Genomic DNA, 57,671 nt, shown 5'->3' on the forward strand with positions numbered 1-57,671 from the left:
ATGCGGGAATTCTTCCCAAAATCAGTCTCAATGAATTTCTTTTAGGGATTGTTTTAGCCTTTCTAGTCCTTCTGATTTTAGCCTTTGTCATGCTCAAAACAACTAGCAAAATCAAGCCACATAGGGTCTTTTTCTACCTGACTTGGCTGATTTATGCCCTTGCCTTTAAAATGCTTGGAGTGAGCATTCATGCCCTGCAGTTGACCAATATCCTGCCGAGCCATGTAATCAAAGGAATTCCTACGGTGGATTTTATCGGTCTTTATCCAAGTCTGGAAGTTCTAGTGCCGCAAGTTTTTCTTATCGTTTTGATTGCTTGGATGACATGGAAGAATCGAGATGCGCATGAAGACTAAGCAGGAACTAACGATTGTTGAGCATTTGACCGAGTTTCGGAGCCGTTTTATCTGGACGATTTCCTTCTTTTTCCTTAGCTTTTTGGTCAGTCTTTATTTTTCCAGCAGTATTTACCAATTTTTGACTCAGGGATTTTCCCAGAAATTGATAGTCCTAGGTCCTAATGATATCTTGTGGATTTACATCAATCTATCAAGTCTTGTGGCCTTTACCCTGACCCTGCCCTTTATGACCTATCAAGTCTGGGCTTTTGTAGTACCAGCGCTTGAGAAGGCTGAGGCTAGGAGTGTCTTTTGGTATATCCCAGCGGTCTTTCTATGTTTTGTGGCAGGTCTGCTATTTGGATTTTATCTAGTCAGTCCATCCCTCTTGCAGGTCCTCCTGTCTTTTGGAGATGGGCTCTTTGATACCCAGTTAACCGCCCAGAATTATCTAGCCTTTCTGCTACATACGACTCTTCCTATGGCAGTCGTCTTTGAAATTCCAGTTTTGGTGGCCTTTTTGACCTCCATTGGTATCCTAAGTCCCCGATTTTTGGTACAATATAGAAGACATGCCTACTTTAGTTTGCTGGTGATTGCAGTTGTCATTACACCAGCTGATTTTACCAGTGATTTAGCCATGACGGTGCCGCTACTTCTCATCTATGAAGTCAGTGTCGCTCTCAGCAAATGGCTCTACCGTAGAAAAGAAAAAAGGAGAACCTAATATGGGAATCTTACGTGATATTGGAGCGCCAGGAATGATCATCTTGGTCCTAGGTGCCCTCTTGATTTTTGGACCAAAACGCCTGCCAGAATTAGGCGAGTCTATTGGCAAAATGATTTCATCTTTTAAAAAAGCCATGGACCAAGGAGAAGATAAGGGAGATGACAAGGACAAATGACAGAGGTAAAGGGTCTTTTAGTCATGGATGTGGATAGCACCTTGATTTATGAAGAAGTGATTGATTTATTGGGTGAGGCGGCAGGTGTTGGTGAAAAAGTTGCTGACATCACTGAGCGAGCGATGCGAGGGGAGCTGGATTTTGAAAAGGCACTTCGTGCGCGTGTTGCCCTTTTAAAGGGATTGAAAGCGTCGATTTTTGAAGAAGTTCTCCGTAATATTCATGTGACCAAAGGGGCGCAAGAATTGATTACAAAACTCCACAGTGAGGGGTACAAGATTGGGGTGGTTTCAGGTGGTTTTCACGAGACGGTGGATAGCCTAGCTAGCCGATTAGGGATTGATTATGTCAAAGCCAATCGCTTGGAAATCAAGGATGGACTGCTGACCGGACAAGTACTGGGCGAAATTGTCACCAAAGAAACTAAGAAAAACATGCTTTTGAAATGGGCGAAAGAACATCACTTGGCGGCAGAAGATACCGTTGCCGTTGGCGATGGGGCAAATGATTTGCCTATGATTCAGACAGCAGGCATTGGAATTGCCTTTAATGCCAAGCCTGTGGTACGAGAGGCGGCTCCTTATCAGATTAACGAATACGATTTGTATCAAGTGTGGGATGTGATTCAGAGCTCGAAAAGAAAGTAGGCAACTATGCATATTTTGATTGCACCTGATTCCTTTAAGGAGAGCTTATCCGCTGAGGAGGTAGCGCTTTGTATCCAAAAAGGTCTTTTTCAGGCTTTGCCAAGCGCTACCTTTGATCTCATGCCTGTGGGAGACGGCGGTGAAGGAACGATTCGGATTTTAAGCAAGGTCTTAGAAGTAGAGGAAAAAGAACTACTTGTGACGGGACCTTTTGGGGACAAGGTTGCCATGCCTTATGGAAGAAAAGATTCTCTTGCCTTGTTTGAAATGGCAGACTTGGTGGGTTTAGGTTTGATTCCAGTTGCTAAGCGAAATCCTCTGGCACTTGAAACCAGAGGATTGGGAGAATTGCTGGCCTATTTGGCAAAGGATGGTGTTAAAAAGGTCTTAGTCGGTGTTGGCGGTTCAGCCACAAATGACGGAGGTCTTGGACTTGCAGCTGGACTTGGCTATACATTTTTTGACAAAGACGGTCATCGTTTGCAGGCAAAGGGGAGCTCTCTTGAGCGAGTGGCACGCCTATCATCAAAACAAGTCTCCACAGACATTTTTCAGCTAGATATTCAGATTTTAACGGATGTCAGAAATCCCTTGTGTGGAGAAAGTGGTGCGACCTATGTATTCGGTGCTCAAAAAGGTTTGTCGCCCCTCTTAATGCCTGCGGTTGATCAAGCGATGGAACGAGTTTATAGGACGTTTTATCCAGATGTTTTGGAGCTTGATGGAGCAGGTGCTGGGGGCGGTATGGCAGCAGGTCTTGTAGCATTTGCGGGTGGCAAGATTGTCTCTGGGATTGATGTTTGCTTGGATATTCTTAACTTTGATAAGCGTTGTGAGAAAGCAGACTTCTTGATCGTGGGTGAAGGCAAGATGGATCGTCAATCTATACAAGGTAAAGCTCCCTTTGGAGTAGCTAGACGAGCTCCGAAAGGTCTGCCTGTCCTTGCTATTTGTGGCAGCCTAGGAGCAGACTTGCCACCTTTTCCACTAGAAAATATAAAAGCTGCTTTTCCGATTATTGGACAAGTGGAGAGCTTGGAAGATACGCTTCTTCATGCCAAGGAAAATCTGATTCGTACCGCGCGAAATATTGGAACAATATTAAAACTCAGCGAATGATTATCGCTGAGTTTCAGACTGAAGACAAATCTGTTAGAATTCCCTTTCTAACAGATTTTTTGTCTATTTAGGAGTATAATAGAACTAGAGAAACAGGTGTGTGAGGTAGAGGTATGTTTCACAAAGAAAATCCTAGTTACAATCGCCAACAAGTAGGTTTTTACAGTTTAGATGAGCTGGTTCCTAAAGATCATCTTCTTCGTCAAATAGAAGAGACAATTGACTTTTCCTTCATCTATGATCTTGTAGAAGATAGCTATAGTCTAGATAAGGGTCGTCCGAGCCTAGACCCTGTCCTGCTTATAAAAATCCCTATCATTCAATGTCTCTTTGGAATTCGTTCGATGCGACAGACCATCAAAGAGATTGAAGTGAATATGGCTTATCGTTGGTTCCTAGGTTTGTCCCTAGAAGATAAGGTTCCACATTTCACGACCTATGGCAAGAATGTGGTGCGTCGCTTTGCGGATAAGCAGGTAATAGAGAAGATTTTCTCTCATATTCTTGGTCTCTGCTTGCATGCAGGCTTCATTCATCCAAGTGAGATTTTCGTAGACGGAACCCATATTAAAGCAGCTGCTAATCATCATAAATATCTCAATCAAGAAGTTGAAGTGCAAGCGAAGTTTATGAGCGAGCAATTGGAAAAGGAGATTGACCTAGAGCGAAAAAAACACGGAAAAAAGTCGCTAGGGCTCGCCAAAGAAAAAGAGCCCGTTAGTAAAAAAGTCTCTACTACGGACCCTGACAGTGGTTGGTTTCATAAGGGAGAACATAAGGAGGTATTTGCTTACAATGCACAAGTAGCTTGTGATAAACATGGCTGGGCGTTAGGTTACTCTGTTCATGCAGGAAACGTCCATGATAGTCAGGCTTTTCCTGTGCTATTTGAAACGATCAAAGAGTTGAATCCTAGTCATATTATCTTAGATGCTGGCTATAAGACACCTGCTATTGCTAAATTTCTCCTTGATCAATCCATCACTCCAGTATTGCCTTACACTAGACCTAAAGGGGACAAGACGAAACTTCGTCCCAAGGATTTTGTTTATGATGAATACTACGACTGCTACCTCTGTCCTAAGGATCAAGTCTTATCTTATAGCACTACAAATCGAGATGGCTACCGTGAATACAGGAGTCAAGCCCAAATATGTTGTAGCTGCCCTCTTCTAGGTCAATGCACAAGCTCCAAGAATCATCAACGCTTGATTACCCGTCATATCTGGAAAGATTATTTAGAAACCTGTGAAGTGATTCGACATCAAATTGGCATGAAGGAGCTCTACCAAGGGCGTAAAGAGACGATTGAGCGTCTTTTTGGGACAGCTAAGGAATACCACAATCTCAGATACACGAGACAGAAAGGCAAGGCCAAGATGGAAGCAATGCTTGGGCTGACTTTGGCTTGCTTAAATCTCAAAAAATATGTCAAAATCATGGCAGGGAAGGCCTTTTTATTTTACATCAAAAGAGTATGGGAACTGATATGAGACAAAAAAAGAAGACAAGCAGTTGGGAAAAATTATTTGTCTTCAGTCTGAAACTCAGCGAATGATTATCGCTGAGTTTTTGTGATTAGTGAAATAATTTTTGCCAAAAAGAGCGTTTCTTGTCTGTTTTATCTTCTTTTGAAATAAAGAGCGAAGCATAGCGAACCATCATATCTTTCTCGTCTATCTCCACAGGGTGATCGGTGTGAATGACCAATCCAAAAGGAGACTGTCCGTCTTCACTTACAATCGTTGCTTCACATTCCAAATCCTGACCAGTTTTGAGATAAAACAGCTGGTCTTTGGTTTCTAGGAGCGGAGAAATCTTGACAAAAATAGGATGGTAATCTGCCCTAATGGCTTCTAGCATTTGTGCAAAGTGCTCTTTTAACAGTGGGCTTTGACTTTCTTCCAAAGTGGCGTCAACAATCACTCGCTCTTCAAAAGTTTGCAGAAATTTCCGTTGTTCATCAGGCTTGACTTTTAGCCCTCCAGACGCCTTTTGCTGGATCAATTCTTGTAGGTCACTCATAGCCTTAGTATAGCACAGATGGAGTTGAAAAACCAGTATTTTTCCTTTATTTACAGGATTGTCATTTGCAAAAATAGCAAAAAACCTGTAAGATAGTAAGGATGAACAACACAGGAGGTTCCTTGTGGCAAAAAAGGAAATCAATATTAACAATTACAATGACGACGCGATTCAGGTCTTAGAAGGGCTAGATGCAGTTCGCAAACGCCCTGGTATGTATATCGGTTCAACCGATGGAGCCGGCCTTCACCACTTGGTCTGGGAAATCGTGGACAATGCAGTCGATGAAGCCTTATCTGGATTTGGAGACAAGATTGATGTTACCATTCACAAAGACGGCAGTCTCAGTGTTGCTGACCACGGTCGAGGAATGCCAGTCGGCATGCACGCCATGGGAATTCCAACGGTCGAAGTTATTTTTACCGTGCTTCATGCTGGAGGAAAATTCGGTCAAGGTGGCTATAAGACTTCAGGGGGTCTGCACGGAGTTGGTTCTTCTGTCGTGAATGCCCTGTCCAGCTGGCTTGAAGTAGAAATTACCCGTGATGGCGCTGTCTATCGTCAGCGGTTTGAAAATGGCGGAAAGCCTGTTACAGGTCTTGAAAAGGTTGGCACAGCTTCTAAGTCCAAATCAGGTACCAAGGTCCGTTTCATGCCAGACAGCAGTATTTTTTCAACGATGGATTTCAAGTACAATACCATTGCCGAGCGCTTAAATGAGTCAGCCTTCCTCTTAAAACAAGTGACATTGACCTTGCTTGATGAGCGGACAGGTGAAGAGAGTCAGTTCCACTATGAAAATGGGGTACAGGACTTTGTCAGCTATCTGAACGAAGACAAGGAAACCTTGACACCGGTGCTGTATTTTGACGGTGAAGAGGGGGGATTCCAAGTTGAAGTAGCCCTTCAGTACAATGACGGCTATTCAGACAATATCCTCTCCTTTGTTAACAATGTCCGCACCAAGGACGGTGGTACCCACGAAACGGGGATGAAAACAGCCATTACCAAGGCCATGAATGACTATGCTAGAAAAACGGGTCTCCTCAAGGAAAAGGATAAGAACTTGGAAGGGTCAGACTACCGTGAGGGACTGGCCGCTGTCTTGTCTATCTTAGTGCCTGAAGAGCATTTGCAGTTTGAGGGTCAGACAAAGGATAAGCTAGGAAGTCCCCTTGCTCGTCCAGCAGTTGACAGCATTGTTTCTGACAAGTTGACCTTCTTTCTATTGGAAAATGGCGAATTGGCCTCTAACCTCATTCGCAAGGCCATTCGCGCGAGAGACGCCAGAGAAGCTGCACGCAAAGCCCGCGATGAAAGTCGAAATGGTAAGAAAAATAAGAAAGATAAGGGCCTTCTATCAGGGAAATTAACCCCTGCCCAGTCGAAGAATGCGGCGAAAAATGAGCTCTATCTGGTCGAGGGAGATTCAGCTGGCGGATCTGCCAAACAAGGACGGGACCGTAAATTCCAAGCGATTTTGCCGTTACGAGGTAAGGTCATCAATACCGCTAAGGCCAAGATGGCAGATATTCTCAAAAATGAAGAAATCAATACTATGATTTACACAATTGGGGCTGGTGTTGGTTCTGACTTCAATCTAGAAGATGCTAACTACGACAAGATTATCATCATGACCGATGCGGATACGGACGGTGCCCATATCCAGACCCTCCTTCTGACCTTTTTCTACCGCTATATGCGCCCACTAGTGGAGGCAGGTAAGGTCTATATCGCTTTGCCACCACTCTACAAGATGAGTAAAGGTAAAGGTAAGCAGGAAAAGATTGCCTACGCTTGGTCAGACAACGAACTCGAGCAACTCCGCAAGGATTTTGGCAAGGGAGCGATGTTGCAACGCTACAAGGGACTTGGTGAGATGAATGCAGACCAGCTCTGGGAAACGACCATGAATCCTGATACCCGCACCCTTATCCGCGTAACCATTGAAGATCTAGCGCGAGCAGAACGCCGCGTTTCTGTCCTCATGGGGGACAAGGTCGAACCACGCCGCAAATGGATTGAAGATAATGTCAAGTTTACATTGGAAGAAAGTGGAGTGTTTTAATTCAGCACCTAACAGGGCAACTAAAGTTGCTCCTGTTAGGACGCTTGCCGCTATCGGGCGGTCAAGCTAGTTGTCTTACTAATTTGAACGACTGAAAAATATCGTTTAGTTGTTCAGAAATCATCTTCAATCTGCCATGTAAGCTTGTGAAAAACAGGCCAGAAAGTGAGTTATTATGGTTTTAGAAAATAGACTGGGTTTAACAGATTCTCTCGAACTAGCTAAAAAGGAAGAAAAAATCAGTAAAAGTCGTGCCAAGCGCTTATTTGACGAAAATCTTTTAGCAAATCAAACAGTAGGGACTTTTGAGACACTCACCTTTATCCACCGATTTTTGTTTGATGAAATCTATGATTTTGCTGGTGAAGTTCGTACTGTCAATATGGCAAAAGGCAGTTTTCGATTTGCTCCAGTTATGTATTTAGAGACATCGCTGGCTCATATTGAAATGATGCCCCAAACTACGTTTGAAGAGATTGTAGAGAAGTATGTGGAGATGAACGTTGCACATCCTTTCCGAGAGGGGAACGGTCGAAGCATGCGTATTTGGCTGGACCATATTCTGAAGCATCAGTTGAAAAAAATGATTGATTGGTCAAAAGTTGACAAAGAAGACTACCTACTTGCTATGGAAAGAAGTCCCATTCGAGATACAGAAATTAAGTATGTCTTACAACAAGCATTAACAGATGAGATTATCAGTCGTGAGTTGTATATGAAAGGGATTGACCATAGTTATTACTACGAAGGCTACACCCTCTATCAGACTGAAAAACTATAACTAAAGAAGGACTCTATCCTCTTCGTACTAAGAAACAGAGAAAGGAGCAGTTCAGTTTTCTTACATAAACTGAACATGGGCTTTGAGTGCTGCAAAAAAATCGTTTTACCTAGAACGTGAGGTTCTTTGTTAAAACTCCTATTTTGCTTCACTTGCATAATGCCCTTAGTATCTTATGAGTACAATTCAAAATATGTCCCTTGAGGACATTATGGGAGAGCGTTTCGGGCGCTATTCCAAATACATCATTCAGGAGCGGGCTTTGCCAGACATTCGGGATGGTCTAAAGCCTGTTCAAAGGCGGATTCTTTATTCCATGAATAAGGACGGCAATACCTTTGATAAATCTTATCGGAAATCTGCCAAGTCTGTCGGAAATATCATGGGGAATTTCCACCCGCACGGAGATTCGTCTATTTACGATGCCATGGTCCGCATGAGTCAGGACTGGAAAAATCGTGAGATTTTGGTCGAAATGCACGGAAACAACGGTTCTATGGACGGGGATCCACCTGCTGCCATGCGGTATACCGAGGCACGCTTGTCTGACATGGCAGGCTTCCTACTAGAAGATATCGAAAAGAAAACTGTTCCCTTTGCATGGAACTTTGACGATACAGAAAAAGAGCCGACTGTCTTACCTGCTGCCTTTCCAAATCTCTTGGTCAATGGGGCGACAGGGATTTCAGCAGGGTATGCGACGGACATTCCTCCCCATAATCTCTCAGAAGTCATCGATGCGGTCGTTTATATGATTGACCATCCGTCTGCTAAGGTAGACAAGCTCATGGAATTCTTGCCAGGACCAGATTTCCCGACAGGAGCCATTATCCAAGGGCGCGATGAAATCAAAAAGGCTTATGAAACTGGAAAAGGGCGCGTGGTTGTGCGCTCTAAGACTGAAGTCGAGCAGTTAAAAGGCGGCAAGGAGCAGATTGTCGTCACTGAGATTCCCTATGAAATCAACAAGTCAGTTCTGGTCAAAAAGATTGACGACGTACGGGTCAACAACAAGGTGGCAGGGATTGCCGAAGTCCGTGATGAGTCAGACCGAACTGGTTTGCGCATTGCCATTGAACTAAAAAAAGATGCCAATCGTGACTTGATTTTGAACTACTTGTTCAAATATACGGATTTGCAGGTCAATTACAACTTCAACATGGTGGCGATTGATAACTTTACTCCACGTCAAGTCGGTATCGTGCCGATTCTGACCAGCTACATTGCCCACCGCAAAGAGGTCATCCTAGCCCGCAGTCGCTTTGACAAGGCAAAAGCAGAGAAACGCCTCCACATTGTGGAAGGTTTGATTCGGGTCATTTCGATTTTAGATGAAGTCATTGCCCTTATCCGTGCCAGCGAAAACAAGGCAGATGCCAAGGAAAATCTCAAGGTCAGCTATGAATTTACCGAGGAGCAGGCAGAGGCTATTGTGACCTTACAACTTTACCGCTTGACCAATACTGACGTCGTGGTTCTTGAGGAAGAAGAAGCAGAGCTTCGCGAGCAAATTGCCTACTTGGCAGCCATTATTGGTGATGAGCGTACCATGTACAACCTCATGAAAAAAGAACTCCGTGAGGTCAAAAAGAAATTTGGCAACCCACGTCTCAGTGAATTGCAAGATACGGCTAAGACCATTGAAATTGATACAGCGAGCCTAGTGGTTGAAGAAGAGACCTATGTCAGCATCACCAAGGCAGGCTACATCAAACGCACTAGCCCTCGTTCTTTTGCAGCATCAACGATTGAGGAGATTGGTAAGCGTGATGATGACCGTCTTATCTTCGTGAGTGCAGCGAAGACGACTCAGCAACTCTTATTGTTCACCAGTCTTGGGAATGTCATTTATCGCCCTGTCCATGAATTGTCAGACATCAAATGGAAAGAAATCGGTGAGCACCTCAGCCAAACTATTTCCAATTTTGAAGTCCGAGAAGAAATCATCTATGCAGAATTAGTGGAGAATTTTGACGCGGGTGTCTATCTAGCCGCAACCAAGCTGGGACAAATCAAGCGTGTCGAACGCAGCGAATTTAGCCCTTGGCGGACTTATAAGTCCAAATCACTCAAGTTTGCCAAGTTGAAAAATGATGATGATCAAATCGTTTTGGTCACACCAGTTCAGCTAGAAGATGTCATGATGATTACGAAAAACGGCTATGCTCTGCGCTTTAACAGCGAAGAAGTGCCAGTTGTCGGTGCCAAGGCAGCAGGTGTCAAGGCCATCAATCTAAAAGGCGATGATACCGTGGCTGCAGCCTTTCTGGTGTCTAATAAGGCCTTCTATCTCTTGACTCAGCGAGGAGCACTCAAAAAAGTAGCAGTCGATGAGATTCCAGCAACCAGCCGTGCCAACCGAGGCTTGCAGGTCTTGCGAGAATTAAAAGCCAAACCGCACCGCGTCTTTGTTGCAGGTATCGTCCAAGGCGAAGCCATTGATTTTGACTTGTTCCACCAAGGTGACAGCCAAGATGAGAGCCAAGTCTTGAAAGTCATTTCGTCTACGGGGCAAGTATATGACATCAACCTTTCAGACCTCTCCCTCTCAGAACGCACTAGCAATGGCAGCTTCATCTCAGATACTATTTCAGACGAAGAAGTTAAAGATGCCTATGTCGAATAATCGTTAATCTATAAGGTGGACAATATCTGTCCATCTTTTTATGTTATAATGAAGCTAGGAAAATGCTTGCGCATATGGCAATTTAGGAGGGTGTCAAATGAAGAGAAAAAATTCGTATTTCAAAAACTTGTGCTTTGTTATATTCATTCTGACTCCAGTTTTGGTAGCATGTGCTCCAGATACAACAAAAGAAGAAACCGCTTCATTCACGAGTAGCGAAAGTAGCCAAACAAAACCAGTGAAAATTCCTTGGCGAATGCGAGGGACTTGGTATCCGACGGATGTTCAAGCAGATGGTAACAGACTTGAAATTGCGAAAAATGGACAGGTCACCGTGGGTAAGCGGACATTTATGATTACTTCGTTTGAACGTTTGAGTGACCATGTTTATCGCTATACATTGTCGAACAAAGGGATGATTCTTAATGGTGAATCGCTCAGTCAGCAGGAAAAGACTTATGAATTGGGGATTTATTTGTCCAGTGATTGGAGCTACATAACTCCTTTTATGGCTCCAAAGCTCACTTGGGATAAGATTGAAGAAGTGGTCGCACAGTTTAATGAAGGCCCCTCTAGCAATTCCTATTTGAGAAGTAATCCATCTGAGAGTAAGAAGAGCAGTGATGAGGAAGATTTTTCTTCGAGTGTAAGCACGACCATTCTTCCCAAGAGAGATGAATTTGAAGAGTCAAGTACAGTTGATGAAGTTGAAGACAGTATTCCCTCTAGTCGCGAAATCACCTCACCTAAAGTATCCACTCCAGCTTGGCAAGTAAATCCTGGTCCTTATACCTATGAGGATTATGAGTCGGATTATGCCACTCTTTACCCAGATTTATATAGGCGTCATGGATTTGATGAAGATGTTGCCCGTACGTTTATGGAAGATGAATATGGATTGAGAGACGAAGAGATTGATAAGATATTAGAGTAATGTTTGAGAAAGAATTTTCTGAAAATTGAAAATAATGCTTGAAAATCTGTAAAAAAGGTGTACAATAGTAAGAACAGAGTTAAAAAAGGAGAAGCATATGACCGTATCGCTTGACTGGGAAAACCTTGGATTTTCCTATATGAAATTACCCTATCGTTATGTAGCAACTTATAGAGATGGAAAGTGGAATGAAGGTAGTCTGACAGAGGATGCGACCCTCCATATGTCCGAATCCTCACCAGCCCTTCATTACGGACAACAAGCCTTTGAGGGCTTGAAAGCCTATCGAACCAAGGACGGCTCTATCCAACTCTTTCGTCCTGATCAAAACGCTGAGCGCTTGCAGCGTACTGCTGATCGTCTCTTGATGCCACAGGTGCCAACCGAGATGTTTGTCGAGGCCTGTAAAGCTGTGGCGCGTGCCAATCACGATTACGTTCCGCCTTATGGGACTGGAGGTACTCTCTACCTTCGTCCGCTTTTGATTGGAGTTGGTGATATTATTGGGGTCAAGCCAGCAGAGGAGTATATCTTTACCGTCTTTGCCATGCCCGTTGGGAATTACTTTAAGGGAGGACTTGCGCCAACTAATTTTCTCATTCAAGACAAGTATGACCGCGCAGCACCTCATGGAACTGGGGCAGCCAAGGTCGGTGGGAATTATGCAGCGTCTCTTTTACCAGGTCAATACGCTAAAAAACAAGGCTTTTCAGATGTGATTTATCTAGATCCAGCTACTCATACCAAGATTGAAGAAGTCGGTTCTGCCAATTTCTTTGGAATTACCAAAAATAACGAATTTGTCACCCCAATTAGTCCTTCTATTTTACCATCTATCACCAAATATTCGCTTTTATACTTGGCAGAACACCGCTTAGGAATGAAGGCTGTGGAGCGGGAAGTCTTTGTGGATGAATTATCAGAATTTGTCGAAGCAGGAGCCTGTGGTACAGCAGCTGTCATCTCGCCAATCGGTGGTGTTCAGCACGCTGATGATTTTCATGTATTTTACAGCGAGACAGAAGTTGGACCTGTTACACGTAAACTCTATGAGGAATTGACAGGTATTCAGTTTGGTGATATTGAAGCGCCAGAAGGCTGGATTGTAAAAGTAGATGAAAACTAGGTCTTGTACTTGCAAGCTCTAGTTTTTTCGTGTAAAATGGAGAAAGTGAGGTTTGATATGAGTAAAAAAGATAAAAAAGTAGAAATTCAGATTGCAGACGGGAAAGTCAAGCTCGGAGCAGATATGATTGACGGCTATGTTCTTTCAATTGGCAAGAAAACGATTGGAGAAATTGCTGAATTGGACAATCAATTTGCCATTGTCAAAAACGGAGCTGTCGATAGTTTTTACCGAAAACTTGAAAAAGCTGTCGAAAATTTGATTGAAAGTTATAATTTAAGCAAATAAAAGACTTGCTTTTTTTCGGAAAAGATGATATGATAGTCATTGTTGATTATCTGGAGAGATAGCGAAGAGGCTAAACGCGGCGGACTGTAAATCCGCTCCTTCGGGTTCGGGGGTTCGAATCCCTCTCTCTCCACTAGGATATCGAGAGTGTCAAAAATTTAGACAGAATTGATAAGATATCCAGATAATTTTGGGGTATAGCCAAGCGGTAAGGCAAGGGACTTTGACTCCCTCATGCGTTGGTTCGAATCCAGCTACCCCAGTTCTTAGGTAAAGTATCACATAAAGGGTAAAATATCTGATGATATTTTATTTTTATAGATACAAACGGTAAAGATAGACATGTCATTGCGGGTGCTTAGGAAAAATATTATAAGTATGTCAAGCGAGAACGCTTGATTGTTGGAGGATTTTTTAGATGAATGAATTTGAAGATTTGCTAAACAGTGTTAGCCAAGTTGAGCCAGGTGACGTCGTTACTGCTGAAGTATTGACTGTTGATGCTAGCCAAGCTAACGTTGCAATCTCAGGAACTGGTGTTGAAGGTGTTTTGACACTTCGTGAATTGACAAACGATCGTGATGCAGACATCAATGAACTTGTTAAACCAGGTGAAACACTTGAGTTGCTTGTTCTTCGCCAGGTAGTAGGAAAAGATACTGATACAGTAACTTACCTAGTATCTAAAAAACGCTTAGAAGCTCGCAAAGCATGGGACAAATTAGTCGGTCGTGAAGAAGAAGTTGTTACTGTAAAAGGAACTCGTGCTGTAAAAGGTGGACTTTCAGTTGAGTTTGAAGGACTTCGTGGATTTATTCCAGCTTCAATGCTTGATACTCGTTTCGTTCGTAACACTGAGCGTTTTGTAGGTCAAGAATTTGCTGCGAAAATTAAAGAAGTAGATCCAAAAGAAGGACGCTTTATCTTGTCTCGCCGTGAAGTAGTAGAAGCTGAAACTGCAGCTGCTCGTGCAGAAGTATTCGGTAAATTGGCTGTTGGTGATGTTGTAACTGGTAAAGTTGCTCGTATCACAAGCTTTGGTGCTTTCATCGACCTTGGTGGTGTAGACGGATTGGTTCACTTGACAGAATTGTCACATGAGCGTAACGTATCACCAAAATCAGTTGTATCAGTTGGCGAAGAGATTGAAGTAAAAGTACTTGACTTGAACGAAGAAGAAGGTCGTGTATCTCTATCTCTTAAAGCAACAACACCTGGACCATGGGATGGTGTAGAGCAAAAATTAGCAGCTGGTGATGTTATTGAAGGAACTGTAAAACGTTTGACAGACTTTGGTGCGTTTGTAGAAGTGTTGCCAGGAATTGATGGATTGGTTCACATTTCACAAATTTCACACAAACGTGTTGAAAATCCAAAAGATGCTCTTAAGGTTGGTCAAGAAGTAACTGTTAAAGTTCTTGAAGTGAATGCTGATGCAGAACGTGTATCTCTTTCTATTAAAGCATTAGAAGAGCGTCCAGCACAAGCTGAAGGCGAAGAAAAAGCTGAAAAACGTCAATCACGTCCACGTCGTCCAAAACGTCAAGAAAAACGTGACTTTGAACTTCCAGAAACACAAACTGGATTCTCAATGGCTGACCTTTTCGGTGATATCGAATTGTAATCTATAAAAGACTGAGAATATATCTCAGTCTTTTTGCTTTCTAAGGGAAGTGATAGATAATGAAACTTAAATCATGTAAACGAAGAATTTTGTGATAAAGTACGTTTTGGACTTGTTATTTTTTTGGAAATTCGGTATAATAATGGAGTTGCCACCCTTAGTGTAATGGATATCACGTAAGATTCCGGTTCTTGAGATGGGGGTTCGATTCCCTCAGGGTGGATAATATCCATTCTTAGCCCCTTGATAAGCAAGAGGCTTTATTGTTGTCTTACAAGGGAAGAACTATTTGATTAAAAAGGAGAGATGATGATTCATTTTGAAAATGACTATAATCGTGGTGTTCATGAGGCTTTGTTACATGCTTTAGTAGCTACAAATGAAGAAGGATTAGCAGGTTATGGCTTAGATACATATAGTGAACGAGCAAAAGAAAAGATTCGCAAGGCTTGTCAAATGCCTGATGCGGAAGTATTCTTCTTAACAGGTGGAACACAGACCAATCAAATCATTATCAATAGTCTCTTGCAGTCGTATGAAGGCGTGCTAGCAGCAGATACTGGCCATATCAGTGTTCATGAAGCTGGAGCGATTGAGTTTACGGGTCATAAAGTGTTGACATTGCCTCACAAGGATGGGAAAATTTCTGCTCAGCAGGTGAAAGAGTATTTACAAGCTTTTTATGCGGATAGCAATCATAGCCACATGGTTTATCCAGGGATGGTCTATCTTTCTTTTCCAACGGAGTATGGGACTTTGTACAGCAAGCTGGAGTTAGAAGAGATGGCAGCTGTTTGCCAGGAGTATCACATTCCCTTATTTGTGGATGGAGCGCGTTTGGGATATGCTTTAGCAAGTCCTGCTTGCGATTTGACTTTAGCAGACTTAGCAAATTTAGTGGATGTCTTTTATATTGGTGGAACAAAGATGGGAGCTTTGTGTGGCGAAGCGGTTGTCTTTTCGAAAGATACATATCCTAAGCATTTTCCAACAATTGTTAAACAGCATGGAGCTTTACTTGCCAAAGGGAGATTGTTAGGTGTTCAATTTGATTGCTTCTTCACAGATGATTTGTATGTAAAGATTGGGCGAGGAGCGATTGAGCAGGCGGAGCGATTAAAGGAGATACTAAACGAAAAAGGGTATCGATTCTTTTTAGAGTCTCCGACCAATCAGCAGTTCATCATTTTGGAAAATGATCAATATGAACGATTGTCTAAAGAAGTGGCTATGGGATTTTGGGAAGCTTATGATGATAATCATACGGTGGTTCGATTAGCCACCAGCTGGTCCACGACAGACGGAGATTTAGACGCTTTACAAGCGTTATTATAGGATGAAAAATGAGTGTTCAGTTGATTGCCCATGCTTTGGTGAAGCATGAGGGGCGCTATTTAGTGATCAAACGTTCGATGATTAAGCGAGGCAAGCCCAATGCTTATGTGGGATATTACGATATTCCTGGAGGGGATTATGTCATAATAATGATAGGTGCTATAAACGCTGTTAAATCAAGGATTTGAGCGTTCTACAAATAATCTGAAAGGAGCCGTTTGTTTTAATTTAATAGTGTAAGAAGAGAACAGTATAGGATTGTTCTCTTTTTTATTTTAGTAAAAAGAAATGGAGAAAATATGCAAACAGAAGAACAGGCCAGCCGTCACACGATGATGGCTTTTTTAGTTGCTAATATGCAGCTAGACATCATAGAAGCTAGTGAAATTGTAGCTGAACTTGAAGAAGCGAAGTTAATTCAGGTCTATGAAAATGGAGATGTAGCTATGAAGGAATTGGAGGGAGACGTATGAAACGAATATCCGCAAATCAATACCAGACATCAGAGCGGTATTACAAATTGCCAAAACTCTTGTTTGAAAGTGAGCGATACAAGGACATGAAGTTAGAGGTCAAGGTTGCTTACGCAGTTCTAAAAGACCGCTTGGAGTTATCCTTGACCAAAGGGTGGATTGATGAAGACGGATCCATCTATTTGATTTATTCCAATTCTAAACTAATGGCACTTTTGGGCTGCTCAAAGTCTAAGCTCCTGTCTATCAAGAAAGCCTTGAGACAATATGGTTTGATTGAGGAAGTCCAACAGTCTTCTAGTGAAAAAGGACGACTGGCAAATAAGATTTACTTAGGGGAGTTGGAACAGGATACGAGGCCAGTCTTAGATTCAGACGGGGCTAGTGTTAAAAAAACACGAGGGGAGTCTCAAAATCAGCCGGGGCCAGTCTTAAATTCAGCCCCTAGTGAGACTGAAAGTAGTGAGACTAATACTAGTGAAACTAAAGATAGTGATTTTTTTGGAGAGGATGAGGAGGAAAACAGCTTTCAATCCTTGAGAAGAAAGGTCGAAAAAACAAGCCAGTATGACAAGGACTATATTTGGGGCTTGGTTCATGAACAGCTAAGGGCAGAAGGTTACAGGCAAGGAGCTGCCGATATGGCCATGTTGAGGCATTTTGAGAAGAGGTATCAGTTGGCGCTTGATAATATGCGGTTTGCTCGGAATGCTGAAACGATTGCGGAGTATGTCTTTAATGGCATACTGGCTGAAACCAATAGAGAACTGAGAAAGGAAGGAAAAGATGCTTGATGGGATCTTGTTCGTGATTGTGACCATTTCACTCGTTTATACCGTTTTTGAAATCATTCGTTTGGAATGTGAACGTACTTTTTTTGAAGAGGAGGAGTGATGAAGTTTTTAGACTTATTTTCTGGCATTGGTGGCTTTCGGCTCGGAATGGAACTGGAAGGTCACAAGTGTATCGGATTTTGTGAGGTAGATAAGTTCGCAATGCGGTCTTATCAAGCCATGTATGACACGAAAGGAGAAATAGAATTTCATGATATTAGACAGGTCACAGACCAAGAATTTAGACAACTTAGAGGACAAGTGGACGTCATCTGTGGGGGATTCCCTTGTCAGGCATTTTCACTCGCAGGACGACGATTGGGATTTGAAGATACTAGAGGAACTTTGTTCTTTGAGATTGCTCGAGCGACCAAACAAATCCAACCACGTTTTCTTTTTCTTGAAAACGTCAAAGGCTTACTCAATCACGACGAGGGGAGAACGTTTCGAACAATCGTCAGCACGCTTGATGAGCTGGGGTATGATGTTGAGTGGCAAGTCCTTAACAGTAAAGATTTCGGCGTTCCCCAAAACAGAGAAAGGGTCTTTATTATCGGACATTCTCGAGCCTACCGTCCCCGATTCCTATTTCCTCTCAGAGGAGAAGGTAGCCCAACTCATCTTGAACGACTAGGAAATATCAACCCGTCCCAAAAGGGGTTAAGTGGGGAAGTTTATTTGTCAGAAGGATTAGCTCCTACTCTGGTTCGAGGGAAAGGCGAGGGCCAAAAAATCGCCATACCCGTCCTCACTCCTGATAGAGTAGCCAAACGCCAGAATGGGCGACGATTTAAGGATAATGAAGAGGAGATGTTTACGTTAACGAGCCAAGACAGGCATGGGGTCATGGTCGCAGGCACTCTCCCCACATCTTTTGTGCAGACAGGTCGGGTCTATGACATTTCAGGGATTTCTCCAACCCTTACCACCATGCAAGGTGGCGATAAAGTTCCTAAAATTCTCTTGCGAGAAGAAGAACCTCATTTGAAAATCAAGGAAGCCACAAAGTTGGGGTACGCTAAGGCTAGACTTGGAGATTCAATCAACTTAGCTTATCCAGAGTCAACCAAACGAAGAGGACGAGTTGGAAAAGGTATCGCAAATACCCTAACGACTTCAAGCAATATGGGGGTAGTCGTGGCGGCTCTCGAATACCGTAAGGACCGTTGGCATGAAGTGACTGGTATCGTCATCGATGACAAACTCTATCGCTTGCGCATCAGACGATTAACCCCAAAAGAATGTTTTAGGTTACAAGGCTTTCCCGATTGGGCCTATGAAAAAGCAGAAAGTGTCTCTAGTAAGAGCCAATTGTACAAGCAGGCTGGAAATAGCGTGACGGTCCCCGTCATTCGAGCCCTTGCCAAAGAATTTAGAAAGATAGAGGAAGCAGAACATGCAATTATTACATAAACAAAGTATTTTAGGATTAGAAGAATTGGATGAAGCCATTCATCATGCGGAAATGGATCAGCTCATGTTGGAGATTCTAGACTTGCCCAACTATGACTGCGACATCTTTGTGACAGTGGAAGAGGGAAGCCAGAAGGAGCCGATGGCTTATGAATCCAACTTACATCGGATTTTTGAAATCGTGGAGGCAGAAGATATCAAAAATGGTGTGGATGCCCTATTAACCTCCGACAATCATCTAGCCTTTCGGGCTTATGGGCAACACTATACTGCCCAAGAAAAAGAAGGCAACCTCACAACCTTGATTACTGTCAAGTGTTATGGTGAGGGCATGACGCCGATTGATATGAGTAAGGTGCTGACGGCTTCTAAAAAAGCAGTAGACAATTCACTTTCCTTGTAAGGAGTTGCCTATGCTTGAGATTTACCTAGGGAGAAATTCCAAACGAAACAAGCGCCTCATTGTCTTTTTAGAGACGTATGGAGTTGCCTATACCTGTATAGAACCTTCTCAAATCAATCGAGAGACACTATTCAAGTTGTTTTCAAAAACAAATGATTGTTTTGAGCTCTTATCACCATCTTTTTTACGGTATAAGCGCCAACATCACATGCGTTTGAATGAACTGGTTCATTTAGTGCTTCAAAAACCAGAACAGACGATTCGCTTACCCTTGATTGTCTCTAAGGAGCGGGTCTATCCTGATGTCACGCTAGACGAGATGCGAACCTTTATACCAAGAGACTTAAAACGTCAGTTGTATCAAGCCAGACTTCTAGAAGAAGGGATGTAAGGAGGAAGAATGAACGAACGCTTTTGGGAGAATTTAGAGGTAATCGTCGCAGAAAAAGGCCTGACGTGGGCCTCTCTAGCTCGGCTGATGTTTCAGGGGCAGTATGTCTATCCTAGTGAGTTTAATCGCTTGTATCAGACATTCCGACACTATCGCTCCCACCGCTTAATGCCGCAAACCAAGTGGGTAGAGAGGCTAGTAGTGGTTTTAGACATTGATTATGAAGACTTGTTTAGGAGGTAAAGATGATTCGATTCGTGATGGCTTATGGTGCTATTCATCTAAATGTATTGTTTTTGAGTTGTTACTTAGTAGGATATTTGGATAGAAGCTCCTTGCTGCTTTTCCAAGTGGGGTTTCTCGTGGTGATGTGTTGGGACTGGCTACGTTATGGCAAAGGAGGACAGATCCTATCATGGAAGAAGAGAGCAGGTTGGGTACTGCTAGGATTCTTCTTTATGGTCTTGTTATCTCTTTTGGTCAGTCTGTTAGCTTCAGAAGTCCCGCACAATCAAGCACGGCTCATGGAAGTTGAAAGTCAAGTCCCTTTGGTGTCTTTTCTCTTGTTCTTATGGAATGCCAGTATCACAGAAGAATATCTTTACAGACAACTGCTTTGGGAAAGATTGAAGCGTCCTTTGCCTCAGATGATCATCACGAGTCTTCTTTTTGCTTTGGCTCATCATCCTAGTAGCCTACCGACTGGTTTCATCTATGGAGGACTAGGAGTAACGCTTGGAATCGTCCGCCTAAAAACCGATGCCTTCACGGCTCTGTTACTCCATGTTTCTTGGAACATGCTTGTGCTGAGCTTGTCCATTTTGTGATAAACAAATCAAGGGGGCTTTCGTATGATGAGACTACCCTTGATTTTTTCTCGGGGAAATAAAGAGCAGAAAGGAAGTCTGTGATGTCATCAGAACAACAGGAGAGACAAGCAGTGCAGTATGCCGAAAGGACTGCACTCTTTACCGTCAGAACTCTTTTAAAGCTCCTGGAGTGGTCGGCGAGATACGCCCTCGCTCAGGATTCTGCCTATAAGATTGGCGTGCAAAAACTAGAAGAACTCCTCCAGAGTCCCTATGCCATTGAATCCCTTAATATCTCAAAAGACATCTTAGAAAAGCCCATAGATAGTGAGAAATTCAAAGAACTAATGGAGTCGGAACAATTGCCAATAGCGATTAGCTGGCAAGGAGATTACCTCCATTTCTACGCCAAGGATAAGTCTCTTCTTGATACGCATTTGGATAAATTGCTTAAACAGTTAGTCTCTAATCCAGAAAAGTTGGAAGGGTTGACGTTTGATAATACCTTGGATGAGGAAATTGAAAAGGCCAAAGAACAAATTCTTCTGACTGAGCCTCGTGCGGTTAGAACCAAGGAGGTCAGCCTCTGATGTATTCTCTGAAAAAAGGAATTGTTTTTGGTGGCTTGGGCTTGACCTTGGGGTATGTTTGTCATCGCTTGACCTTGCTTTATGATAGCCTCCCCAATCAGCCGCCTTTAGAGAAAGTAGCTTATCTCTTAGGCGATGGTCAAGAGAAGGTTCTGAACCCTTTGTGGAATCTCTCTTTTACGGGTCGATCCTTTCTAGCCTTTCTTCTTGGGTTGTTTACCATGGGCTTGGTTTATTTGTATGTGTCTACTGGCCAAAAGGTGTATAGAGAAGGGGCTGAGTATGGCTCAGCTCGTTTTGGGACTACAAAGGAAAGGCAAGCCTTTTTCAGTAAAAATCCCTTGAATGACACCATTCTTGCCCGAAACGTGCGATTGACCCTCTTAGAAAAGAAGAAGCCTCAATATGACCGTAATAAAAATCTGGTGGTCATTGGTGGCTCAGGTGCAGGGAAAACCTTTCGCTTTGTCAAACCTAACCTCATTCAACTAAACTGTTCCAACATTGTTGTGGATCCTAAAGACCACTTGGCTGAAAAGACGGGGAAGCTCTTTTTGGAGAACGGCTATCAGGTCAAAATCTTGGATTTGGTCAATATGACCAATTCGGATGGCTTTAATCCCTTTCGCTATGTGGAGACAGAAAATGATTTGAACCGCATGCTTACGGTTTATTTCAATAATACCAAAGGGTCTGGTTCACGAAGCGATCCCTTTTGGGATGAGGCTTCTATGACTTTGGTTAGAAGCCTAGCCTCTTACCTGGTCGATTTTTACAATCCACCAGGCAGTTCAAAGCAAGAAAAGGAAGCTAGGAAGAAACGTGGTCGTTACCCAAGCTTTTCAGAAATAGGAAAACTTATCAAACTGCTTTCTAAAGGGGAGAATCAAGACAAGAGTGTCCTAGAAGTCCTCTTTGAAAACTATGCTAAAAAGTATGGGACGGAAAACTTTACCATGCGCAATTGGGCCGATTTTCAAAACTATAAGGACAAGACCTTGGATTCGGTGATTGCGGTGACAACTGCTAAGTTTGCCATTTTTAATATCCAATCCGTCATTGATTTAACCAAGCGGGATACCATGGAGTTAAAAACATGGGGGACACAGAAAACCATGGTCTATCTAGTGATTCCTGACAATGATACGACCTTTCGCTTTCTTTCTGCCCTCTTTTTCTCAATGGTCTTTTCAACCTTGACCAGACAAGCAGATGTGGACTTTAAGGGGAGGCTTCCGATTCACGTGAGAGCTTACCTAGATGAGTTTGCGAACTGTGGTGAGATTCCTGACTTTGCGGAACAGACTTCAACGGTTCGCTCACGAAATATGAGTCTGGTACCAATCCTTCAAAATATCGCTCAACTCCAAGGACTCTATAAGGAAAAGGAGGCTTGGAAAACCATTCTAGGGAACTGCGATAGCTTGCTTTACTTGGGTGGAAATGACGAAGAGACCTTCAAATTCATGAGTAACCTTTTAGGCAAACAGACCATTGATGTGAGAAACACTAGTCGCTCCTTCGGACAAACAGGCTCTGGCTCGCTCTCTTATCAAAAGATTGCACGAGACCTCATGACTCCTGATGAGGTTGGAAATATGAAGAGAGATGAGTGCTTGGTTCGGATTGCAGGAGTTCCAGTTTTTAAGGACAAGAAGTATCTTCCTTTTAAGCACAAGAACTGGAAGTTCTTAGCCGATAAGGAAACAGACGAGCGCTGGTGGGATTATCAGATTGATCCCTTGGGACAAGAAGAAATGATGGATTGGACTAACCACAAGGTCAGAGACTTAAGAAAAGAAACAACACTAAAATAACAGAAAAGAGGATGTATTATGACGAAACAACTAACAGGCTTTGTGTATGGGGTTGATGCGACTTCTATGTTTGCGCAAGCCATGGCGCTCTTACAAAAAGGCTTGATTGCTGTAGGAGCCTTTCTCGTGGTGATGGGAATTATCAACCTAGCCACCAACATTAAAGACGGAGGCCCAGGTGTCCGAAACGCCATTCTTGAAATTGTGGGTGGTGTGATGGTGGGTGCAGCGGGAGCCTTTGTGACCCAGATTACGATTTAGGAGGGCAAGGTATGACATGATAACAGATGTAACCTCATCTTTTGTATTTTTGGCTTCTGAGAAAATTTCGAGTGATAGTCTTTTTGAAGGCTTTGATGTGGACTTAGAATCAACCGCCAATCTCGTTAAATCCCTTGCGGACTACAATCCAACCGTGTGGTCTTATCTGTCTGCCATTACCAAAGGGATTATGGAGCCTATTGGTGTGGCTATTTTAGCCGTTATTCTTATCCTTGAATTTTCCAAAATGGCAAAGAAAATAGCAGGCTCAGGTGGAGCCATGACCTTTGAGGCAATTGCCCCAATGATAGTGAGCTACATCATGGTAGCGGTCGTTCTGACACATACGACGGTTATTGTGGAAGCTATCTTAGCTGTAGCTTCCTATGTCATTGAACAAGTGGCAGGGATTGTATCGCACGGTGGAACAACCTATGAAACTATTTCAGGACTCAAGGGTTCAGGTATTGTTGGGAAAATGATCGTTGGTTTATTTGCGATTATGATCTGGCTGGTTCGTGTGGCCAGCTCCATGGTGGTCAATATCCTCATTACGATTCGCTTTATCCAGCTCTACCTGATGATTCCGTTTGCGCCAGTCACGATTCCCACCTTCCTCAGCGATGAGTGGCGAAGTGTCGGAATGGGCTATCTGAAAAATATCATGGTCTATGCCGTGCAAGGAATCCTGATATTTCTCATTGTTTCCCTCGTGCCCCTCTTTGAATCGGCTGGAAAGTTAGCAGTCGCAAATGGAGCAGGTGCGATGGAAACTTTGGCCATTATGGTAGGTAGCTTAGTGCAGGCTATTTTGCTTATTATTGCCCTTGTCGGTAGTCAGCGTACTGCTAGAAGTATATTGGGCATGTAAGGAGGACAGCACTTGCTGGAATAACTGTTAGACTGAGACAAGAGTCTTGGTCTTTTTATCCAAACTGAATACGGGCTACGGACAGTGTCAAAAAGATAAATTTTCCTAGAGTCTGGGTGACTCGTCGGTCAATTTCCTATTTTGACGGTGTCCGTTTAACGCCCTAAATATCTTAATAAGGAGAACAATATGAACACACGTGTCTTTAAGGACATCGCAAAAGTCCAACACAGAGCTTGGTTAGGCTTTACGACTAGGCAGGTTATTTTTGTCTTACCTGCCCTAGCGCTCACAATTGCCGTCTTAGGCCTCAATCTTGTTTATTGGCAATTCGGGGATTGGTTTGTCTATGGCTTTGTCTGTAGCTTTACCATTCCTCTCCTATTATTTGGGGTCTATCGTCCCAATGATTTACCCTTTGAAATTTATCTTAAGTACCGTTTTCATTATGAAATGACACAACCAGAACGCACCTTAACAGGACAGAAAGGAGTTTCCCGTGACAAAACCAAAACACTTCATGAAACCAAAGCTCTCTTCTAAGGCGAAAACGACTAAAAGAGAAATCTTACCCTCAACCGTCAATACCTTGGCCTACCAAGGCCTCTTTCCTAATGGCCTCATGCAAGTACTGCCAGACTATTTCTCTCAGACCTATCTCCTAGGAGATGTCAACTACCAGACGGTAGGCTTAGAAGAAAAGGGAGCGATCGTAGAAACCTATTCAGATTTGATTAATTCGCTCGATGAGAAAACCAATTTCCAACTAACCATTTTTAACCAGAAAGTCAATTTAGAAAAATTCCGAAAAAGTGTCCTATATCCGCATCATGAGGATGGCTTTGACACCTACCGTGATGAGTTAAACCGTATCATGGACAATAACTTAGAAGCTGGTGAGAATAACTTTTCAGCCATGAAACTCATTTCTTTTGGAAAACAAGACCAAAACCCAAAACTCGCCTTTCGCTCCCTATCGCAAATTGGGGAATACTTTAAAAGTGGCTTTTCAGAAATTGATGCGAGCTTTAGCCTCCTACAAGGTGAGGAGAGAGTCAACCAGCTAGCGGATATGTTACGAGGGGAACATCAGGTGCCCTTTACCTATCAGGACCTAGCTCTTTCAGGACAAACGACCAAGCACTTTATCGCCCCAGCTAGTCTGTCCTTTAAACAGAAGAATTACATGGAGATAGATAATCGTCTCTTACAAATTGTCTATGTGCGGGATTATGGTATGGAATTGGGAGATCGGTTTATTCGTGATTTGATGCAGTCGGATTTAGAAGTCATCATTAGCCTTCATGCCAAGGGATCTACCAAATCTGAAGCCATGAAGAAACTCAGAACGAAGAAAACACTCATGGAATCACAAAAAATTGGGGAACAACAAAAGATGGCACGAACAGGAGTCTATCTAGAAAAAGTCAGTCAAGTGCTAGAAACCAATATTGATGAAGCAGAAGAGCTGCTTAAAACCATGACCCAAACAGGAGACAAGCTCTTTGATACCCTCTTTTTGATTGGGGTCTTTGCGGATCATGAGGAAGAATTGAAACATTCACTTGAGATCATCAAACAGGTGGCAGGCTCAAATGACCTTGTGATTGACAACTTGACCTATATGCAAGAAGCAGCCTTTAACAGTCTCTTGCCCTTTGGGAAGAACTTTTTAGAAGGTGTCTCTCGCTCTCTTTTGACATCAAACATTGCCGTCAACTCTCCTTGGACATCTGTCGATATACAGGATAAGGGAGGTAAGTTCTATGGCATTAATCAGATTTCTAGTAATATCATAACCATTGACCGTGGAAAGCTCAACACTCCTTCAGGTTTGATTTTAGGAACGTCTGGTGCTGGTAAGGGAATGGCCACCAAGCATGAAATCATCTCCACCAAGCTAAGAGAAGGGAATGAAAACACAGAAATTATCGTCGTAGATCCTGAAAATGAGTATAGTATTATCGGTCAAGCCTTTGGTGGAGAGAGTATTGATATTGCGCCGGACTCCACCACCTTCTTAAATGTCCTTGATTTGTCTGATGAGAATATGGACGAAGATCCTGTCAAGGTTAAATCAGAGTTTCTCTTATCCTTTATTGGAAAACTTCTTGACCGTAAAATGGATGGTCGGGAAAAATCCATTATTGACCGAGTAACCAGACTGACCTACAAGCATTTTGATCAGCCTTCTTTAGTCGAGTGGGTCTTTGTTTTATCGAAACAACCGGAAGAAGAAGCGAAAAATTTGGCTCTTGATATGGAACTCTATGTGGAGGGGTCTCTTAATATCTTTTCACATCGGACCAACATCAAAACAGACAGTAACTTCCTTATTTACAATGTCAAAAAGCTAGGGGATGAATTGAAACAAATTGCCCTCATGGTTATTTTTGATCAGATTTGGAATCGTGTGGTCAAGAACCAACAGTTAGGCAAGAAAACTTGGATTTATTTTGATGAAATGCAGCTCCTATTGTTGGACAAGTATGCCTCTGACTTCTTCTTCAAATTATGGAGTCGGGTTCGTAAATACGGGGCTACCCCAACAGGCATTACGCAAAATGTGGAGACCCTACTCCTTGATTCGAATGGCAGACGCATTATCGCAAATAGTGAGTTTATGATTCTCTTGAAACAGGCTAAGAATGACCGTGAGGAATTGGTTCACATGTTGGGATTATCAAAAGAGCTTGAAAAATACTTGGTGAATCCAGACAAAGGCGCAGGTCTCATCAAAGCGGGCGCAACCGTTGTGCCTTTCAAAAATAAGATTCCTCACCAGACGGCACTCTTTGACATCATGAGTACAGACCCAGAGAAAATGAGGAGTTGAGATGAAACACGATAAGAAAACCGTTAAGGCTGCTCGACAGTCTTTTCAAAGCAATCTTAAAGATAGTCGTATGAACTATCGTAGGGAGAAAAAGGAACTGAAAAAGTTGTTCCCTAAGAAACGCTTTCTCATCAGACGGGCAGAAAAAGGAGAAATGAGAAGCCAGAAAGCGGCGCTCAAACAAGCCTTCCAAGAAGAAAAAACGGCCGCACAAGAAACCTTTCAGGAAGCCATCACCCATGTCTCTCCTAGAGCCTTAAAAGCCAAGGAAATCAAAAAATACCGTCTCCCACAGGCTAGACATCGCTTGAAGCTAGCGAGAAAACACTTGGCAGAAGTCAAGCTAGAAGAAAAAACAAAGAGTGTCAATCCCAAGTTTACCTATCATAGAGAATCTCCTCATGAAAAATCCTTCAGATTTCGATTGAAACAAGAAAAATCACTTGAGCGGCTTCAGGCTGAAAAAGAAAAGGATTTTGCAAGGCGTGAGGTCAAACAGCTTAAAAGGGTGCATAAGGAAAAGCAGGTCTCGACCAAGGTCAAACGAGGTCTGCGCCTTGCGGTTCTTGAAGCAGTTGATGTGGTGGCACAAGAGGATGACTTGGACGGATTGCGAAGCCTAAAAGACACGAGTTTAAAAGCTAGGCGCTATGGTCGATTCGCCTATCAATCAGGAAAAGTCTTAGTCAAAGGAGGGCAGGCGGGCCTTCGTTTTACCAAGAAAAAAGTCGCAAATAGCCAAGAACGCTATCAGAATTTCAAAAAAGGGAGGGGTTGGACCAGAAATAAACCTTTAAAACCAAGGAGACGCTACCAAACTTTTCTAAAAGAAGCTAGGAAGCAAATGGCAGCAGGGTTGAAAGGAATGCTTCAAGCCCTCAAGGGAAGCGTGAGTTTCTTTTCAAGCCTAGTCCTCAATCCCATGACTTGGCTTGTTTCAGGACTGCTGTTAGTTTTTCTTTTGATGATGAGTTTTGTCATGAGTGTGTCAGGGACGAGTTTGATCCAGCAAGATGAGTTTGAACTCACTAAAAGCTACACCCACATGACGTGGGAAGATGCGGAACATTCGAGAAAGAGCGACCAAGGAATTACCTATTACACCAAGATAGATGATGTCATGACCTTTATGAACCTCAAGTACCAAGACTATCGTTTAGAAGAGAAAATGGATAGTGGTCAAATGACCTATCAAGACTATCTAAGTCAGCTTTGGGAGGACTTAAATGGAGGATCTTCTATCAAGGCGATGGCAGATTTATACCAGAATCCTCCCTACAAACTCTCTGATGAGGACCAGGAAACTTTAAAGGAATTGACAGAAGAAGGGAAGTACCTGGCTTTAGAAGAGTTAGACAATCCCTTTCAAGGGCAGACGGAAGACGATGCGCTAACCATGACCGTTCGGTACGGTTATGAGTTAGTGGATGAAAAACCGACGTTACATCATCATATTGTGTTAGAAGCAAAAGAAAATCAGGTTATTGTAGCTCCTATGGATGGTAAAGTATCACTTGATGGCGAAAATCTGATTCTGACAGCTGGAAGAGGGAAAAATAAGGCAAAGCTCACCCTCTACAAGATTGCGACTGGTCGAGTAATTGAGGGCCAACAGGTAGTGGCAGGAGATGTGATTGGCCAAACCAAGGACGGAACAGGCCTCAAAGTAGCCTATCAAAAGGTTGATGAGGATACCGACAAACTAGTCTATGTCAATCCTGCTTTTTACTTTCCCAAGGTTATTCAATTACAGACAACGATTTTGCCTGCCATTGGTCAGTTTGGGGGCGATGAGTTTGCGAGAGCCAAGGCTATCTATGAGTATTTAAAAAATCAAGGAGCGACCAATCAGGCTATTGCGGCTATTTTAGGGAATTGGTCAGTAGAGTCCTCTATCAATCCAAAACGAGCAGAAGGAGACTATCTGAATCCTCCTGTTGGGGCAACTGATAGTTCTTGGGATGATGAAGACTGGCTATCCATCAGTGGACCAGCTATCTACAATGGGCGTTACACAAATATCCTAAGACGTGGCTTAGGATTAGGACAATGGACAGATACAGCGGACGGTTCACGTCGCCATACGCTTTTGTTGGAATATGCCAAAAAGAAGAATCAGAAGTGGTACGACCTAAATCTACAACTTGATTTTATGCTTCATGGCGATAGTCCTTATTACACCAACTGGTTAAAAGAGTTCTTTCACCATACAGGTAGTCCTGCTAGTCTCACCCAGCTCTTTTTGATTTACTGGGAGGGTAATTCAGGCGATAAACTCTTGGAGAGACAAACTCGAGCAACCGAGTGGTATTACCAAATAGAAAAAGGCTTTAGTCAGCCGAATGGCGGAACTGCTCAAAGTGATCCAAAGGCCTTGGAAGCTGTTCGTGGAGACCTATATGAGAACTCGGTACCAGGTGGTGGCGATGGCATGGGCTATGCCTACGGTCAATGTACGTGGGGAGTTGCGGCACGCATCAACCAACTTGGCTTGAAACTAAAGGGCAGAAATGGGGAGAAAATCCCTATTATCAGTACCATGGGGAACGGCCAAGATTGGGTGAGAACAGCCGCAAGTCTTGGTGGTGAAACAGGCTCAATACCAAAAGCAGGTGCCATCATCTCCTTTGCGGGTGGGAGTCACGGTTCTGCAGCAGCATACGGGCACGTGGCTTTTATCGAGAAAGTGTATCCAGATGGGTCATTCCTTATTTCAGAAACCAATGTCAATGGTAATCCCAATTATACTTTTCGTAGAATTAGTGGGCCGGATTCCACTATGAGTTTTGCTTATACGGTGAAATAAAGATAGCTGAATAAATGCGTATTATTGAGTTAAAATAATTGTTATCTTGAACAAAGAAAAAGATGTAACAAAATCGTTAGTGTGAATCATCGTTTATATAACGTAACCAAAAGACCCCTTGGTATTTCTACCAAGGGGTCTTTTTCGAGGAAAATATAAGATTGATATTCTCCAGCGCTCTTAGGAGCAATTCTATTTTCTATAATAATTCTAGTATATTTAAATAGAGATGTCAAGAAAAAGCTTTAATTTATTTAAAAACGGTGTTGAGATTCTGTAAAAATAAATTTTTTCCATTCTTTTAAATTGGGGTTTCCCATTCTTGTTAATAAGCGGCTGTTCAAATCAAAATCTGATGATTTGAAATGTTTATTGTTTCTATAAATAATTGAATTTATATGTTTTTTTAATGGTCTTGTACTTTCAAAATAATTGACAATTTGTAGAGCATCAAAAAGTGATAAAACGGAGGATGGTGCTCCTGTTTCAGATGGTGTTAAGTTAAATGATGTTACTAAGTTTGCATTTAATTTAATATATTTTGGAGATTGATAGCGATACACTAATGATCCGTGAGCACAGAAATTTCGAAGTGATTTAATAATGTCAAACATATTTAAAAATTCATTTCGATAAAATAGCGGCATACCAAAATCCTTCATTACCTTTTCTAATATACTAGGTTCTAAGTAATGTAGTAAACGGATAACTTCACCTAATGTCATTGTTTCAATTGCCACCCAGAATGGGACAGCAACATGGCGGTGATAAGTATAATGTGGATTTTGACCTGTTCGAAAAGTTGTTGTCCCAGATTGGCTAGTATAGCGGGGGTCTGTATAAAATTGATAGTTAATATGGTCATTTTCATTGATTAATTTTGTCAGATAAAAAGGTTGAAATAAAATAAAATTATCGAAATCAGAGTAAATTTTTTTATTTTGGTAATTTACAAAAGGATAGTTGTTCGCATATTGACTATTTATTGGATTTACATATTTTGATTTTAATGTGTAGTTCATTGTATCACTTATTGTGAGACAATGAGTTTGAGTAAAGTGATAAGCTACTGAATTCTTTAATTTTGATTCAATATTGTCGAGAATTTCGAGAATCGTAGCGGCTAATTTTTTATTAAATTTATAAATTGTAATAAAGTCTTCCAATGTTACTTTATTGAACTGTTTTGGATTCTTGCTCGAAAGCAAAAGATTTTCTATGCCATTGAACAAATTAAAGTAATTATATTTTATAAGGGCGTTGTCAAGCTCTCTGTCTTTAAATTGCAAGTTTCTACTGTGTAATTTCAGTTTTAAAGATTCTCGACCTTCACTTTGTTTAATCGCCATGTGTTACTCCTATATCAATAATATCCTAACTTAAAGTATATCATATTTTTGTACTGTGTTGGTATTCATTAATAGTTAGAATAGATTTTAGAAAAATCCTTTGAAAGTAATGTGATACTAAAATCAAGTCTTCTTTTTTATGATGAGAAGAGAGTGACATGGAGTCTACCTTCATGTTGCTTCGAATCAAAAGAAAAGAAGGAATGTCTATGACGAAACAATGGAATCATCACTTTTTGGTCAATCAAGAAAAAGGTGAAAAGCATGTCTTGCGTAAAAGCAAGAAATACCGCACCCTGTGTTCAGTTGCGCTTGGTACGGTCATGACAGCTGTTGTCGCTTGGGGCGCTCCAGTCGCTCAGGCAGATGAAGTGGAAACAACTGCCCCTTCAGTGGATACTGTACGCCTGACAGAAAATCCAGCTACTAATCTTCCTGAAGCGCAACCAAGTAGCCTTGTGGAACAGACCGATAGCCTTGCCTCAACGGGTCAGTCAAGTGGGGCTATGACGGTCACAGTTCCGCATGATACCGTAACGCAAGCTGTGAATCAGGCAAAAGCAGAAGGGGTTACTACCATTCAGGATGAGCCTATGGACTTAGGAAATACTACAACGGCTAAGGAAACTGCCCACCAATTGGAAGTGGCAGAAAGAGATGCTGCTAAGCAGGCGGAAAGTATTTCTAAGGTAACCGCTAGCTATCATGCTGAAAAAGAAAACTATAAGCGTGAAAAGACCCGTATTGAGACGCAAAACGAGTCCTTAAATGCTGCCTATAAAGAGGCAAATCAAGCAGGCAATAGCCTAAGCAGTTTTGTTTCTGAGAAGGTTTCAGAAGTAAAAGCGAATGATGCGACGGCTGAAGTGACTGTAACGACAAGAGAAGTTTCCTCAGGTGATGGCTCAAGTCCGTCAAGCTATAAGGACTATAGGGAGGTTGTCTCAAAGATTGATCAGGAGAATAAAGACAATCTTGCCGCCTACTTGAAGAAGAAAGAGCTTGCGGACGAGCTAGCCGCAAAGAACCTCTTGATTCAAAAGGAAAATGAAGCAGGTATAGCCAAGGCAAATGCGGAAAATGAAGCAATTGAGCAGCGTAATCAGGAGAAGAAACGAGCTGTAGATGAAGCAAATAAAGCCGGTCAAGCAGCGGTTGATGCGGCCAATCGACGAAACCAACAACTAGTGACAGACCGTGCCAATGAGATTGCGGCAATCACCAAGCGAAATCACGAAAAAGAAGAAGCTGCTAAGAAAGAAAATGCGGCTATTGATGCCTATAATGCCAAAGAACAGGAGCGTTACAAACGTGAGTTGGCAGAGATTTCAAAAGGTGTAGAAGGGTATATTTCAGAAGCACTGGCTCAAGCTCTTAACTTAAACAATGGGGAACCCCAGGCTAAACACGGGGCAGGCACTCGTAATCCTGATCGGATTATCTCAACAGGGGATGCCATGCTTGGTGGCTATTCTAACATCCTTGATTCCACGGGCTTCTTTGTCTATGACAGCTTTAAAACAGGTGAGACGCTTTCTTTTACCTATCATAATTTGAAGAAGGCGAGCTTTGATGGCAAGAAAATCACCAAGGTCGCTTATGATATCACAAATCTGACTTCTCCAGTTGGCACAAATGCGGTCAAGTTGGTCGTACCTAATGACCCAACGGAGGGCTTTATTGCTTACCGTAATGACGGGACGGGTGATTGGCGGACAGACAAAATGGAGTTTCGTGTAAAGGCCAAGTATTTCTTGGAAGACGGCACGCAAGTCAGCTTTACAAAAGAAAAACCAGGTGTCTTCACCTACTCGTCGCTTAATCACAACGATATTGGACTTGAGTATGTCAAGGACTCATCTGGAAAGTTTGTCCCAATCAATGGTTCGACCATTCAAGTGACCAATGAAGGCCTGGCTCGTTCCTTAAGTGCTAATCGCTCTAGTGATTTGAACCTACCCGAAGAATGGGATACCTCTTCCAGTCGTTATGCCTATAAGGGAGCGATTGTCTCCACCACTACATCGGGGAATACCTACACGGTGACTTTTGGGCAGGGAGATATGCCTACGCAAGTCGGAGGAAAGACTTATTGGTTTGCCTTAAATACCCTCCCTGTCGCTCGAACGGTCACCCCTTATCGTCCTAAGCCCCATGTTAAGGCTGACCTTGAGCCTGTTCCAGACCCGCTGACAGCTGACCCTCAGACATTCACGCCAAAACCTTTTACGCCAGATCCTCTTGTGACCTTTACACCCCAACCCTTGGAGAAAGTGACGCAACCAAGTTTGATGCTTACGAAGGTGCTAGAGCCTACCAAGCCAACACCAGAACCCTTGCCAAAAGTGCCACAAGTACCAACGATTCACTACCATGAGTATCGTCTGACAACGACACCCGCCATTATGAAAGAAGTGGTGAATAGCGACCAAGAAAACATCCATGAGAAACAGGTCGCAAAGGATTCTACGGTGATTTATCCTTTAACAGTGGATGACCTTTCGCCAAATCGAGAAAAGACCATGAGTCTTACCTTTGAGGATTATTTACCAGCAGGTTATCACGTTGATCTGACCAAAACACAACTTGAGAATCCTGACTATGATGTGACCTTTGTCGAAGACAAGAACTTTGTGACCTTGACCGCAAAGGAAGGCTTACTAGAGCAGGTAAACAAGGAGCTGAATAAATCTTATTCACTCGTTACTCCAAAACTTTACGGGCAAGTGCAGCAGGATGGCGCCACCTACTCAAATAGCTACAAACTCCTCATCAATAAGGGAATGCCAAATTTCTATACCGTCACCTCTAATATCGTGACTGTTCGGACTCCAGGTGACGGAGAGACTACTAGCTACATTCAACCGCACAAGGAGAACCAGAATGCGGATGATGTAGTGATAAATGATACGGTCGTTGCTTTTGGATCCACCAATCACTATACCTTAACCTGGGATTTAGACCAGTATAAAGGGGATACTTCCTCAAAAGAGATGATTGCACGTGGCTTCTTTTATGTCGATGATTATCCTGAGGAAGCGCTTGATTTAGTTGAAAATGGGGTCACGATTACGACCCTTGATGGGAAAATCGTTTCGGGTATCGCGACAACAGCCTATGCCAGTCTTCAAGAAGCGCCCAAAGAATTACAAGACAAACTCGCTCATGCCAAGATTTCGCTGAAAGGCGCATTTCAGGTCTTTGAGCCAGAGGATAATCAGGCCTTCTATGACCAGTATGTCAAAACAGGAACAACACTCCAGGTTATAACCAAAATGACGGTGAAAGATAGCTTGTACGGCAAGACTACAAGCTACCAAAACAAGGCCTACCAAGTAGATTTTGGGAACGGCTACGAAACGGAGGAAGTGGTCAACACACTTGTGTCCCCTGAACCTAAGAAAGAAAATCTGAACAAGGATAAGGTGGACATTAATGGGAAGGCTATGCTCGTTGGTTCTCAAAATTTCTATACGCTAACCTGGGATTTGGACCAGTATCAAGGGATTCAGGCAGCCAAGGAACAGATTGAAAAAGGCTTTTACTTTGTGGATGACTACCCAGAAGAAGCCGTTCTTCCAGATAGCACAGCGATTCGTGTCATCAATCAGGCTGGAGAGACGGTCTCAGGGATTATAGTCAAAAATTTTGCGACCTTGTCAGAAGCACCTCAAGCTCTTCAGGACGCACTTGGAAAACGAGGAATCACTCCAAAAGGAGCTTTTCAAGTCTTTGAGCCAGAAGACCCCCAAGCCTTTTACGAGACCTATGTGAAAACAGGTCAGAGCTTGACCCTTATCAATCCCATGACGGTTCGTAAGGAACTGTATAACACAGGTAAAACTTATGAAAATGTCGGCTATCAGGTTGATTTTGGAATGGCTTATGAGACCAACACGGTGACCAATCATGTGCCTGTGGTGAAGCCTATTAAGTCCAATACCAATCAAGCGGGGATTTCTATTGATGGCAAAACCGTGCTCCCAAATACCGTGAACTATTACAAGATTAGCTTAGACTATAGCCAGTATAAGGACATGGTGGTGACAGAAGATGCTCTCGCTAAAGGCTTTTACATGGTCGATGATTACCCTGAAGAGGCGCTTGAGCTGAATCCTGACGGAATTCAGGTCATGGATCAGGATGGGAATTTGGTCAAAGGACTGTCTGTAACAGCGTATGCTAGTCTATCAGAAGCACCTAAAGTCGTTCAAGAGGCCATGGCAGCTCGTTCCTTTACCCCCAAAGGAGCTATTCAAGTCTTTACGGCTGATGATCCGAAAGCCTTTTATGAGACCTATGTCAAAACTGGTCAAACACTTGTTGTTACGACTCCCATGACCGTTAAAAATGAGCTGACAAAAACAGGTGGTCAGTATGAAAATACGGCCTATCAGATTGATTTTGGTCTTGCTTATGTGACTGAGACGGTCGTAAACAACGTACCAAAACTAGACCCTCAAAAAGATGTGGTGATTGACTTATCTCATAAAGAGGACAGTCTTGATGGGAAAGCTATTTCTCTTCATCAGATTTTTAACTATCTCTTAGTAGGATCTCTCATTCCAAGCAATCGCGCAACTGCTCTCGTGGATTACCGCTTTGAAGATGACTACGATGAGACACATGATGCCTATAACGGCGTCTACCAAGCCTACACCTTGGTGGATGTGACCTTAAAAGACGGAACGGTTTTATCAAAAGGGACGGAAGTGACCAAGTATACCCTACAACAGGTGGATCAAACAAATGGAAAAGTGACCATTTCCTTTGACCAAGCCTTTTTAGAGAATGTGTCAGATAAGTCAGAATTTCAGGCAGATGTCTATCTACAGATGGAGCGGATTGCGTCAGGTCAGGTAGAAAATACCTATGATCATGTGGTGAATGGCTATGTCCTTCGTTCAAATACGGTTCAAACCAATACGCCTGAGCCAGAAACACCGACTCCTGACTTGCCTGATTCCTTGCGACCACTAACGCCAACTCCAGAAGCAACTCTTCCTGCAGCTATCCTACCACGTACGGGAGAAAGTAGCTCACTCTTTGGCTTGGTGGGAGGAGGTATTCTCCTTGGCTTCGCTTTCGGTCTGTCTAAACGAAAAATGGAGGAAAACTAGATGAAAGCAAAAACGATTTATGACACTGATTCTGACTATGATGGACTAACGGATGCCCAGGAATTAGCCCTTGGCACCAATCCCTTTAGTCCAGATACCGATGGGGATGGAAAAACAGACCTTGAAGAAGTAGAAGAGGGACGTCTTCCTACTTTGCACCAAGAAAAGGAGACGAGTTATGACCTGGACCTTTGACACTATGAAAGCGACACTTTCAGATATGGCAAGGGGCAATTATGAGGACTTTGTCAAGGCTTTATTTGCCATGGAATTCAGTATTTCAAATCCCAGTCTTCTTCATCAGCTCTATCTGGACTTTATGGAGGTGGATGATTTGTCCTTGGTCCACGAGGATTTATGGCTAAGGGCTGAGCAGTATCGGGAAATCTTGAAAACAGACATCACGGATTTGTTAGAAAAACTCTATCGAACAGGAGAAGGCTCTAGCTTTATCATGGAGACCATTTCCTCCAACAGTATTTCTGAAACCCTAGAGCACTATGATGTTTTAGAAGCTGATGAGTATTCGTCTTTGGCTTTAGAAACCTTGCAGGACATTATCCAAAAGGACCTCTCCCTCACGAGTCACGATTATTTTGGGGATGTGACCTTAATTGCCTTACACAAGGATTTGCTTGATGGAAACAGCTCCTTTTTATACCAGTATGTGACGGGGCTCCTCGACACACCCCTACCGACTCAAAACCAGAGGACCTTGGTCCTAGACTAAAACAAAGGGCTGAGAGCTTCTCTTAGCCCTTTTGTAATGGAGAAGAGAATGAATCAAGAACAATTATTAGACATGTTACGAGGGAGTATTCCTCGTGACAAGCGGATATTAGAATCCTTTTTACACTATCAAGCTGTCCACTTTGATGAGGAATGGCAGATACTGGTAAGGGAGTTTAGGCTAGAAAAAAGAGAACAACCAGCACCAGTCCAGGTGTTTCACGTTGAGACAGATCTTTCTGCTTTTGTGAAAGCAAGTCCCTTTGAAGCTGCCCATGATTTAGTGACGTACACGCAAAGCTTTGGCCAAACTGGTTTAGAGAAGCTCTCCCAACTGACGGCAGATGAGAAGACCTTGGTCATTGAAGTGGCCCTATATAATTTGGCGACACGATTTCAACTCTTGGATCAGGAGGGGGCTTATCAGTCCATTTCAATAGCTTCTCTTTTATCAAAAAGTGAGCAGGCAAATCTCGTCAATGTATGCCGAGTCGCCAATAACCTGTCAGACCGTATCAGCCGTGATATTGAGCAGTTTCTCCTGACCTATGAACCAGAGGTAGAAGAAAAGTCGATTGAAGAAGAGGAGCTACAACCGATTCAAGAAGTGAGCTTTCGAGAGGATGGCTATTCTATCGTTGCGAGTTTAGAGGAGGACCTATCGCAACTGGATATACGGACAGGACAGACCGAACATTTACCTCCTTATGAAGAGTTGACACTCACTCAAAAGTTTGAGATTCTGAGTCATTTTGACCATATACGAAACAATCTTCCTAAGCTACCAGATTTTAGACGTGGTGCGTTTGACAATGAGATGGAAATGGTTCCTGTCTATGAGGGAGATAACCTCCTCACCTATGTGGAGGCAAATGGCGATGTCTTTGAACTGAAGCGTCCGCTCACGAGTCTCGAAGAAGTCGCCTTAGGTGAGATTGGACGGGCCGTCCGAGCAGAAAATCAGAATGCCTTGCTTCAAGCAGGAATTGTTTTAGAGGATGTTCAGCCTGAACAGGTAGACATTTTCCTTGATGCGGCTGGCCGCTTCCGTTTGAAAACGGAGGACTTAACCTTATTAGGCGATTATCCAAAGGCACGTGTCACCCAACTAGCCTTAGCTACGGAACTGCTTCAAATGGGCTTGTCTCATGAAAAAGTTCGCTTTTTCTTGACCAGTCATCTGGCATTAGAGGAGCTGCGGACGATTGCCTTTGCCTTCTTACATGAACAAGTGACTCTCGAAGACGCCAAAGCCTTTGAAGAGGCCAAGCTAGAACAGCCTGATTTAGTTTTTCGAGACTGGAAAGAAGAGCTTCATCAACCTGAACCTGAAATCGTCACTCCTCCGCAAGGATATGATAATCCACTGGTTCAGAAAGTTCTTGACCTCTATCCTATTGGTTCCATGGTAACTTACAAGGGACAGGAGTTTAAGGTTCTAGCCATTGAAGATGCCCGCTTAAATGACTTGATACGGATTGAACTTCAAAATGACTTCAGTTATCTGATTGAAGAAAATCCAGTCCTCTATTTACGGAATCTGGAAGAAATTACGAATGCCGTTCACGTGCCAACTCAGGAAGTTGAAGTGGAGGAAGAACCACAGGAACTAGACCTCTTTTCGTTCTTAGATGAGACAGAGGAGGAAGCTCCTGTCCCTCTTGGGAATTTAGATAGTCACGAAGAGCTAGAAAGCGTAGACGAGAAATCCCCTAGCCCTGTTGAAAGACCATCTGAACCCTTAACAGATTTCCAGTTTCCAGAAGATTTGACAGACTTTTATCCAAAGACGGCAAGAGACAAGGTAGAAACTAATATTGCGGCCATTCGACTTGTGAAAAAACTTGAAGAAGAGAAGCGTCAAGCAACATCAAGTGAACAGGAATTACTTGCCAAATATGTCGGCTGGGGAGGGCTAGCCAATAGTTTCTTTGACGAGTACAACCCTCAGTTTTCTATGGAGAGGGAGGTATTAAAAGCCTTAGTGTCGGATAAGGAATACTCCGACATGAAACAATCGTCTCTTACGGCCTATTATACTGATCCAGCAATTATCCGACAGATGTGGCAAAAACTAGAGGCAGACGGCTTTAGAGGTGGGAAAATCCTAGACCCTTCTATGGGGACTGGAAACTTCTTTGCGGCTATGCCCAACCACTTACGAGAAGCAAGTGAGTTGTACGGAGTGGAGTTGGATACCATAACAGGGGCCATTGCGAGCTACCTCCACCCTACTGCTCACATTGAGGTAAAAGGGTTTGAGACGGTTGCCTTTCAGAATGATAGTTTTGATTTAGTGATGTCAAACGTGCCCTTTGCGAATATTAGGATTGCGGATAACACCTATGACAAGCCCTATATGATCCATGATTACTTTGTCAAAAAGTCTCTGGATTTAGTCCATGACGGTGGGCAAGTGGCGATTATCTCCTCAACTGGTACTATGGACAAACGAACGGAAAATATCCTACAGGATATTCGAGAGACAACAGACTTTCTTGGAGGAGTACGCTTGCCTGAGACAGCCTTTAGGGCCATTGCAGGGACCAATGTGACAACCGATATCTTGTTCTTCCAAAAGCACTTGAATAAGGGCTATCAGGCAGATGAACTGGCTTTCTCAGGGTCGATTCGCTATGAAAAAGACGACCGCATTTGGCTCAATCCTTATTTTGACGGAGAGTACAACCCTCAGGTTTTAGGGACCTATCAGGTTAGGAATTTTAATGGCGGGACACTATCTGTAAAAGCAAGCCAGGACCATTTGATGGACGCCTTATCAGAAGCCTTAGGGAATGTCAAAGCACCAAGAATGATAGATGCTTCTGAAGTCCTCATTAACCCAGAGGTTCTGGTAAAACAAGTGGTAGATCAGGCCATTCCACAAGATATTCGAGAGACTCTTGGCCAGTATAGTTTTGGCTATAAGGGTTCCACTATTTACTACCGTGACAATCAAGGGATTCGTATCGGGACCAAGACGGAAGAAATCAGCTACTATGTCGATGAAGAAGGAGTTTTTAAAGCATGGGACACTAAACACTCTCAGAAACAGATTGACCGCTTTAATGCCTTAGAAGTAACGGATAGCACAGCTCTTGATGTCTATGTGACAGAGGATGCGGCAAAACGTGGGCAGTTTAAAGGCTATTTCAAAAAGACAGTCTTTTATGAAGCTCCCTTGTCTGAGAAAGAAATCGCCCGAATTAAGGGCATGGTGGATATCCGAAATGCCTATCAAGAGGTCATTGCCATTCAACGCTATTATGACTATGACAAGGAAGAGTTTGCACGCTTACTCGGAAAACTCAATCGCACCTATGATCATTTTGTCAAGCAATTTGGTTATTTGAATAGTGCTGTGAATCGCAATCTCTTTGACAGTGATGATAAGTATTCACTTCTTGCCAGCCTTGAGGATGAAGGTCTAGATCCGAGTGGAAAGACAGTCATTTATACCAAATCTCTTGCCTTTGAAAAAGCCCTCGTACGCCCTGAAAAAGAAGTGACAGCAGTTTCCTCTGCTCTGGACGCTCTCAACTCCAGTCTTTCTGATGGTCGTGGGGTGGACTTTGACTATATGATGTCCATTTATCCTGTAGAGTCTAAAGAAAGCCTGATTGAAGAATTAGGAGACCAGATTATTCCTGACCCAGAATCCTATCTCAAAGGAAACCTCAAGTATGTCTCACGTCAGGACTTCTTATCAGGTGATGTAGTGACAAAACTAGAAGTAGTGGACCTACTCATCAAGCAGGACAATCATGATTTCAACTGGAGCTATTATGAGGGACTACTTGAAGAAGTGCGTCCACAGCGAGTCACCTTAGCGGATATAGATTATCGTATTGGATCCCGCTGGATTCCCCTAGCTGTGTATGGGAAATTTGCCTATGAAACCTTTATGGGACAGAGCGTTGACTTATCGGATTCGGTGCTGGATACGGTCTTATCCACTAGTCCGATTGACGGGACCATTTCGTATCACTCTACATTTGCCTATACTTATTCGACAGCAAAGGATAGAAGCCTTGGAGTTCCTGCTTCACGGTATGATACAGGGCGGAAAATCTTTGAAAATCTCCTTAATTCCAATCAACCGACCATCACCAAACAAATCGTTGAAGGCGACAAGAAAAAGAATGTGACCGATGTCGAAAAAACAACGGTTCTTCGTGCCAAAGAAACCAATCTCCAAGAACTCTTTCAAGACTTTGTCTCCCGTTATCCAGATGTCGGGGAGCTGATTGAGAAGACCTATAACAGTCTCTATAATCGAACGGTGTCAAAGGTCTATGATGGTAGTCGTCTAGAGATTGACGGATTGGCCCAACATATCTCCTTACGTCCCCACCAACAAAATGCCATTCAGCGCATTGTGGAGGAAAAACGTGCTCTCTTAGCCCATGAAGTGGGGTCAGGAAAGACCTTAACCATGCTTGGGGCAGGCTTTAAACTGAAGGAACTGGGAATGGTGCATAAGCCTCTTTATGTCGTGCCGTCGAGCTTAACAGCTCAATTTGGCCAAGAAATCATGAAGTTCTTTCCGACCAAAAAGGTCTATGTGACAACCAAGAAAGACTTCGCAAAAGCGAAGCGCAAGCAGTTTGTTTCACGGATTATTACAGGAGATTATGATGCCATTGTGATTGGAGATTCTCAGTTTGAAAAGATTCCCATGAGCCAAGAAAAGCAGGTGGCTTATATTGAAGACAAATTAGAGCAACTCAGAGAAATCAAGCTAGGGAGCGATAGCGAATACACCGTCAAAGAAGCAGAACGTTCGATCAAGGGCTTAGAAAGTCGATTAGAAGAACTCCAAAAACTGGAGCGAGATACCTTTATTGAGTTTGAGAATCTAGGGATTGATTTTCTTTTTGTGGATGAAGCCCACCATTTCAAAAATATCCGACCGATTACTGGTCTAGGCAATGTCGCAGGCATTACCAATACCACTTCTAAAAAGAACGTGGATATGGAAATGAAAGTGAGACAGGTTCAGGCAGAGCATGACAATCGCAATGTCGTTTTTGCGACAGGAACTCCTGTTTCAAACTCCATTAGCGAACTCTACACCATGATGAATTATATCCAGCCAGATGTCTTGGAGCGTTACCAGGTTGTGAATTTTGATTCATGGGTTGGAGCCTTTGGCAATATTGAAAATTCCATGGAATTAGCGCCAACGGGTGATAAGTATCAGCCTAAGAAACGCTTTAAGAAGTTTGTGAATCTCCCTGAGCTTATGCGGATTTACAAGGAAACAGCCGATATTCAGACATCTGATATGCTTGATTTACCAGTCCCAGAAGCCAAGGTCATTGCGGTAGAAAGTGAGTTAACAGATGCCCAAAAGGACTATTTGAAAGAGTTGGTTGCAAGGTCTGACGCCATTAAATCAGGAAGTGTCGATCCAAGTCAGGATAACATGTTAAAGGTGACTGGCGAAGCAAGAAAACTAGCCATTGATATGCGTCTAATTGATTCTTCTTATACCTTATTAGACAATCAGAAGATTCTACAAGTGGTCGATAATGTCGAGCGGATTTATCGAGAAGGAGAAGAGGACAAAGCCACTCAAATGATTTTCTCGGACATTGGGACACCTAAGAGCAAGGACGGAGGTTTTGATGTTTATAATGAAATCAAAGACCTTTTAGTGGATCGAGGGATACCAAGAGAGCAGATTGCCTTTGTCCATGATGCCAATACCGACGAGAAGAAGAACTCTTTGTCTAGAAAGGTTAACAGTGGTGAGGTTCGGATTCTCATGGCATCAACTGAAAAAGGAGGGACAGGTTTAAACGTCCAATCACGCATGAAAGCTGTTCACCACCTAGATGTGCCGTGGAGACCAAGTGATATTACTCAACGCAACGGAAGATTGATTCGACAAGGGAATCAGTATACCGAAGTGGACATTTATCACTATATTACCAAAGGATCATTTGATAATTACTTGTGGGCAACACAAGAGAATAAATTGCGCTACATTAAACAAATCATGACTTCAAAAGACCCTGTCAGGTCAGCTGAAGACATTGACGAACAAACCATGACCGCTTCAGACTTTAAGGCTTTAGCGACGGGTAATCCCTATCTCAAACTTAAAATGGAGTTGGAAAATGAGTTGACAGTTCTGGAGAATCAAAAGCGAGCCTTCAATCGCTCGAAAGATGAATATCGCCATACCATTTCTTATTGTGAGAAACATCTACCAGTCTTAGAAAAGCGTCTTAGTCAGTACGACCGTGATATTGCCCAATCTCTGGCAACCAAACACCTCGACTTTATCATGCGCTTTGATAACCAGGTCATGGATAATCGGGCAGAAGCGGGGGACTATTTGCGAAAACTCATCACTTATAACCGTTCTGAGACCAAGGAAGTCAAGACATTGGCCTCCTTTAGGGGCTTTGAGCTGAAAATGGCGACAAGAGGACTCAGTGAGCCCTTACCAGAGACGGTATCGCTCACTATTTCAGGGGATAATCAGTATTCTGTATCCCTTGATTTGAAATCAGGTGTGGGAACCATTCAGCGGATTACCAACGCTATTGACCATATCCTAGATGACCAGGAAAAGACGGAAGACATGGTTCATAATCTCAAGGATAAGCTAGCAGTTGCACGAACGGAAGTAGAGAAAGTCTTTCCAAAAGAAGAGGACTATCAGCTGGTAAAGGCCAAATACGATGTACTTGCCCCCTTAGTCGAACAAGAAGCGGATATGGAAGAGATTGATGCAGCACTCGCTCAATTCAATGAGACAGTCTTGCAGGTTGAACAGGAAGAACAAATCTCTCTTGAATTTTAAGAAAAATGGCTGACAAAAATTTTTGAACGCGGTAAAATGAAATCAAGAAATCACAAAAGGAGGAAAGAAAAATGATTCAGACAGTAGAAGACATGCGTTACCAACTAGAGGAGTGGCTAGCTCAAGGCTTTACCAGTCCAGAAGATAGGGTAAACTATCAATCCCTAAAGGAACAATACGAAGACGAAACCCTTGATTATAGCTTTTCAAAGCAAGAAATCATTGGTCAACTGGAGGTCATTATTGCGACTCGTGAGAATGACTTTCCAGACCTAGATGAAGTGACACGTGACGAGTATCTTGAGTTGGTGTCACAAGTAGGGGAGCTAGATGAGAATTTAGCTAATCATTATCGTAAGTAGTTGGGTTAGAAGGAGGGTTTATGCAAGGTCTACTAGAACAAGCCTTACAGGCGGTGCTTCTTATCGCCTTAGTCGGTTTTATCTTTGTCATTCTCTTTCAGATTTTAAAGGCAGTCAGTGCTTTCTTTCTTATTGGAATGATTGGTGGATTCGCCTTTATGGAAGTCTATGGGATTTACCTCTTTTTCACCGAGCGATACCTTTTCACCGAAGATTTAGCGACTAATGGCATTTGGAGTTTTACCGGCTTTTATATTGCTTTTAATCTTCTGATTGTAGCAGGACTTGTTATAAAATTAGTTAGAAGTAGAACTGTATAACAATAAAAATAGGGTTACCTAAGATTTGGTAGCCCTATTTTTAGTTTAATTGCTATGCTGAAGTTTTGCTACTGTGATAAGCAATCTTTTAGTAATTCAAGTTCTTCAGTTGTTAAATCAGAAATTAATAGCTTAATCTTCTCGTTAGGTGAAACTTTTTCAGAAAGCATCTGATTGAGTTTGTTACGTATTATTGGTTCATTAATTGTTTGTATTTCAATTTTAGTTTGTTCTATTAATGTAGGGGAAATAGTTGGTTGATTAAGAATATTTACGATTTTATTTAACTTACATTGAGCAAAACTTCCATAGATATCAATTGTTTCCATGTTATCATATAGTATTCGTTGTATGTTTTTAGCAAATGTATTAACTTGTTTAGGAATTACTTTTCCGTGATGTTCTTCTAGTGAAATTACATTATGATTTTTTATATCAGATAATATAAAGGGAGAATGGGTTGTAATAATAAACTGAAAAGTTATATTTTGAGTTGTATTTGTTGCATTTTGATAGGAAGGATTTTCAACATCTAAAAAGTAAGTACAGCATAGAGTTAGGAGTTGAACCATCTTATTTGACCAAGAGGGATGAAACGATTCATCTATTTCATCTATTAAGATTATATGGTTCCCACTTTTAGCATTTGAAATCAATTCAATTAATTGTCCTAAAAATTGAATTAAATTTTCTTCTCCTGTAGATGACAGTTCGTTTAACTTAAAAAATAAATTATCTTCAGGAAATACAACGATGCCATTAGGGTTTATTTGATTACAATGCAGAAGACTTCTATATCCCATTAGAAAATCGTTAATCTCTTTTGTTTCTGATGAAAAATCAATAATAAATGAGTTGTTATTCATTTCTAAGTAGTCAGAAGCTTTCCATAATAATTGTATGGCTTCTATCGAAAAATTAATAAAATCAGTAATTTGATAGTTATGAAGCTTATCTATTTCGGAATCCTCATTTCGAAAATACTCTTTTAAAATTTGAGAACTTTTCTCAAGTTGCATAGATAAACCATCTATTTGAATATCCTGTAAGACCAAAGTTAGATATTCATAAATTTGATTTAGAAGTAGTTCTTCAATATCTTCGTTCCAAAAATGGTATACTTCACTTAAAGAAAGCATTAAATTTATAAGAAAAGCAACTATTTGATTAATAAACTGAGATAGTAAATCATTTCCCCTGCTATCTAAGAAAAAATTGAGCAATTCCAAAATTCTTTCGTCATAGATACTTTTCTCAATTAATAAGGTTAGTAGTTCTTCATAAGACCAATATGAAATTCTATATTTCATTATTTTATTTGAGGCGAAGAAATCATTTATTTTTAAAAATCTAAATGCTTGAATCGTATTATAGTTAGAAGGAGGTTGGCATAAGTGTCTAGTGATCAAATTCTTGCTAAATAATGTGTCAGATTTGTCATCATTCTCATTAAAACTATATTGAAGATATTTTTTGAAAATGTAGTTTATGCTTCCGTCAGGTATTCTGTCAACGATTTGGTAATTATTTCCTTGTTTTTTGAACAATATAGTTTCAGTATTTCCAATAAGACCATTAGAAGTTTCGATACTTTGATCATTAAATAATATTCGTTTTACTGTATGCCTATTATTAAATTCAATAAAAATTGATTCATCTTGTTCATAGATAATAAAGTATTCATATTTACTTAAGAATTCCTTACGCTCTGAGAATTTGAAGCCGATAAAGTTTAATATAGATGTTTTTCCAACACCATTTATGCCTACAATTGCTGAAATGTTTGTAATAGACTCTCCATAAAAACCAGCAATATAGGATGGATTTTTGCTAATTGTTACTGTTTCATTCCAATCGAAGTCTATGGTGTATTCATCTGAAAAATTAAAAATTTGGTTACTTATTAAATCTTCGTAATCACGTAATATCAATCCTAGAAGTTTCATTTTTTACCTTTCTAATTGATTTAATTCAACATATATGTCCGAAATTAATTTTGATAAAGGTCTTTTATGGTAATCTTTTTCAGCAGTATACACCCCAGTAAATAGTCTATCAATGTCGCTGTCAGATAACGGAATTATATTATTAATTTCGTTCAAATAATGTTCTGGAATAAAAATTTTCTTCAAAATTGTATCCAAAACAAAATCACTATGTATTTGATATAGATTATGTAAATCTAATAAATAAAAATCCTTTTTGAAATCTTTATGAATTTTTGAAGTAATATATATATGATCATGGTTGAATAAAAAATCACCATATAGGGGGTACCAACTAAATCTTAAACGTTGATTTGGTGAAATTTTAACATTGTATGGGGACAATAAAAATGTATCAGTACCTTTATTCCTATTACAACTTGGACAAGAAGGGATTAAATTATAAAAAGAAGCTGCAAAAATAGGGAATTGTGATTTATTCCAAAAATGGTCTAATTCACAGGTATTTTTGTTGGTGGAAGAATTCATAAAATTCCGATTGCAGTAGGGACATACTGATAAATTAGTTATAGATAGAAATTTTTTGCGCCGACTGTCTTTACTAATTGCATTATATACATTATTGATTAGATAGTCTTTAATTGATACCGATCTATTTCCTTTTATTTTTCTATTACTTTTTATACTGAATTTGTAATTTAGATTGATAATTGCTGAGTCTGAAACAAGCTTTTCAAGTTCATCATAAGAAAGTAGCATAATATCTAAAAATGGTGTATCTGAAAAATCTCTACCAAATATTTTCTGAAATATTGATGATATGTTTCTCAAACACCACTTATCTAAATTTTTGCGATAAGCGACCTTCATATGTGTATAAACATCTTCACACAGATTCTTAACTTCTTCATCATTTATTTGATTAATTGTTATCATTGAATACCTCTTTAGGTTTGCTACTTGGATAATATTATATCGAATTAATTAAGAAAATGGAAGATTCAGAAGATAAAGAACTTAACTTCTTCCATTTATTTAGGAAGTACTAAAAAGATTCAATCTAATTTTTTATTCTTGTAGTCCCTATAAGTGTGATAAACTCTCCAAATCAATCTTGTTATGATGAGGTTATCTTAATGTCAAAGGAGATAACCAACATGTTAAACAAAATAAAAGTCAGGCTTTTGCTTGGTATCGGAGGAATAGCTGTCACCAGTTTTTTAGTGATGATAGGGTATAGCCTTGGTTCACACTCTGTCACCAAGCAGACAGAACATCAAATCAAAGCAGAAGCCCAAAAACTGCTCGTCAAGGAAAAAGAAAAGGAGGAAGCGACAGTCTTATCAGACGAGCTGGTCAAGGAGTTTTTAACCCAGTATTTCACTAAGGAGAGACTCGGTGAGAACAATCACCGAATCAAGCCTTATATGACAGACTCCGCCTATTCTGAAGAAGTCTCTCGGCAAGAAGAGGCAATCAATCAAGTGTATAAGGATTATATGCTGGACTACCGATTTGATGAAGCAGATATCTTTGTCAATAGAGAGACCAATGAAGCACTTGTGGAGGTGACTTATCATGTTACTTACGTGTCTGATATGAGCGACCACCAGCAGAAAATGACACAGACACAGACGAAGACAATGAAAGTCTCCTATGCCAAAATCAGGGATCAGTTATTGGTCAATCAAGTTACTAGCTGGAATGGGAAGTTCGATGACTTGAAGTCAAACATGGAAGCAAGTAGCTCTGCCATTCCTGACATCAAAAGCACAACCACAAGTGATAGTAATTAGCAGGAGGAGTATTCTTCTGCTTTTTTTGATAAGGAGAACATAGATGACAGCATTAACAAATCTCAAACAAATATCGATTTTAGACGTGGCCGCTAACTTAGGCTATCAGTTTAACAGAGTATCAGGTCAGGTGTACGAGCACCCAGACCATGATTCCTTTCGTATTTTTGCGGATACCAATACCTTTAAGTGGTTTTCAAGGGACATTCAAGGGGATGTGATTGATTTTGTGCAGTTAGTGTCAGGCGTTTCGTTTAAGGAAGCTCTAGCTTTTCTTAAAACTGGCCAATTTGAACAAGTTCAGATAGTAGAAAGTGTTCCTCAGCCATTTCGTTATTATTTACCTGAAGAAAGCTTTAAACAAGCAAGAACGTATTTGAACCAAGTTCGTGGATTAAATGATGAGACGATCAATGCCTTTGGACGTCAAGGGCTTTTAGCTCAAGCAAGCTATCAGACAAGGGAGTACAGAGAATCCGTTCTAGTTTGTAAGAGCTATGACCATAATGGCGTTTTGAAAGGAGCTAGTCTTCAGGGAATTGTGAAGAATGATGAGCGACATGAGCGAGGTTATCTCAAGAAAATCATGAAACATTCGCATGGCTATGTGGGAATTAGTTTTGATATAGGCAAACCCAATCGTCTTATCTTTTGCGAGTCGGTGATTGATCTGATGAGTTATGTTCAATGCCATAAGGACAAATTATCAAATGTTCGACTGGTCTCCATGGAGGGACTAAAACAGTCGGTGATTGCCTATCAGACCCTACGTTTAGCCGCAGAGGAACAAGGCAAGCTCTCTTTTTTAGATACTATCAATCCTGGTCGATTAAGTCATTATTTGCAGGCAATAAAAGATACGACAACCTATTTTCAGACACATGAGGACTTGATAACGCTAGCAGTGGATAATGACCAAGCTGGACGAGATTTTTGTCAAAAACTATTGGATACGGGACTACCCATTCAAGCAGACCTGCCACCATTACTAGAAAATAAAGATAAGACGGATTGGAATGACATTATCAAAAGAAATCAGGAGCCTTCTTTGTCAGAGGCCATACAGTCTGCCCAAATACAAATTTTAAGAACCAATCCTCCACCTAAACAATCACGGATGATAGAATTGTGATAAAAAAATCAAGAGTCATAGCATAAGCTAGAAAGTGTTAATAAGGAGGACAGCACTATGAGTGTTATTGAACGCCTGGCTGAGAAAGTGACTAGGCAGGAGGAGAAGGTTTCTAGGGAAACTGAAAAATTAGAAACCTATCGTGAGCAATTACAGGCTGCTATGTATAGCACCTTTGTCAAACGGCAACAAGCCAGCCACTTAACCTTTGACGAAGCTTTGAATCAAGCCTTTGGAAAGGGAAGTGAGCCTTTCACCACATCCAACCAATCATAGAAACGAGGAAAGCAAATGACAAAACCTTGGAACTTTGACCAACCACTAGATGATAAAACGCCAACATCATCTGCAGAAGAACGGGCGAAAATCGCCGCACTATTTCATCAAAATGAGGCAACACTTACTGAAGAAGTTGACTATGTTTCAGCATTTGAAATGGAGCAACAACGAGCGAAAAAAAAGGCGGAGCCTAAGGGGAAAGAAACACCAATCCCTGTTAAAGCTCAAGCTCCAAACATTACAAACGACTACAAACAACATCTAGCCCAGATTATCGCTCAAAATAATGACGATATTGCACAGAGCCAGAAGAAAATTGAAGAATTGCATCAGTTGATTGATGAGAAGAACAAGCATACTAAGAAGCTACAAGCTATTTCAGCAGCGATTGATGATTTATAATGCCGAGCAGTCCTGAGACGGACTGCTTTTTGAAAGGAGAGAACATGCGATTATTTCAGAAAAAGTTACCCAATCCAGATTGTTTCAAGCGCTTGATTCATCGCTTATCTGCCATGTCTGAGAGTGAGCTAATCAAGGTCGAGCAGTTACTGGATTTGGTCTTTGAAACAAAGTCACAAGAATTTCCCTTACCAAGTGTGACTGAGAAAAAGGAAGTTTCCCAGGAACAAACACTGGATGATACAATCACAGAAGCTAGAAACAAATTACACACCGAGCAACTAGAGAAACGGATTGAGCAGTTTAAGCAGATGAAGAAGCCAAAATAATATTCTACCGAAGGAGTAGATTTAAGCACTGTCAGTTCAGGGACAATTTGAGTCAATTGAGGGAGATTTACCTGAAGATTCCTTCTATATGATAAAGTAGTTTATAGAAAAGGAGAGGTGATTGATGAAAAAACTTTATAAAAAACTATTTGGCGTTGGATCTGCATGGGCTAACATGTGGATTGTTATCAATGATTGGCTATTTGATTTGATGTATAGAAGAAAATAAATCGTAAAGAAACTAGGTTCACATGTGGAGTGAACCTAGTTTTTCTATGATAAAATATCTTGAATATACAATACAGACATGCACCATTTTTGGTGCAAAAAATAACACTTTATGATATACTTTTACTATGGAGGACCTACTATGATTGGAGATAATATTAGTTCACTGCGAAAAAAGCATGACTTAACACAGACAGAGTTTGCGAACATTGTTGGCATTTCACGCAATAGCCTCAGCCGTTATGAAAATGGCTCAAGCCCGATTACAACTGAATTAATTGATACTATCTGTCAAAAATTCAATGTGTCTTATGTCGATTTGGTTGGAGAAGAAAAAATGCTTACCCCAGTAGAAGACTATCAGTTAACCTTAAAAATAGAGGTGTTGAAAGAGCGGGGAACTGCCATTTTATCTCGATTGTATCGCTACCAAGACGGACAAGGAATTGCCTTTGACGATGAGTTTAATCCATGGATTTTGATGAGTGATGACTTGTCTGATTTACTGAATACGAAGATTTACCTTGTAGATTCCTTTGAGGCATTAGAACGCTATAATGGCTATTTAGATGGGATTGAGAGGATGTTGGAGTTAGCCAGTCATCAGGTGGTGGCTTAATGACCTTAGAAAAATTTAGTCAGATAGATTTTGAACGGGCTTTGAAACGAACGATTCGGTCTTTAACACGTGGTAAAACGGCTTCTGAGCAGCCGCAAGCTATTTTACTAGGTGGGCAAAGCGGAGCAGGCAAGACAACGATTCACCGTATCAAACAAAAGGAATTTCAAGGGAACATCATTATTATTGATGGGGATAGTTATCGCTCCCAACACCCGAATTATTTAGCTTTGCAGGAAAAATATGGCAAGGACAGCGTTGAATACACCAAACAATTCGCAGGAAAAATGGTGGAACATCTTGTGGATGAACTGAGCCAATTGGGCTATCATTTGTTAATTGAAGGAACGCTAAGAACCACGGAAGTCCCTCGAAAGACAGCTCAACTATTGAAATCAAAAGGGTATCAAGTCTCACTAGCCTTAATTGCGACGAAGCCTGAGTTATCCTATCTCAGTACCTTGATTCGTTATGAGGAACTCTATGCGATAGATCCAAGTCAAGCAAGAGCAACCCCGAAGGAACACCATGATTACATTGTGAATCATTTGGTTGAGAATGTACGAGAGTTAGAGAACGAACAACTCTTCAGGCAGATGCAGATTTACCAAAGAGATAGAAATTGTGTATTTGATTCCGAAACAGATGATGGTTCCGCAGCAGAAGTTCTACAAGACTGCCTCTTTGGAAATTGGAGCAAGGTGGAGGAGGAGATGATGAAGGATGGGGATTATCATTTAGAAAAGTTATTGGCTATGAATAGTGGTAGTTAACTGACTACAACCATACTATAGTAGGTAAAGTTTTCACTTTGCTTTTCAATCTTTAAGTAATGTTAGTAATCATCAAAAGAAGAATTATTTTTATCAATGATTATTTTTTGAATTTGTAATTTTTCAAAATCAATTTGTTTTAGATTCCAGTTATAATAAGACTGCTCCATAAGCCGATTGAAAATTACGTAATAAATACTGTCCTGTCCTAGCTTATTTAATTCTTTATTTTTGGATTCTTGTAAGATATCTTTTGCAAATTTTCTTTTTATTTTTAGTTTTTGAAATTCTGGATAATGAAGAAAGTCATTTAAAATATAAAAATATTTAGCATCTTCTAAAAGGCTGATTGTATGTGTTTGGTAATTTTGGATAAAATTCAATATTGACTTAAATAGATACTTTAAGACGACCCTATATCTAGTTTCATCCCCGATTATATAATATCCAACAGCACAGAGAGTAAAGTAATCCTCTGGATTTTCATCTAGTAGTTGACACAAAAATTGTGTGCTCAACTTCTTGTCAAAAGACTTTAAATATACAATTAAATCAGATATATTATTGATTCTATTTGAGTTATTCTTCAATATTCTATAGATATTTTCGAATATTCTATTCTCAATATCTGATAGATAGTTTTCACTGTTTTTTATAAATTCTTCTTTATTTTTATTGATTATTGATCTTAAATTGGATAACGAGGCTCTAAATTTCATTAGAGTTTTAATGTATGCTTTGGTTGTGTCAGAGTCAGGGTGTATTGAGTAAATATTGTTTATTTCCTCTAAAGCAATATATATTGTACGAAGGTACTTGAAAAAATAAGTGCTTTCACTGCCCATAAAAATTGGTTCATAAATTTTCAGAGAAATAAATTTTAAAAAATATAAAGTGATTCGTCTTTTAGAACTAGGGGTAGTGCTAACAATGTCCCTTATTGTTTCGTATAGTTGTATCCAAGCAGGCTCATTGATTAAAATCTGTGTTATCGAAAGTTTATAGGAGGGCTCAAGTTGCTGATATTTTTCTAAACTGTCATTTTTTAATAACTTTAATTGATTTATTTCACGATTATTAGAAAATATATTAAGAAGTTGTTTTAACTGTATGATAGGGGTATCAGATAGCGAGAAGGGTTGTTCTTTGATTTGGTGTTTTTCAAAATTTAGTTTTAAATTGAAATTTGAAAGCTCTCTGGCAATTTCCTGCTCAATAGTTTCTAATATTTCATACGTAGAGGAAAAAACATAGTAGTCATCAACAAAACGATAAATTTTATAGTCTTTATCAAATTTAATATCTTTGCTATCTAGTTGTTTTTCAACATTATAATCACAATGAGTTAGGATGAGATCGGCAATTATTCTGTTTATTTCTGGTCCAATCATAATACCATTTGTTTCATTGTCATTACTTTTTTGTTGTATAATATCTGACTGAGTGGCAAAAGTATTCTTCAAATTTTGACTAGCATATCCTTTACCAGAATGCTTATCTCCAACTATTGCCCATGTAATTGAATGTGTATATATACTTCCAAAAAAGTTCTGGATATCAAGCTTAGAAAAAAAACGATATTTTAAACTGTCCCTATGAAAGCCAGGGGACTTCATTATACCTGATAATTTATGATTTTTATTGTAAGTAAAATATTTCTTGAAAAAACGATCTAGTTCTTCGTTTGTAATACTACTATTTCCTGTAATGCCAAAATCTTGTTCGATTTTTAATCGTTCTTGATGTAGTGCTTTGCTTTCATTATGTGTTATTGTATTGTTTTTTTGGACTTTACGAACATTGAATTTCGACTTTTGAAGATAGTTTATCAAAAGATACTCATATCTCATTATATAAAACATAAATTTCAGTTGTGAGCTTGGATGCATTAAAGAAATTGTTCTATATCCACCATTGTTTTTAGGTATTTCATAATTTAGAGGAATAGTGTACTTATCATTGAATTGAGCGTTAAATTTTTTAAGATCAGTCGGGACAAGATTTATTAATGCTTCTAAATTGTTTTTTATTGGTGCATTGGAGAAAAAAATGGGAAGTTCAAAAGGTAAAACTTCAGTAGTCAAAAACCACTCTTGTTTGAGAAATTTATTATTCATGTTTGCTATATTTCCTTGAATTTTTATCACCTATATTGTATCATATAGAGGTAGGCAAGAGAAGTGGCTAAATATTTTATACAAGATTGCGCTCTCTCACACACAAAAAGATTATTTCAAGTTTTACTTAAAAGGTACATGTAATCACTAGTTATTCTGTGCTGATTATCTCGAGTGGGGCATAAATAGTTGCTCCACTCAGTCTGCCTACAATTTTAGGGGATTTGTATGAAATTTAATTCAATGTTTGTAGGAATAATACAAGATGGCAGACAAGTTTATAAATTAAGAGAGAGTAAAGATAAGTCATTACGACCTACATTAAATGCTTTAAACACCGAGATAGTTAATAAATTTAATCTGAGCATCCCGAATAGGAATGCTATTATTAAATCATTGATTCAATTTTTAAGTCAAGGTAATATTTATTGCAATCAATCAGATTTAGAGGCAACGCCTCAGGATTTTTATGTAATAAAAGCAGATATTAAAAACTTTTTTCCATCAATCAACAAGCACAGACTATATAAAAAATTAGTTAGATCGTCTTTGTTAAAAGATTGTAGTATGGATATTATTAAAACATTTATATTTAATAGCGATATCTCTGGTATTCCTTTAGGAATGCCGTTTTCTAATGCACTATCTGAAGTTTATTTAGAACAATTTGATGATGCTATAAGGCGAAAATTTTCTCCAATTTTTTATGTAAGATATGTGGATGATATATTAATAATAAAAAATTATCCTAGTGGCGATAATATTGATGAAACTAAGGAAAAGCAATTATTATTCGCTCAATTAAATAAAATTGGTTTATCAGGAAATAGTGATAAAACTAGTATCTATAAGTATAAAACCAATAGTATTGAATTTGAATATTTAGGATATAACTTTAGTATTTCAGTAAAAAAGGTAAAAAATAAAGTAATAAGAAAATTTCATATTGACATTTCTAAAAAAAAGTATGATAAAAAAATTCTGAATAGAATTACGCGATATTTTAAATATTATAATTCTTCCAGTTCTACTGATGAAGATTTCTGGATTCTCTATTATAGAATAAAAAATTTGATCTATGGAGTTACTTCTAGCGGTGAAAAGGGAATTGACCATAAGTTGAAATTTGGAATTGGTTTTAATTATAAGTTTATCAATTCTGACGATATATTAAAAAAACTTTTGAAGACATTTCACTATTTTAGGAAGAAATACTCTGGACGATTTACCTCGGAGCAAACTGCATACCTATTTAGTTTGATTACTGTTAATTCAAGTTCTAAAGGAAGAATCATCCTTAACCAATTTTCTGATACTGACGATATATTACTTTTGCTCAAAAAAAGAGTAACTTATACTAAGTATTCAATTTCAAAGTTAGAAGAAATTGCTCAGCGTATTGGATGTTCTTCAATTACTCGAAGCAACGATAGCTTATATAGATATAATTTACAAATACAGATTATGAAAAAATTAAGAATTCGTTAATCTAACTGAGAGCATTCTGCTCTCTTTTTTCTTACCTTATTTTTGATGATGTGATAATTTTTCCAAACTAACCTTGTTATCCTAATATCATTCATAAGAAAATCAATTCTTGATTTTTAACTGGGGGTTTGGGGGCGTAGTCACCAAGTTATTATATCGTTAGCTGTCAAAACTGGAAGGTTTTGGTCGGCTGGCGATTAGATTTTGGGTTATTGTGGACACAATAACTGAGCTCGCAAAGACCGAACAAGGAACGTGTGAGGTCTTTAGGAGGTGTACTGACAATGTGAGGCAGCCTTATAGTGTCAGACAAGGATAATTTTGAAAGGATAGACAGGATGAAACAGGATATTAAACTCGTTAGAAAGCAGTTTAGAATGACGAGACAAGAGGAAAGCGTGATAAAAAAGATGATGAAAGACCAGCAGATAGACAGTTTTTCAGAATTTCTTCGTCATAATCTATTTAAGAGTAATAGCAACGATAAAACTATTGAGCTATGGTTCTCCCTATGGCAGTTACAAAAGATTGAACAAATCGGCCGAGATATTTTGAAGGTGACAACCTTGGCAGAACAAAATCAACAGCTTACATCAGAGGACCTACGGATTATTTTGACCTGTGTTCAGGAATTGATAGCAGAAGTTGAGAAATCTGTTCCTCTTAGCACTGATTTTCGAGATAAGTACATGGGAGTCTAGATATGGAAAATCGTTATCGAACGAATCTTAAAAAAGTATTTTTGACAGATCAAGAACTTGCCATTTTGAACAACCATATCAGTCAAAGTCAGTGTAAAAATTTTTCTTCCTATGCCAGAAAGGTGTTACTTAATCCTGATATGACTTTCTTGACGATTGATACAAGTAACTACGAAGATTTAGTTTTTGAGTTGCGACGTATCGGGAATAATCTCAATCAAATCGCACGGACAGTTAACCAAACTCATATCTTAACACTAAGTGATAGAGAATTTTTGGTGCATGGCATTGGCCAGCTCATCAAGGAAGTGGAGAAAGATTTCGACATCAAGTGCCACCAGTTGAGAGAATTTTATGGTAGTTACTAAGCACTATGCGACTCATGGGAGGAAGTATCGTAAGAGTCTGATTAAGTATATTTTAAATCCTGATAAGACTGAACAGCTGAAATTAGTATCTGACTTTGGTATGAGTAACTATTTAGATTTTCCAAGCTATGAAGAGTTAGTTGATATGTATAATGCTAATTTTGTTAATAACGACAGACTTTATGACTTCAGAAATGACCGTCAACAAGTCAAGCAAACTAAAATCCATGCGCATCATTTAATTCAATCTTTTTCTCCAGATGACAATCTCACTCCTGAAGAAATCAATCGTATTGGTTATGAGACAGTAAAAGAATTGACTGGAGGAAATTTTCGCTTCATCGTAGCCACTCATACAGACAAGTCGCATACCCATAACCATATACTTATCAATTCTGTTGACCTAAATTCAGATAAGAAACTTAAATGGGATTACGCTCAGGAGCGGAATCTACGGATGATTTCTGATCGTTTAGCCAAAGAAGCAGGAGCAAAGATATTGACACCTAATCGATATTCTCACGCAAAGTTTGTCACTTATCGAAAGACCAATAAAAAATTTGAACTCAAGCAACGACTTTATTTTCTCATGGAAAACAGTAAAAATTTTGATGACTTTTTGGAAAAGGCGGTAGCTTTAAATGTTCAGATAGATTTTTCACGTAAACATTCCCGCTTTTTGATGCCAGATATGGATATGAAACAAGTCATTCGTGGAGACCAGCTGGATAAGCGAGGGCCGTTTACGGAAGATTATTTTAGAGAGCAGTTTGCCAAGCATGCCATAGAACAACGACTCGAGTTTTTATTACCAAGGGCACATGATTTATTTCATCTTTTAGAAATAGCAGAACAGCTTCATTTGACTATTTCCCTAAAGCAGAAGAATGTTATTTTCACATTGAAGGATTCTAAGCAAAGTATCTCAATTGAAAACAAAAAAGTTAGTCAAAAAAATTTATATGATGTTCAATTTTTCAAAGATTACTTTGAAAATAGGAAACAAGCAGAATCTATTATTTCAGAAAATCTTGTGGCTGATTTTGAGGCTTATCGTGAGAAGCAGGATACAGATAAGATAGTTAAGGATGATTTGTATCAGGCTTATCAAGATTTCAAAGAGAAGCGAGATCAAATTCAGGAATTTGAGGTGGTGCTTGCAGAGCATCAGATTGATAAGTTGGTCAATGAAGGCATATTTATCAGAATCAATTATGGAATCAAAAGAGACGGCTTGGTATTTATTCCAAACCGTCATTTAGATATTAAGGAAGCAGAAGTGGGCAAGTCTTATCATGCCTTTATTCGCGAGACAGCTCAGTTTTTCATTTATAACAAGGAGAATTCTGGATTGAATCGCTACATGCGAGGGCGTGATTTAATCCGTCAGTTGACACATGATAGCAAGAATATCCCCAAACGCAGACGATCGACGCTAGCAAGCCTCAAGGAAAAGATTGCAGAAATAAATCTCCTT

The 57,671-nt window shown here is 40.5% G+C and carries 49 protein-coding genes, 3 tRNA genes and 2 pseudogenes (2 of these 54 running past the window's edge); 49 read left to right on the plus strand and 5 right to left on the minus strand.

Annotated features, from left to right (window positions below; genetic code table 11):
- The 6 genes from AB1I63_01060 to AB1I63_01085 all read left to right on the plus strand — a co-directional run.
- On the plus strand, positions 1–356 hold the end of the coding sequence (locus AB1I63_01060; GenBank protein MEW4353483.1) for an FTR1 family protein. 1,342 nt of this gene lie to the left of the window's left edge; the window shows 356 of its 1,698 coding nt (coding positions 1,343–1,698); the start codon falls outside the window, past its left edge; its stop codon occupies positions 354–356.
- Positions 346–1,065, plus strand: a complete 720-nt coding sequence (gene tatC, locus AB1I63_01065; GenBank protein ID MEW4353484.1) for a twin-arginine translocase subunit TatC — start codon at positions 346–348, stop codon at positions 1,063–1,065. Before AB1I63_01060 ends, tatC begins: the two co-directional genes overlap by 11 nt.
- Position 1,066: 1 nt before the next feature.
- The gene (locus AB1I63_01070) at positions 1,067–1,243 is read left to right on the plus strand and encodes a twin-arginine translocase TatA/TatE family subunit (protein MEW4353485.1); all 177 of its coding nucleotides are present in this window, start codon (positions 1,067–1,069) and stop codon (positions 1,241–1,243) included.
- Positions 1,240–1,890, plus strand: a complete 651-nt coding sequence (serB, locus tag AB1I63_01075) for a phosphoserine phosphatase SerB (GenBank protein ID MEW4353486.1) — start codon at positions 1,240–1,242, stop codon at positions 1,888–1,890. The genes AB1I63_01070 and serB overlap by 4 nt, the downstream gene beginning before the upstream one ends.
- 6 nt (positions 1,891–1,896) lie before the next feature.
- Entirely contained in the window at positions 1,897–3,009 is a 1,113-nt protein-coding gene (locus tag AB1I63_01080; protein MEW4353487.1) for a glycerate kinase, read from the plus strand.
- 113 nt (positions 3,010–3,122) lie between these two features.
- Positions 3,123–4,502: an IS1182 family transposase gene (locus tag AB1I63_01085; protein MEW4353488.1), complete on the plus strand. Its 1,380-nt coding sequence runs from the start codon at positions 3,123–3,125 to the stop codon at positions 4,500–4,502.
- Positions 4,503–4,587: 85 nt separating this feature from the next.
- On the opposite strand, the gene AB1I63_01090 is transcribed toward AB1I63_01085, so the two are convergent.
- Positions 4,588–5,034, minus strand: a complete 447-nt coding sequence (locus tag AB1I63_01090) for a DUF1694 domain-containing protein (protein ID MEW4353489.1) — start codon at positions 5,032–5,034, stop codon at positions 4,588–4,590.
- A gap of 124 nt (positions 5,035–5,158) precedes the next feature.
- Here AB1I63_01090 and parE point away from each other — a divergent pair, with 124 nt between their 5' ends.
- The 26 genes and pseudogenes from parE to AB1I63_01220 all read left to right on the plus strand — a co-directional run bounded on the left by parE (position 5,159) and on the right by AB1I63_01220 (position 29,319).
- Positions 5,159–7,102 carry a DNA topoisomerase IV subunit B gene (gene parE / locus AB1I63_01095; GenBank protein ID MEW4353490.1) on the plus strand — a complete coding sequence of 648 codons (1,944 nt, stop codon included), beginning with the start codon at positions 5,159–5,161 and terminating at the stop codon, positions 7,100–7,102.
- Positions 7,103–7,277: 175 nt separating this feature from the next.
- Positions 7,278–7,883: a protein adenylyltransferase Fic gene (gene fic, locus AB1I63_01100; GenBank protein MEW4353491.1), complete on the plus strand. Its 606-nt coding sequence runs from the start codon at positions 7,278–7,280 to the stop codon at positions 7,881–7,883.
- 175 nt (positions 7,884–8,058) lie between these two features.
- Positions 8,059–10,509 (plus strand): DNA topoisomerase IV subunit A, encoded by a 2,451-nt coding sequence (gene parC, locus AB1I63_01105; protein MEW4353492.1) that lies wholly within the window; start codon positions 8,059–8,061, stop codon positions 10,507–10,509.
- A 97-nt stretch (positions 10,510–10,606) separates the two neighbouring features.
- Positions 10,607–11,443 (plus strand): hypothetical protein, encoded by an 837-nt coding sequence (locus AB1I63_01110; GenBank protein MEW4353493.1) that lies wholly within the window; start codon positions 10,607–10,609, stop codon positions 11,441–11,443.
- Positions 11,444–11,507: 64 nt separating this feature from the next.
- The gene (locus tag AB1I63_01115) at positions 11,508–12,569 is read left to right on the plus strand and encodes a branched-chain amino acid aminotransferase (GenBank protein MEW4353494.1); all 1,062 of its coding nucleotides are present in this window, start codon (positions 11,508–11,510) and stop codon (positions 12,567–12,569) included.
- A gap of 57 nt (positions 12,570–12,626) precedes the next feature.
- On the plus strand, positions 12,627–12,857 hold the full coding sequence (locus AB1I63_01120; protein ID MEW4353495.1) for a DUF2969 domain-containing protein: 231 nt from the start codon (positions 12,627–12,629) through the stop codon (positions 12,855–12,857).
- A 52-nt stretch (positions 12,858–12,909) separates the two neighbouring features.
- Positions 12,910–12,990: transfer RNA gene (locus AB1I63_01125), tRNA-Tyr, on the plus strand.
- A 58-nt stretch (positions 12,991–13,048) separates the two neighbouring features.
- A tRNA-Gln gene (locus tag AB1I63_01130) sits at positions 13,049–13,120 on the plus strand.
- 155 nt (positions 13,121–13,275) lie between these two features.
- Positions 13,276–14,481, plus strand: a complete 1,206-nt coding sequence (gene rpsA, locus AB1I63_01135; GenBank protein MEW4353496.1) for a 30S ribosomal protein S1 — start codon at positions 13,276–13,278, stop codon at positions 14,479–14,481.
- A 151-nt stretch (positions 14,482–14,632) separates the two neighbouring features.
- Positions 14,633–14,704, plus strand: a tRNA-Arg gene (locus tag AB1I63_01140).
- Positions 14,705–14,790: 86 nt separating this feature from the next.
- On the plus strand, positions 14,791–15,816 hold the full coding sequence (locus AB1I63_01145; GenBank protein MEW4353497.1) for an aminotransferase class V-fold PLP-dependent enzyme: 1,026 nt from the start codon (positions 14,791–14,793) through the stop codon (positions 15,814–15,816).
- Positions 15,817–15,824: 8 nt separating this feature from the next.
- A pseudogene (locus AB1I63_01150) lies at positions 15,825–15,950 on the plus strand (DNA mismatch repair protein MutT).
- Positions 15,951–16,115: 165 nt separating this feature from the next.
- Entirely contained in the window at positions 16,116–16,289 is a 174-nt protein-coding gene (locus tag AB1I63_01155) for a hypothetical protein (GenBank protein ID MEW4353498.1), read from the plus strand.
- Complete coding sequence (locus tag AB1I63_01160; protein ID MEW4353499.1) at positions 16,286–17,083, plus strand: replication initiator protein A; 798 nt, start codon at positions 16,286–16,288, stop codon at positions 17,081–17,083. Before AB1I63_01155 ends, AB1I63_01160 begins: the two co-directional genes overlap by 4 nt.
- 99 nt (positions 17,084–17,182) lie before the next feature.
- Positions 17,183–18,535 carry a DNA (cytosine-5-)-methyltransferase gene (dcm, locus tag AB1I63_01165; GenBank protein MEW4353500.1) on the plus strand — a complete coding sequence of 451 codons (1,353 nt, stop codon included), beginning with the start codon at positions 17,183–17,185 and terminating at the stop codon, positions 18,533–18,535.
- On the plus strand, positions 18,519–18,938 hold the full coding sequence (locus AB1I63_01170; GenBank protein MEW4353501.1) for a hypothetical protein: 420 nt from the start codon (positions 18,519–18,521) through the stop codon (positions 18,936–18,938). Before dcm ends, AB1I63_01170 begins: the two co-directional genes overlap by 17 nt.
- Before the next feature lie 10 nt (positions 18,939–18,948).
- Complete coding sequence (locus tag AB1I63_01175) at positions 18,949–19,329, plus strand: hypothetical protein (GenBank protein MEW4353502.1); 381 nt, start codon at positions 18,949–18,951, stop codon at positions 19,327–19,329.
- Between the two features lie 9 nt (positions 19,330–19,338).
- Complete coding sequence (locus tag AB1I63_01180) at positions 19,339–19,572, plus strand: transcriptional regulator (GenBank protein MEW4353503.1); 234 nt, start codon at positions 19,339–19,341, stop codon at positions 19,570–19,572.
- Positions 19,573–19,574: 2 nt separating this feature from the next.
- Positions 19,575–20,156, plus strand: coding sequence for a CPBP family intramembrane glutamic endopeptidase (locus AB1I63_01185; protein MEW4353504.1), 582 nt, complete (start codon positions 19,575–19,577; stop codon positions 20,154–20,156).
- Between the two features lie 83 nt (positions 20,157–20,239).
- The gene (locus tag AB1I63_01190; protein ID MEW4353505.1) at positions 20,240–20,728 is read left to right on the plus strand and encodes a hypothetical protein; all 489 of its coding nucleotides are present in this window, start codon (positions 20,240–20,242) and stop codon (positions 20,726–20,728) included.
- On the plus strand, positions 20,728–22,545 hold the full coding sequence (locus AB1I63_01195; GenBank protein ID MEW4353506.1) for a VirD4-like conjugal transfer protein, CD1115 family: 1,818 nt from the start codon (positions 20,728–20,730) through the stop codon (positions 22,543–22,545). Before AB1I63_01190 ends, AB1I63_01195 begins: the two co-directional genes overlap by 1 nt.
- Positions 22,546–22,563: 18 nt before the next feature.
- A complete protein-coding gene (locus tag AB1I63_01200; protein ID MEW4353507.1) occupies positions 22,564–22,806 on the plus strand; it encodes a hypothetical protein in 243 nt (80 codons plus the stop codon).
- A 16-nt stretch (positions 22,807–22,822) separates the two neighbouring features.
- Positions 22,823–23,677: a type IV secretion system protein gene (locus AB1I63_01205; protein ID MEW4353508.1), complete on the plus strand. Its 855-nt coding sequence runs from the start codon at positions 22,823–22,825 to the stop codon at positions 23,675–23,677.
- 189 nt (positions 23,678–23,866) lie between these two features.
- Entirely contained in the window at positions 23,867–24,220 is a 354-nt protein-coding gene (locus tag AB1I63_01210) for a PrgI family protein (protein ID MEW4353509.1), read from the plus strand.
- Positions 24,177–26,513, plus strand: a complete 2,337-nt coding sequence (locus AB1I63_01215; GenBank protein MEW4353510.1) for a VirB4-like conjugal transfer ATPase, CD1110 family — start codon at positions 24,177–24,179, stop codon at positions 26,511–26,513. Before AB1I63_01210 ends, AB1I63_01215 begins: the two co-directional genes overlap by 44 nt.
- Position 26,514: 1 nt before the next feature.
- A complete protein-coding gene (locus AB1I63_01220; GenBank protein MEW4353511.1) occupies positions 26,515–29,319 on the plus strand; it encodes a phage tail tip lysozyme in 2,805 nt (934 codons plus the stop codon).
- A 254-nt stretch (positions 29,320–29,573) separates the two neighbouring features.
- On the opposite strand, the gene AB1I63_01225 is transcribed toward AB1I63_01220, so the two are convergent.
- Positions 29,574–30,668, minus strand: a complete 1,095-nt coding sequence (locus tag AB1I63_01225) for an Abi family protein (protein MEW4353512.1) — start codon at positions 30,666–30,668, stop codon at positions 29,574–29,576.
- 209 nt (positions 30,669–30,877) lie between these two features.
- On the opposite strand from AB1I63_01225, the gene AB1I63_01230 reads away from it, so the two are divergent.
- The 6 genes from AB1I63_01230 to AB1I63_01255 all read left to right on the plus strand — a co-directional run bounded on the left by AB1I63_01230 (position 30,878) and on the right by AB1I63_01255 (position 44,016).
- Entirely contained in the window at positions 30,878–35,788 is a 4,911-nt protein-coding gene (locus AB1I63_01230; GenBank protein MEW4353513.1) for an SspB-related isopeptide-forming adhesin, read from the plus strand.
- Complete coding sequence (locus AB1I63_01235; GenBank protein MEW4353514.1) at positions 35,789–35,983, plus strand: calcium-binding protein; 195 nt, start codon at positions 35,789–35,791, stop codon at positions 35,981–35,983.
- Positions 35,967–36,518: a hypothetical protein gene (locus tag AB1I63_01240; protein MEW4353515.1), complete on the plus strand. Its 552-nt coding sequence runs from the start codon at positions 35,967–35,969 to the stop codon at positions 36,516–36,518. The genes AB1I63_01235 and AB1I63_01240 overlap by 17 nt, the downstream gene beginning before the upstream one ends.
- Before the next feature lie 48 nt (positions 36,519–36,566).
- The gene (locus AB1I63_01245; protein ID MEW4353516.1) at positions 36,567–43,334 is read left to right on the plus strand and encodes an SNF2-related protein; all 6,768 of its coding nucleotides are present in this window, start codon (positions 36,567–36,569) and stop codon (positions 43,332–43,334) included.
- A 71-nt stretch (positions 43,335–43,405) separates the two neighbouring features.
- Positions 43,406–43,696, plus strand: a complete 291-nt coding sequence (locus tag AB1I63_01250) for a DUF5962 family protein (protein MEW4353517.1) — start codon at positions 43,406–43,408, stop codon at positions 43,694–43,696.
- 20 nt (positions 43,697–43,716) lie between these two features.
- Positions 43,717–44,016 carry a DUF5966 family protein gene (locus AB1I63_01255; protein MEW4353518.1) on the plus strand — a complete coding sequence of 100 codons (300 nt, stop codon included), beginning with the start codon at positions 43,717–43,719 and terminating at the stop codon, positions 44,014–44,016.
- A 68-nt stretch (positions 44,017–44,084) separates the two neighbouring features.
- Here the strand turns inward: AB1I63_01255 and AB1I63_01260 are convergent, their stop codons facing one another.
- Positions 44,085–45,962: an AAA family ATPase gene (locus AB1I63_01260; protein MEW4353519.1), complete on the minus strand. Its 1,878-nt coding sequence runs from the start codon at positions 45,960–45,962 to the stop codon at positions 44,085–44,087.
- 3 nt (positions 45,963–45,965) lie between these two features.
- Positions 45,966–46,898 carry an HNH endonuclease gene (locus tag AB1I63_01265; GenBank protein ID MEW4353520.1) on the minus strand — a complete coding sequence of 311 codons (933 nt, stop codon included), beginning with the start codon at positions 46,896–46,898 and terminating at the stop codon, positions 45,966–45,968.
- A 221-nt stretch (positions 46,899–47,119) separates the two neighbouring features.
- Between AB1I63_01265 and AB1I63_01270 the strand changes: the two genes are divergently transcribed.
- From AB1I63_01270 to pezT, 7 genes and pseudogenes are all read left to right on the plus strand, one after another.
- Positions 47,120–47,758, plus strand: a complete 639-nt coding sequence (locus AB1I63_01270; protein ID MEW4353521.1) for a peptidylprolyl isomerase — start codon at positions 47,120–47,122, stop codon at positions 47,756–47,758.
- A 43-nt stretch (positions 47,759–47,801) separates the two neighbouring features.
- Positions 47,802–48,890, plus strand: coding sequence for a DNA primase (locus AB1I63_01275; protein MEW4353522.1), 1,089 nt, complete (start codon positions 47,802–47,804; stop codon positions 48,888–48,890).
- Between the two features lie 57 nt (positions 48,891–48,947).
- A pseudogene (locus tag AB1I63_01280) lies at positions 48,948–49,185 on the plus strand (DUF5965 family protein).
- The gene (locus tag AB1I63_01285) at positions 49,182–49,571 is read left to right on the plus strand and encodes a DUF5945 family protein (protein MEW4353523.1); all 390 of its coding nucleotides are present in this window, start codon (positions 49,182–49,184) and stop codon (positions 49,569–49,571) included. Before AB1I63_01280 ends, AB1I63_01285 begins: the two are co-directional and overlap by 4 nt.
- A gap of 44 nt (positions 49,572–49,615) precedes the next feature.
- The gene (locus AB1I63_01290) at positions 49,616–49,900 is read left to right on the plus strand and encodes a hypothetical protein (GenBank protein ID MEW4353524.1); all 285 of its coding nucleotides are present in this window, start codon (positions 49,616–49,618) and stop codon (positions 49,898–49,900) included.
- A 370-nt stretch (positions 49,901–50,270) separates the two neighbouring features.
- A complete protein-coding gene (gene pezA, locus AB1I63_01295) occupies positions 50,271–50,747 on the plus strand; it encodes a type II toxin-antitoxin system antitoxin PezA (protein ID MEW4353525.1) in 477 nt (158 codons plus the stop codon).
- On the plus strand, positions 50,747–51,520 hold the full coding sequence (pezT, locus tag AB1I63_01300) for a type II toxin-antitoxin system toxin PezT (protein MEW4353526.1): 774 nt from the start codon (positions 50,747–50,749) through the stop codon (positions 51,518–51,520). Before pezA ends, pezT begins: the two co-directional genes overlap by 1 nt.
- 62 nt (positions 51,521–51,582) lie before the next feature.
- On the opposite strand, the gene AB1I63_01305 is transcribed toward pezT, so the two are convergent.
- Positions 51,583–53,637, minus strand: a complete 2,055-nt coding sequence (locus tag AB1I63_01305; protein ID MEW4353527.1) for an RNA-directed DNA polymerase — start codon at positions 53,635–53,637, stop codon at positions 51,583–51,585.
- A 228-nt stretch (positions 53,638–53,865) separates the two neighbouring features.
- Here AB1I63_01305 and AB1I63_01310 point away from each other — a divergent pair, with 228 nt between their 5' ends.
- The 4 genes from AB1I63_01310 to AB1I63_01325 form a co-directional block, all read left to right on the plus strand.
- A complete protein-coding gene (locus tag AB1I63_01310; protein MEW4353528.1) occupies positions 53,866–55,125 on the plus strand; it encodes an RNA-directed DNA polymerase in 1,260 nt (419 codons plus the stop codon).
- Positions 55,126–55,463: 338 nt separating this feature from the next.
- Entirely contained in the window at positions 55,464–55,826 is a 363-nt protein-coding gene (locus AB1I63_01315; protein MEW4353529.1) for an SAG1252 family conjugative relaxosome accessory protein, read from the plus strand.
- A gap of 2 nt (positions 55,827–55,828) precedes the next feature.
- Positions 55,829–56,194, plus strand: a complete 366-nt coding sequence (gene mobC / locus AB1I63_01320) for a plasmid mobilization relaxosome protein MobC (GenBank protein ID MEW4353530.1) — start codon at positions 55,829–55,831, stop codon at positions 56,192–56,194.
- Positions 56,181–57,671, plus strand: the 5' portion of a protein-coding gene (locus AB1I63_01325) for an SAG1250 family conjugative relaxase (GenBank protein MEW4353531.1). It continues 390 nt past the right edge of the window; only the first 1,491 of its 1,881 coding nucleotides appear in the window; the start codon lies at positions 56,181–56,183; the stop codon falls past the right edge of the window. The genes mobC and AB1I63_01325 overlap by 14 nt, the downstream gene beginning before the upstream one ends.

Source organism: Streptococcus pneumoniae (assembly GCA_040719455.1).
GTDB classification, from domain to species: Bacteria; Bacillota; Bacilli; order Lactobacillales; family Streptococcaceae; genus Streptococcus; species Streptococcus pneumoniae_G.

What these genes read in the sequence shown, in the direction of transcription:
- AB1I63_01250 (MEW4353517.1), top strand. Translation starts at nt 43,406, where the DNA reads ATGATTCAGACAGTAGAAGACATGCGTTACCAACTAGAGGAGTGGCTA.
- AB1I63_01170 (MEW4353501.1), top strand. Translation starts at nt 18,519, where the DNA reads ATGCAATTATTACATAAACAAAGTATTTTAGGATTAGAAGAATTGGAT.
- serB (MEW4353486.1), top strand. Translation starts at nt 1,240, where the DNA reads ATGACAGAGGTAAAGGGTCTTTTAGTCATGGATGTGGATAGCACCTTG.
- AB1I63_01205 (MEW4353508.1), top strand. Translation starts at nt 22,823, where the DNA reads ATGATAACAGATGTAACCTCATCTTTTGTATTTTTGGCTTCTGAGAAA.
- AB1I63_01120 (MEW4353495.1), top strand. Translation starts at nt 12,627, where the DNA reads ATGAGTAAAAAAGATAAAAAAGTAGAAATTCAGATTGCAGACGGGAAA.
- AB1I63_01260 (MEW4353519.1), bottom strand. Translation starts at nt 45,962, where the DNA reads ATGAAACTTCTAGGATTGATATTACGTGATTACGAAGATTTAATAAGT.
- rpsA (MEW4353496.1), top strand. Translation starts at nt 13,276, where the DNA reads ATGAATGAATTTGAAGATTTGCTAAACAGTGTTAGCCAAGTTGAGCCA.
- AB1I63_01070 (MEW4353485.1), top strand. Translation starts at nt 1,067, where the DNA reads ATGGGAATCTTACGTGATATTGGAGCGCCAGGAATGATCATCTTGGTC.
- AB1I63_01255 (MEW4353518.1), top strand. Translation starts at nt 43,717, where the DNA reads ATGCAAGGTCTACTAGAACAAGCCTTACAGGCGGTGCTTCTTATCGCC.
- AB1I63_01305 (MEW4353527.1), bottom strand. Translation starts at nt 53,637, where the DNA reads ATGAATAATAAATTTCTCAAACAAGAGTGGTTTTTGACTACTGAAGTT.
- pezT (MEW4353526.1), top strand. Translation starts at nt 50,747, where the DNA reads ATGACCTTAGAAAAATTTAGTCAGATAGATTTTGAACGGGCTTTGAAA.
- AB1I63_01175 (MEW4353502.1), top strand. Translation starts at nt 18,949, where the DNA reads ATGCTTGAGATTTACCTAGGGAGAAATTCCAAACGAAACAAGCGCCTC.
- AB1I63_01190 (MEW4353505.1), top strand. Translation starts at nt 20,240, where the DNA reads ATGTCATCAGAACAACAGGAGAGACAAGCAGTGCAGTATGCCGAAAGG.
- AB1I63_01160 (MEW4353499.1), top strand. Translation starts at nt 16,286, where the DNA reads ATGAAACGAATATCCGCAAATCAATACCAGACATCAGAGCGGTATTAC.
- AB1I63_01245 (MEW4353516.1), top strand. Translation starts at nt 36,567, where the DNA reads ATGAATCAAGAACAATTATTAGACATGTTACGAGGGAGTATTCCTCGT.
- AB1I63_01210 (MEW4353509.1), top strand. Translation starts at nt 23,867, where the DNA reads ATGAACACACGTGTCTTTAAGGACATCGCAAAAGTCCAACACAGAGCT.
- AB1I63_01315 (MEW4353529.1), top strand. Translation starts at nt 55,464, where the DNA reads ATGAAACAGGATATTAAACTCGTTAGAAAGCAGTTTAGAATGACGAGA.
- AB1I63_01310 (MEW4353528.1), top strand. Translation starts at nt 53,866, where the DNA reads ATGAAATTTAATTCAATGTTTGTAGGAATAATACAAGATGGCAGACAA.
- AB1I63_01200 (MEW4353507.1), top strand. Translation starts at nt 22,564, where the DNA reads ATGACGAAACAACTAACAGGCTTTGTGTATGGGGTTGATGCGACTTCT.
- AB1I63_01270 (MEW4353521.1), top strand. Translation starts at nt 47,120, where the DNA reads ATGTTAAACAAAATAAAAGTCAGGCTTTTGCTTGGTATCGGAGGAATA.
- parC (MEW4353492.1), top strand. Translation starts at nt 8,059, where the DNA reads ATGAGTACAATTCAAAATATGTCCCTTGAGGACATTATGGGAGAGCGT.
- AB1I63_01080 (MEW4353487.1), top strand. Translation starts at nt 1,897, where the DNA reads ATGCATATTTTGATTGCACCTGATTCCTTTAAGGAGAGCTTATCCGCT.
- AB1I63_01155 (MEW4353498.1), top strand. Translation starts at nt 16,116, where the DNA reads ATGCAAACAGAAGAACAGGCCAGCCGTCACACGATGATGGCTTTTTTA.
- AB1I63_01185 (MEW4353504.1), top strand. Translation starts at nt 19,575, where the DNA reads ATGATTCGATTCGTGATGGCTTATGGTGCTATTCATCTAAATGTATTG.
- AB1I63_01235 (MEW4353514.1), top strand. Translation starts at nt 35,789, where the DNA reads ATGAAAGCAAAAACGATTTATGACACTGATTCTGACTATGATGGACTA.
- AB1I63_01090 (MEW4353489.1), bottom strand. Translation starts at nt 5,034, where the DNA reads ATGAGTGACCTACAAGAATTGATCCAGCAAAAGGCGTCTGGAGGGCTA.
- pezA (MEW4353525.1), top strand. Translation starts at nt 50,271, where the DNA reads ATGATTGGAGATAATATTAGTTCACTGCGAAAAAAGCATGACTTAACA.
- AB1I63_01225 (MEW4353512.1), bottom strand. Translation starts at nt 30,668, where the DNA reads ATGGCGATTAAACAAAGTGAAGGTCGAGAATCTTTAAAACTGAAATTA.
- AB1I63_01085 (MEW4353488.1), top strand. Translation starts at nt 3,123, where the DNA reads ATGTTTCACAAAGAAAATCCTAGTTACAATCGCCAACAAGTAGGTTTT.
- AB1I63_01240 (MEW4353515.1), top strand. Translation starts at nt 35,967, where the DNA reads ATGACCTGGACCTTTGACACTATGAAAGCGACACTTTCAGATATGGCA.
- AB1I63_01220 (MEW4353511.1), top strand. Translation starts at nt 26,515, where the DNA reads ATGAAACACGATAAGAAAACCGTTAAGGCTGCTCGACAGTCTTTTCAA.
- mobC (MEW4353530.1), top strand. Translation starts at nt 55,829, where the DNA reads ATGGAAAATCGTTATCGAACGAATCTTAAAAAAGTATTTTTGACAGAT.
- AB1I63_01290 (MEW4353524.1), top strand. Translation starts at nt 49,616, where the DNA reads ATGCGATTATTTCAGAAAAAGTTACCCAATCCAGATTGTTTCAAGCGC.
- AB1I63_01180 (MEW4353503.1), top strand. Translation starts at nt 19,339, where the DNA reads ATGAACGAACGCTTTTGGGAGAATTTAGAGGTAATCGTCGCAGAAAAA.
- AB1I63_01110 (MEW4353493.1), top strand. Translation starts at nt 10,607, where the DNA reads ATGAAGAGAAAAAATTCGTATTTCAAAAACTTGTGCTTTGTTATATTC.
- AB1I63_01285 (MEW4353523.1), top strand. Translation starts at nt 49,182, where the DNA reads ATGACAAAACCTTGGAACTTTGACCAACCACTAGATGATAAAACGCCA.
- AB1I63_01230 (MEW4353513.1), top strand. Translation starts at nt 30,878, where the DNA reads ATGACGAAACAATGGAATCATCACTTTTTGGTCAATCAAGAAAAAGGT.
- AB1I63_01275 (MEW4353522.1), top strand. Translation starts at nt 47,802, where the DNA reads ATGACAGCATTAACAAATCTCAAACAAATATCGATTTTAGACGTGGCC.
- tatC (MEW4353484.1), top strand. Translation starts at nt 346, where the DNA reads ATGAAGACTAAGCAGGAACTAACGATTGTTGAGCATTTGACCGAGTTT.
- dcm (MEW4353500.1), top strand. Translation starts at nt 17,183, where the DNA reads ATGAAGTTTTTAGACTTATTTTCTGGCATTGGTGGCTTTCGGCTCGGA.
- AB1I63_01265 (MEW4353520.1), bottom strand. Translation starts at nt 46,898, where the DNA reads ATGATAACAATTAATCAAATAAATGATGAAGAAGTTAAGAATCTGTGT.
- AB1I63_01145 (MEW4353497.1), top strand. Translation starts at nt 14,791, where the DNA reads ATGATTCATTTTGAAAATGACTATAATCGTGGTGTTCATGAGGCTTTG.
- fic (MEW4353491.1), top strand. Translation starts at nt 7,278, where the DNA reads ATGGTTTTAGAAAATAGACTGGGTTTAACAGATTCTCTCGAACTAGCT.
- AB1I63_01195 (MEW4353506.1), top strand. Translation starts at nt 20,728, where the DNA reads ATGTATTCTCTGAAAAAAGGAATTGTTTTTGGTGGCTTGGGCTTGACC.